We start from the raw sequence: 42,210 nt of genomic DNA on the forward strand, positions 1-42,210 counted from the left end.
TATTATATTCATTTTCATGAAAAAAAATCAAGGAAATATGCGCAAAAAACCAGTAAGTTTCGGTTATGCGGGTACAAACAGCGGAAGCGCGCCACAGCCTGCTCTGCGAAGTCATTTCGACGGAGACGGGTGTGGCGCGCGTGGCGCTTTCCGCCCGCATGCTATGCGAGCCAAATAGATATTCGGAAAAACCGTTTGTTTCCAGTCCTGATGACAATTCCGGTTGATCGCGGCGGCATTTCTGCTAGTCTTCGCCTTATAAACGCCGTCGGGAAACCGTTGTCCGCCGCGGCGCGAAAAAAGATGAAAACCAGAATTGGCCAGATATTGAAAATAGTTTTGAGCATTCTTCTGATGGTCTGGCTCATGGCGGCGATTGACTGGCGGAATTCGCTGCAACTCGCGCTCAAGGCCGATCTCACAATGATGTTTATGGCCGTTGTGCTCCTGACCGTTGAACGGGTATTAAGTGTGATCAAATGGCGCATGTTTTTGACTGTCAAGGGTTCAAAAATCACTTTCTGGCGTTTGTTTATCATCAATTATGTCGGGGGGTTCTGGGGACTGATCCTGCCTTCCAGCGTGAGCGCGGACATTGTCCGCGGCTTTTACCTCTCAAAAGCCACGGCCGATATTGATCTGACCATAAGCTCCATGGCGGCCGATCGTTTTATTGCCGGCGTATCGCTTGTTTTTGTCGCCTGTTTCGGCGGCTGGTATGCCGGTTATCAGCCCGGCTTGCGGCATCTCCATTCCCTTACGTTCGTCATTGCCCTGATCACGGCGGCCGCGGTTGTTCTTCTCTTCCAGAGCCGGTTTTTACGCTGGCTGGACAGACGGATAATTCAAAAGTTCATCGGCTGGAAGATCGTCCGGGCGGCAAGAAAATGGCTGACGGCCTGTCTGGAATACCGAAAACATCCGGGGCTCCTGGCGCGGGCGTTTCTGCTTTCTCTGGCGGTGCAGATAACGCGCGTGCTGGTGTTTTACGTCGTAGCGCTGGGGTTTAATCTGGAGGCTCCCCTGATGTATTACATCATTTTCATTCCGCTGATCATGGCGCTGATCATGCTGCCGGTTTCCTTCAACGGAATCGGGGTGCGCGAAGTGAGTTTTGTCGGTTTCTTTTCGCTCTCCGGCATGCCGGAGAGCGGAGCTTTCGCGGTGTCGTTCGCGGTTTCCGTCATCACCACCCTGACCACGGCCGCCGGCGGGCTGATTTACATGTTTGACCGTGGGCCGGCCGGCCGGCCGGCCGGCGGTTAATTTTCCGCGCCCGCGAGAAGGGCGAGCAGTTGCCGCACCTTGGCATCCTGATCTTTTATCTGCCGCAGCCTGTCTTTCTGCATTGCCACGACTTCCGGCGGCGCTTTGGCGATAAAATCGGCGTTGCCCAGTTTTTTTTCAACCGCCGCCAAATCGCGGGCCAGAGCGGCCAGGCGGTCGTTATGCTTCTTTATTTCCCGCGGAATATCAACCAGCCCCTCAATCGGTATGAAAACCGCGCCGAGGGGGCAAATGGCGTTCAGCGCTTTGCGGGGCGTGTTTATTTCCCCGATTTCAACCGAGTCGGCCCGGAGCAGAAACGCGATCGCGTCGCGGTCGGCGGCGAGGAACGCGGCCGCCGTTTTGTTTTCCGGCCTGATGAAATATTTCACGCGGGCCGAGGACGGAATATCGCAGTCCCCGCGCAGGTTGCGGCAGACCCTGATGAGTTCGTGCTTGCTCTCCACGTAAGCGACCAAATCGGGGACAACCCCCCATTCCGCGAGTTTCTCGTTGCCGAACGTTTCCGGCCAGGGCGCCCGCTGGATGGTTTCCCCTTCGGCGCCGTAACCCATGGCATGCCACAATTCCTCGGTGATAAAGGGCGCCAGCGGATGGAGGAGCCGGAGTGCCCGCTCGAAAACAAAATGGAGAACGATGAGCGCCGCGCGCCGCCGCTCAGGGTCGGAGGAATTCAACGGCAGTTTGGCATATTCAATGTGCCAGTCGCAGAACTGGTGCCAGATAAAATCATAAAGGCATTTGGCGTAATCATTGAAACGGAACTGTTCCAGGTTCGCGTTGCAGGCCATGGTTGTTTCATCCAGCCGGGCAAGGATGAACTGCTCATCCGGGGTCGAATGCAAATGCGGCGCTTTGCAACCGGCGCCGGGCGGCGCGGCCGCGGCGGCCATATCCGCCGCGCCGCCGGGCCAGGCCTGCATCTGGATAAACCGCGCCGCGTTCCATATTTTAGTGAGGAAATTGCGGCCGATTTCAAATTTGTCATCCGACAAATAAACGTCCTGCCCGGTCGCGGTGAGCATTATCAAGCTGAAGCGCAGGGCATCCGCGCTGAAATTGCCGATGATGTCCTGCGGGTCTATTGAATTGCCGAGGCTTTTGCTCATTTTCCGGCCGCGGTTGTCGCGGACGGTTCCGTGGATATAGACCTTTTCAAAGGGGATATCGCCCATGAATTCAAAACCCGCCATGATCATCCTGGCCACCCAGAAAAATATGATTTCAGAGGCCGTAACGAGCGTGCCGGCGGGATAATAAAACTTCAAATCCGGCCCGGTCTGCGGCCAGCCGAAAACACTGAAGGGCCAGAGCCACGAAGAAAACCAGGTGTCCAGAACGTCCTCGTCCTGGCGGATTTTTACGCTTTCGCACTTTGCGCACTTTTCCGGCGCCGTCTTTGAAACCCATTCGTGCCCGCACTCGCCGCAGTAAAAAACGGGGATGCGGTGCCCCCACCAGATCTGGCGCGAGATGCACCAGTCCCTTATGTTTTCCATCCAGTCCAGGTAGACTTTTGTCCAACGTTCCGGAACAAACCGGATCCGCCCGGACCGCACCGCTTCAATGGCCGGCCCGGCCAAAGGCTTCATTTTCACGAACCACTGCATGGAAAGGCGCGGTTCAACGGCCGTGTCACAGCGGTAGCAATGGCCGACGGCGTGGGTATGCTCGGCGATTTTTTCAAGCAGGCCGGCCTGCTCCAGAAAGGCAACCAGTTGGCGGCGGCATTCAAACCGGTCCTGGCCGGCGTATTCACCCGCGTTTTCGTTCATGCGGCCGTCTTCGTCCATGACATTGATCTGCTGCAATCCGTGCCGGCCGCCGAGGGCAAAGTCGTTCGGGTCGTGCGCGGGGGTAACCTTCACCGCGCCGGTTCCGAACTCCGGATCAACGAAATCATCGGCGATAACAGGAATTTCCCTTCCCATGACGGGCAGAATCAAATGGCGGCCGACCAGCTGTTGGTAACGTTCATCCTTTGGATTGACCGCCACGGCCGTATCCCCCAGCATTGTTTCGGGGCGGGTGGTGGCCACCACCACGGCGTTGCCCCGGTCATCCTTCAGCGGATAACGGATAAAGTAAAGCTTGCCGCGCGTTTCCACATGGACGCTTTCCTCGTCGGAAAGCGCGGTCCGGCAACGCGGACACCAATTGATGATATAATTGCCGCGGTAAATCATTTTTTTATTGTAGAGCCGGATAAAGACTTCCGTAACGGCATCGCTCAATCCCGCGTCCATGGTGAAACGCAGACGGTCCCAGTCGCAGGCGACGCCGAGTTTTTTGAGCTGCTGGATGATGGTGTTGCCGTATTGCTCGCGCCACTGCCAGACTCTCTGGATAAATTTTTCGCGCCCAAGGTCGGCCCTGGTTTTGCCCTCCTTGCGCAGGGCGCGTTCCACGACATTCTGGGTGGCGATGCCGGCATGGTCGGTCCCGGGGACCCAGAGGGCGTTGAACCCCTCCATCCGTTTCCGGCGGATAAGGATATCCTGGATGGTAACGTTCAGGGCATGGCCCATGTGGAGTATGCCGGTTACATTCGGCGGAGGAATGACGATCGTATAAGGCCTCCCCCCGCGCGCGGAATCGGCCCGGAAATATTTTTTCTCAACCCAGTTTTGGTACCATCCGGTTTCCACTGCGGCCGGATTATAATTTTTTTCAAGTTCGCGCATTGCTTTTTCCGCAGATAATTGATGATTTTGGCCGGACGGCTCTTGATTTCCACGCCATGCGGCCATGGAAACATTCGCGGGCTCCTGACGGGAGCGCCGGGATTCGGCGGCCCGTCTTCCGCCTACGGGGTTTTCCTCTTCCGCCCCTTTTCCTCGTCCTTGAAGAGCTTGAATTCAACGCTGTCCACCAAGGCCTCCCAGGAAGCCTCAATGATGTTTTCGGAGACCCCGACCGTGCCCCAGGTATCAACGCCGTCGGAGGATTCAATGATCACCCTGGTCTTGGCCGCGGTGGCCTCCTTGGGATCAATGATACGGACGTGGTAATCCGTCAGGGACACCTTGGCAATGGCCGGATAAAACTTGGTCAGGGCCAGGCGCAAGGCGGTGTCCAGGGCGTTCACCGGCCCGTCGCCCTCGGCGACCCGGTGTTCAATCTCATGGCCGACTTGCAGCTTGACAATCGCCTCGGAGCGGCACGGTTCGTTCTTGCCGCGTTTTTCCACAATGACCCGCAAGCCGAGCAGGTCAAAGAAAGGCCTGTGTTTTTTAAGCACTTTCTGGATCAGAATCTTGAAGGAGGCGTCCGCGGCCTCAAACTCATAGCCCTTGCGCTCAAGCTGCTCCAGATGATGCAAAACATCCCTGATCTCCTGCGATTTGCGGTCCATTTCAAAGCCCATTTGAACGGCCTTGAGCAGCACATTGCTTCCGCCGGAGAGTTCTGAAATAAGGATTCTCCGCTCGTTGCCGACCTGTTCCGGGCTGATATGCTCAAAACTGGCGGGATTTTTCTCAATGGCGTTGACGTGCATGCCCGCCTTGTGGGCAAAGGCGCTCATGCCCACATAGGCCTGCCGGCGGCCATGCGGAACATTCAAGAGGGCGTCAACGAACCTGGAAAGGGCGGTCAATTCCCGGAGATTGCCCCGGCCGCAGGTCAACCCCATTTTGATTGCCAGCCCCGGAATAATGGAGCACAGATTGGCGTTGCCGCAGCGTTCGCCGAAACCATTGATGGTGCCCTGCACGTGCGCGGCCCCCGCGCGCACGGCTTCAATTGAGTTGGCCACGGCCATCTCGCCGTCGTTATGGCAATGAATGCCGATTTTGACCGGGAAAGAGCTGGCCACGCGGGCGGCGATGTCAAAAATTTCATGCGGGAGGCTCCCGCCGCGCGTGTCGCACAAGACCAGGCAGTCGGCGCCGCCCTCCATCGCAGACTTGAGCGTGTTCAGGGCGAATTCCGGACTGTCCTTGTAGCCGTCAAAAAAATGTTCCGCGTCAAAAACGACCTCCTTCTTGTGTTCCTTGAGGAAACGGACCGTGTCCCTGATCATCGCCAGGTTTTCGCGTTCGCTCGTCCGCAGGACTTCGGCCACGTGCAGCCGCCATGATTTGCCGAAAATGGTGGTAACCGGCATATCGGCCGCGATCAACCGGCCGGTGCCCTGATCCTCGGCGACCGGGACATTGGCGCGCCGGGTGCTGCCGAAGGCGGCTATCCTGGCGTGTTTCAAATGGCAGCGTTTTATTTCATTGAAAAACTCCATGTCCTTCGGATTTGAGGCCGCAAACCCTCCCTCAATATAATCAACGCCGAATTCATCAAGTTTCAGGGCGAGCCTGATTTTGGCGGCGCTGGAAAGCGATACGCCCTCGCCCTGCATTCCGTCCCTCAAAGTTGTGTCATAGATCTGGATTTTTTTCATATTATTAAGGCGGCCCTTGACTCGCGGCAAGGGCCGGAGTTGAAATTTCCTATTTTTTCCTCCGCCCAAGTTCAAATGCCTGATGCAGGGCTTTCGTCGCCAGGTTTGCGAATTTTTTGCGGATGACGACCGATATTTTGATTTCCGAGGTGGAAATCATGAGGATATTGATGCTTTCTTCGGCCAGCGTCTTGAACATCCGGAAGGCCACGCCGGAATGGCCGCGCATACCAACCCCAACCACGCTGATTTTGGCGATATCATTGTCAAAATTAACGGTCTTGAACCCGACGGTTTTTGAAATGGATCTCATCAGATTTTTCGTCTTGACGAGGTCTTCCCCGGGAATGGTGAAGGAAATGTCCGCCAGTCCGCCGGCGCTGGTGTTTTGAATGATCATGTCAATATTAATGCTGGCGCCGGCCAGTTCCCTGAAAATTCCGGCGGCGATACCGGGCTTGTCGGGAACGCCCTCCAGGGTTATCTTAACCTCGTTTTTCTCGGCCGAAACTCCGCGCACGATTATGTCTTCCATGCTCTTCACCTCTTCCTTCACGATTGTTCCCGGTTTGTTTGTAAAACTGGAAAGCACTTCCAACTGCACGCCGTATTTCTTGGCGAATTCAACCGAACGGGACATAAGCACCTGCGCCCCCGAGCCGGCCAGTTCCAGCATTTCATCATAGGAAATTTCATCCAGCTTGCGGGCCTCCGGAACAATGCGCGGATCGGCGGAATAGACCCCGTCCACGTCCTTGAAAACCTGGCAGCAATCGGCCTTGAGCGCGGCGGCCAGCGCAACCGCCGTCGCGTCCGAGCCGCCCCGGCCGAGGGTGGCGATATCGCGGGCGGGCGTCAGCCCCTGGAACCCGGCGACAATGACAATATGCCCCTCGCGCAGGTGCCGGAATATGCGCCGGGGATTGATGCGCATGATTTTTGCCCGGCGGTGCATTGAATCGGTGCGGATGCCGGCCTGGGGACCGGTGAGCGAAACGGCATCGGCCCCTTTCGCGTGCAAGGCCATGGCGAGCAGGGCGCCCGCGACCTGTTCGCCGGTTGACATAAGCATATCCATTTCGCGCGCATCCGGCTCCGGCGTAATCCGATGGGCCAGCGCAATCAGTTCATCGGTGGTGTCGCCCATGGCGCTCACGATGACCACCACCTGGTTGCCCTTCTTTTTTTCCGCCATAATCCGCCCGGCCACACGGCGGAGACATTCCGGATCGGCGACCGATGTGCCGCCGAATTTCTGGATAATCAATGCCATTGTCTTGTCCTTAAAAATCCTCAATCCTGATGCAGACCGCGCCGGCGCCCACGCCCGGCATGGCGTCCAGCTCTTTAATCGCCGCGCGGAAAGCGTTTTCGGGGGCGTGATGGGTAATGATGATCACGGGCACATGCCGCCCCCGGCAGTTTTCCTTCTGCAGAACCGAAGCAATGCTGATGGCATGCCGGCCGAGCAGGGTTCCCACCTGTCCGAACATGCCGGGTTTGTCAAGGAGGGTCAAACGCAGATAACAGCGCGTCTCCTCCTCCCCGGCCGGCTTTAAAGCGTCGCCCGGGCCGGCCGGCCTGAAACCGGAAAGGTAACGGCAGAAACCGCCCCCGGCGCCGCCGGCGCCGATCATTAAATCACGGGCGGCCTCGGCCACATCGCTCAAAATCGCGCTGGCGGTTGAATCCCGGCCAGCCCCGATTCCGTAACCGAGCACATCGCCGACGCCGTCGCCCCTGATTAAAACCGCGTTAAACACTCCGTTCACCGAGGCGAGGATATTTTTATGCGGCACAAGCGCGGGATGGACGCGGACCGAGACGCCGTCTTGGCCGCCGTTGATCACCGCCAGAAGTTTTACCCGGTAACCGAGTTCCATGGCGTAATGCATGTCCAGGGCCGCCAGCGCGCGGATGCCTTCAACCGGCACCGCGCTCATCGGCACCTTGAACCCGCAGACCAGCGACGCCAGGATAACCGCCTTATGGGCCGTGTCCAGACCGTCAATATCCAGGGCCGGGTCCGTTTCCGCAAACCCTTCCTTCTGGGCCTCCTTCAAGGCCGCCGCAAAAGAGGAATGCGACTGCTCCATTCTGGTCAGGATATAATTGCATGTCCCGTTCAAAATACCGTAAATATTTTCAATGTTATTGGACACCAGTCCATCGCGCAGAGAGCGGATGACGGGGATGCCGCCGCCGACGCTGGCCTCAAAAAAAATGCCGGTTTTATTCCTTTCGGCTTCCTGAAAAAGGGCGGAAGCGTCTTCGGCCAGGAGCGCCTTGTTGGCGGTCACCACCGGTTTTTTAAGTTTTAAAGCCTGGAGAATATATTTCCGGGCATGCTCAATCCCGCCGATTGTTTCAACGACTATCTTCACCTCCGGATCGGCAATGACCTTTTCCGCGTCGCGCGTCAGGAGACCCGCGGGCAATTCCAGGCCGCGATCGCGCTCCGGATCAATATCGGCCAGGCCGCGCAAAACCAGCTTCAGGCCGGTGCGTTTTTCAATAAGCGCCCCGTTGGCCTGCAGCCATTTGGCCACGCCCGTGCCGACCGTCCCCAGCCCCAGTATTCCTATTCCTATTTCCATCGCCATGGTATTCCGCCGCGCATAAATGCCTTAAATGGAAGGTTAAACTATCAGAATTACGTTTTCTTACAAGTGAAATTCGCGATGGAATTCAAGGCGGAGGAGGCGAAAAAACACGCCAAGCGTCCCCGGCAATCGCATCCCCTTCAGGACCAGACGCCCGGGACGGGGCGTTTGCATTTTCCGCAGCGTCCGCCGGCAATGTTGTTTTCAAGAATGCTGTATTGGTAGCGGCGGATCAGGATGGTTTTGCAGAAGGGACAGATTGTGTTCTGGCTCTCCTCGCCCGGCACATTGCCGATATAAACGAAGTTAACGCCTTCCTCCATGGCGATCCGCCGCGCCCGGCGCAAGGTCTCCACCGGGGTGGGCGCGATGTTGCGCATTTTATACATCGGCGTGAAACGGGAAAAATGAAGCGGAACATCCGGCCCGAGCTCCTTGACAATCCAGGCGCTCATGCGCTTGATTTCATCGGAATTGTCATTCAGGGAGGGAATAATCAAAACAACGATTTCATGCCAGACGCCGGATTCCGCAAGCCGCCGCAAAGTGTCCAGCACCGGCTGCAGCTGCCCCTCGCACACGTCGGCGTAAAACGACTGGGTAAACGACTTTAAATCAATCTTGACGGCCTTCAGAACCGGCAGGACCGATTTCAACGCTTCGCCGGAAATAAATCCGTTGCTGACCATGACGCTTTCCACCCCCTCTTTTTTTCCCGCCGCGGCGCAGTCGGCCATGTATTCAGCAAAGACCGCCGGTTCGCCGTAAGTGTAAGCCATGGTGCGGGCATGTGCCTTCACGGCGGCTTCGGCGATTTCTCCGGGAGCTTTGAAGGAGACGCTCACATCTTCGGGCGAGGCCTGGGATATGTCCCAGTTTTGGCAGAACTTGCAATTTATATTGCAGCCGACCGTGGAAATTGAATAGGATTTGCTGCCGGGATAAACGTGAAAGAAAGGTTTTTTTTCAATCGGGTCAAGATGGACGGCGCACGGCCGGCCGTAGACCAGGGTGTAAAATTTCCCGCCGCGGTTCTCGCGCACCCGGCAGTAACCGCGCCCCTTGTCCGGCACGATACATCCGCGGGGACAAAGTCCGCAGCGGATTTTTTTCCCGGCCAGCGGCTCGTAAAATTTCGCCTCGTGCAAATCGGCGTCCGCGAGCTGTCCGCCCCAAGCCAGGCGGCCGGCGCAGCAGGCGGCCGCGCCGGCCCCGAGCGAGGCGATAAACCGCCGCCGGGTAATGCCTTTGTCTGACTCGTTAAACATAATTTCCCCTTGAGTGGTATTATACATTTAACCTCCGGGAACACAATTCAATAGCTGGCAATATGCCGCAAAGAAAGGGACGAATTCATTCCCCTTCCGAGATAAGTTCGCCCCAGCAAGGTTCCTGAACCAATAATTCGGGGTCATCAAGGTCGGCGCGGTTGATACGCTCATATTCGGCGGAAACTTCAGCCCAGGGGCGCAGGCGCAGGGTGACCCGGTCGCCGGCCATCAGGCCGGCGGCCGGCGTGAGCGTGTTATTGGTCATGCTGAACATATAAACGAGCGCCTGGATGAATTGGCTTGAGCCGGCCGCCGCGCCAACAATGCGGGCCGCGATAATATGGTCGGAGTAAGGAACCGTGCCCGGACGCGGGGCGCGCGCGACCGCCTTGATTTCGCCGGTTACAACCAGCCGGCCGCCGGCGGCAAGCGAGAGGAAGGACGACTCTTTTGCCGCGCGCTCAAGCGGAACTATCTTCCAGTCCCCCGCCGTAAGCTCCCGCGCGGCAAACTGCCAGATAACCGCGCGTTTGCCGGCGAGATGGTCATTGCCGCGCGCCAGCTCCCGCGCAAGCAGTTCGCGGGTCGCGCAAGCGCCGTTGTCGTTGACAGCCAGGAAATCAACGGGTCTTTGCATCTCGCGGCTCAATTGCTCCGCCAGGCCGGCGCCGCCGCCCCACCCCATCGCCTCCAGCGAGTAAATATTGGCAAAACTGTCGCCGAGCAAAAGAATATCGGCCGCCCGGGACGGCCGCCACGGCCGGCCCGAGGAATCAAAAACGCGGCGGATGGAAACTTCCTGAGCGCCGAAATTATCGCTCTCTTCCGGCAGGCGCAGCATGCCGACGATGTCGCCGCGGCAGGCGATGTTCGTTCGCTCGGCGGTGTAACCGGCGGCGGGCGCCGGCGGCAGCGCCGCGTGTTCTTTCACAAACGCGGCCAGCAAGCGCGCCGCATGCTCCATGGCTTCCGGCCGCCAGTGAGTGTCGCCCGCGAGAAATTGATCGCGTTTATTTGTTTCCTTGTCCCGCACAAGCTCCGGCGCAACGTCAAAAACGGGAATCCCGGCCTTTTCCATGCCGGCGGCAAATCTTTGATACGAAAGATTCTGGATTGGCCGGGCAAAGCCCTCAAAACCAACGGCGAATTTTTCGGGATGAACCACCGGCTTGACGGGGGTCGGCATGAGAATGAGTTTTATGCCCCGGGCGGAGAGTTCGGCGTTAAACCCCGTGATCGCCGGACGCGGGTCGGGATGGGGCGGAGGCTCGGTTTCGGAACCGGAGGCCGCGCGGCGGGCCATCACATTGTTTTCCAAAAAACCGCGGTTGACCGCGTATTCAATATCGGGGCGGTAAAAGAGCCACGCCCCCCGCCCGCAGTAGGTCTTATCGTTGCCGGCGCCAAGCCAGCGCGTCATGAGATATTGCGCGCAGGGTCGGACGGCCCGCCCGACGCGCGATGAATCCTCAAGCGCATTTTCGTAGGCGCGCATTTCCCGCAGCAATTCGGCGTTGACCTTGAAAAAATATTTCAGGGAAAAATCGGCCGGGCGCAATATTTTTTTCAGCGCCGAAAACGCCGGAGATAAAATATCGTAACATTGCGGCAGGGCCTTGAGACGGCGGCCGTCAAGATAGGCGCTGACTTCCGCGATCTGTTGATAGACCGGCACGGAAAAGACCGCGGCCAGGAAGACCGCGGCCAGAAATATTTTCTGGCCCGCGCTGATGGTCGTGCGCCCCGCCTCGGCCAGGGCCTGCTCTTCACGGCTGGAATATTTTGGCTTCATGAATCAGAAAATAAAATAAATGAACGGATTATAGGCCTGGGTGGTCAGCACGGCCGCCGACAGGCAAAACAGCAAAACGATCAGCAGTATTTTCTTCCAGCTGATCACCCGCGTCCAATCCCAGGTCTGCGGGGCCAGCCAGGTAACAAAGGCGGCCAGTGCGAAAGCGCCGAGATAATAAGGCTGATAAATGACGCCCCTGACCAGTAGCGCGTTCTCCGCGGCCGGGCCGCATGAAAACATCCGGCCGAGGTATGCGACGGCGCTGGAAATATCCGGCGCGCGGAAAAAAACCCAGCTGATCAGGACGATGAAAAAAGTCAGGCCGACCCGCGCCGGCCGGGGCAGGCGGTTATAAAAACTCGCTTTTCCGCGCAGTCTTTCAACTCCCAGCAGGAGGCCGTGGATGGCGCCCCAGGCGACAAAATTCCAGGCCGCGCCGTGCCAGAGCCCGCCGAGCAGCATGGTCGCGGCCAGGTTGACATAAGTGCGTTTTTTGCCCTTCCGGTTGCCGCCGAGCGGAATATAGAGATAATCCCGCAGCCACGAGGAAAGCGAAATGTGCCAGCGCCGCCAGAATTCGGTGATGGAGCAGGAACTGTAGGGCGAATCAAAATTCTTGGGAAACACGAATCCCAGCATCAGCCCCAGGCCGATGGCGATATCCGAATAACCGCTGAAATCAAAGTAAATCTGAAAGGCATAGGAAACAACGCCGTACCATGCATCCAGAACGGACAGCGAGCCGGCGTTGAAGGCGACGTCCGCGATCTTGCCGCAGGGATTGGCCAGCAGAATTTTTTTGGCGAGGCCGAGGCTGACGAACGCGGTCCCGCGCGCGAATTTTTCCAGAGTGTGCGTCCGGTTTTCAAGCTGGTCGGCCACTTCCGTAAAACGGATAATGGGCCCGGCCACCAGCTGGGGAAACATGGAAACAAAACAGGCAAAATCGGTGAAATTGCGCAGGGCCTTTGCCTGCCCGCGGTAGACATCAATGGTGTAACTCATGGACTGAAAGGTGTAAAAACTGATGCCGAGCGGCAGGGTAATCCGCAGGACAACGCCGAGGCCGGGAAATCCCAGCCACTGGACGAGGGCGTCAACGTTATCCATGGCAAAGTTGAAATATTTGAAAAAACCCAGCAGGCCCAGATTGGAACAGAGCGAACAGATTAAAGCCGTTTTCTGGAGGCGCGAACGCCGGCCGCCCGGCGCAAGCATTACGACAGGCCGGGACCAGCGCCACCCGCTCCAGGCGATCATCAACCCCGCAATATAGTCAACCAGCGTGGAGACAAACATGAGCGCCATGAAAAGAGGATTGGACCAGCCGTAGAAAACATAGCTGACCACGGTCAGCAGGCCCTGCCTGCCCCGGCGCGGGACGAGATAATAAAGCAGAAGCGCGGCCGGCAGAAAATAAAAAAGAAACAAGTATGAACTGAAAACCATAAATCATCCATGGGGCAAACCGGCTGAAAACTGCCAGCCAAAAACACCCGCGGCCATCAGCCTTCAGGCTATCTGCCTTCTATCTCATAATATAACGGCAGGTCAAACCGGTCGCCGTCCATGATCTGCCGTTCGCCCTCCAGCTCGGGGTGGTCTGAAAAAGGCTCCAGGCTCATCCGGAAAATACGCCCGGGAGAACTCCGCCCCGCGCCGGACAGCGTCTGCCCGTCAAGAATGGACCAGGTCGCGGCCATGATTTCACGCTCCGGGCAATTGCCCTCCATTATCTCCCGAATGCGGTAATGGCCGATGAGCAGCGCCCGCCGGTAAGGCGCGATTGATGCGGGCGCGGGAACAACCGGCGCGGAAATCAATTCCGCCTTTACGGATAAAAACGGTATCTGTCCGCGCGCGCCGCTGGCCGCGGTAATGGTTTTGTATTTTTCCCGGACCTCTTCCAGGCCGATCCAGCGCGCGTACAAGGCGACGTTTTCAATCAACCCCCGCCAGCCTTTTTCCGCCTCTCCCCCGTTCACCGGGTATTCCGCGCGCAACTCATTGCCGAACACTATCTCCCCATCTTCCCACGGGCCGGCCCAGACCGGTTCATGGTAACCGGCCTGCTCGCCGTTCAAATAGCAGGTAACATTGGAAGCCAGACAACTGACAACCACATGGCAGGGGCCGTCGCCGGCCGGAGCGCCGAGAGAAACCACGTTAGGGGGCTGATCTCTGCCGGCCCTGATCTGGAAAACAAGCCGGCGGCCCTTCTGGGCAATCAGGAAATTCCAACCCCCCGACCGGGCGGCATGCCCGACAATCGGCAAAAGTTCTTTTCCCTCATTCCCGCCGGGCGTTAGCATGATCTCAACCGCCAGTTGTTGGCGCTCCATGACCCTTTTTTTCAGTTCGTCCGTGTTTTCATCGGCGATGAAAGCGCCGCCGGAGGGGGCCATCTCAAAATGCCGGCCGTAACGGGCGCGGCCTTTGGCTTCAACTCGGCAGACGCGCGAAGTTTGTGAAATCGGCTCCGTGAATGCGTTCGCCTTTGACCGGTTCTGCCATAAAAACACCAGTTCTTCAAGCGAACCCGGCCAGGCGGCGCCGGCCGGCGCTTTTTGTGTTTTCTTCAAACCGTCCGCCTCCGGCGCGGCGGACGCTTCCGCGGCCGCCGTTTTCCCGCGCGATGAGACCCAGAGGTCCGGGAAAAAATCGCCGTATTCGTTATGGGTAACCCGGATCCAGCGCTCAATTTTCCTGAAGTCCGGAGCAAATTTGCCAAGATATATTTCTATTCCTTTTCCGCCGGCGCGGATGCGGTTATCGCCCCCGCCCATTTTGTAAGGGCCGGTCATCGTAAAAAAACGCGGAGAATTGCTCCAGCGCGGATGATAAACCTCAAATCCGCCGATGCCGGGCGCATGACTGATATTCACCGCCCAACGCGCGCCGGTCTTTGTCCGGAAAAAACACAAATTGCGGTGCGCGCCGTCAAAAACCCATAATAATCTCTCGTTATCGGGCGAAAGCGAGGGCCAGCACCCCTCGGCGTATTTTGTCCATTCGCGGTCGGGCAGTTCGGCCAGGCCGCAGGACGGCCAGGGAAACAGGCCGCTGGCAAAGCCGCCGTCGGCGGAAAGCTGGAAATTATCAATATTATGCGGCGTTTTTGTCCAGACCGACTCGCTCACTTCCGGCTTATCCAGCCGGAAGCGGCGGATGTTATTGACAAGCGAGTTATCAACGTCAATGACCGTGCCGGCATAAACCCAGTCGGTTTTGCTCCGCGCATTGCGCCACACGGCCATGGCGAATCCGTCGGCAAGCGGCTTCAAACCGGATCCGTCAAAATTAACCGTGTATATTTTCTGCTCCTGCCATCTGGAAAAAACAACTCTTTCCCCGTCCGGCGCAAACATGGGCTTGGCGTAATTGGCGCGCTCGGCCAGAATACTCCGCGCGCCCCGCCCGTCGTCCGTGTCAAACCCCATAAGGTAAAGATTGGTTCCCTGTGCGCCGACATCGGCTCCGTCGCCGGCATCCTGGCACCAGACCAGGCGCGCGCGGCCGCCGCATTCGGAGCTGATTTCGCGTTCCAACGAAGGCGCGCAACCCACAACGGCCGACAAGGAAAACAAAAAAATAAACATGCGAATTATCATGGCTTGCGATCTTTTCAGCAGGAAGTATCAAGAAAATTTAAAATGAGGAACGCCGAATTATTAAGATTTCGTTTCTGCCTTCTGCCTTCTGCCTTCCTCATTTCCATCGTGCTGGCGGCGGTCGCGGACCTGCCGGGCTGGAATTCCGACTGCAACCGCATAGGCGGCGACGTTTTTGGTGACAACCGCGCCCGCGCCAATAATGGCGTTGTTGCCGGTCGTAATTCCATCCAGAACGATTGTTCCGGCCCCGAACCAGCAGTTGGCGCCGACGGTTATGCCCCGCGAACGGGAACCCTGCTCGGTCAGGGCGGCTTCCGCGTCTTCAACGGCATGGTCGCCGCCGACAAAGTAACAGTAGGCGGCCACGAGGGTGTCCCGTCCGATTTCCACCCGGCTGCCGGAAAATATTTCCGAATTAAAACCGATATTGACCCGGGGCTGCAGAATGATATCGCCGTTTTTGCAACTCAAAATGGAATTGCGCCCGATGAAGACGCCGGAGCCGATGGCGATGCCCTCGTTGTCCCTTCCCTTGGCATCCAGCAGGCAATTGTCGTCAATAATGACGTTGTCGCCGATCTTGATTTTATGCGGATGCCGCAGAATCACGTTGGCGCCGAAATTGACGTTTTTGCCGCAGGCGCCCAGCAGGAAGGGGTAAAAGAGAGAGCGCAGGAAAAGACCGAGCGCGCCGGGAATGATTGAGCAGAAAAGCATGATCAACTCGTATTGAATCAGCGGCCACCAGCCGGGGCGGCCGACGATCAAATCCTGGTAGCCGGAGAGTTTTGATTTTCCGGCCTTATCCATTTCCTGTTGAATGCGGACGCTTTCCGTTTTCATATTCCTGACAGCATAACACCGGCGGGGCGGCCGCGTCCAGTTTTTTATGCAGCCCGCGTAAAAACCAATTGACCCCCGCCGGGATGCTGTTAGAATAAGTTTTTTAGAACTCCGGACAGATATTGAAAGAACTAAATGAAAAACATCAGGAACATCAAAAAAATAGCGTTTATCGGCAATTATCTCCCGCGCCGCTGCGGCATTGCGACTTTTACAACGGACATCTGCGAAACCTTTGCGGCCTTGAACCCCTCCGTGCAGACCTTCGCCATACCCGTCACGGACACGGAGGAAGGTTACGATTATCCGGAGCGCGTCCGCTTTGAAATCAGAGAACAGGACATAGATTCATATAAGGCGGCCGCGGATTTTCTCAACGCCAACAACGTGAACGCGGTCTGTTTGCAGCACGAGTACGGTATTTTCGGCGGGGACGCCGGCAGCTATATTCTGGCTTTATTGCGCCAGTTGAAAATGCCGATTGTAACGACGCTGCACACGGCCCTGCAGAAACCCTCCGCGCGCCAGAAGCGCGTCATGGACGAACTGCTGGCGCTTTCGCATTATGCGGTGGTCATGACGCACAAGGCGGCTGACATTCTGCAAGCCGTCCACAAAATATCCGAAGCAAAATTAAGGCTGATCCCGCACGGCATTCCCGACGTCCCCTTTATTGATCCCAATTTTTACAAGGACCAGTACGGCGTAGAGGGCAAAACCGTGCTGCTGACGTTCGGGCTGCTTTCGCCCCGAAAGGGCATAGAAGTCGTGCTGCGCGCTCTGCCGGAAGTGATCCAAGAGCATCCGAACGTCGTCTACGTGGTGGTCGGAGCCACGCACCCCAATTTACTGCGGCGGGAGGGAGAAACCTACCGGCTTTCCCTGCAACGCCTCGCGGATGAACTCGGCATCGCCCAGAACGTGATCTTTCACAACCAGTTCGTGTCGCCCGAGGAACTCACCGAGTTTCTGGTGCTGGCCGACATTTACATAACCCCGTATTTGGAAGAGGCCCAGATAACATCGGGGACCCTGGCCTACTCGTTCGGCGTCGGCAACGCGGTCATTTCCACGCCTTTCTGGCACGCCGCCGAACTGCTCGGCGAAGGGCGCGGCGTTCTGGTTCCGTTCGGAGACTCCCGGGCGATTACGGACGCCGTTAAAAGGCTGATTCGCAACGAAACCGAGCGGCACACCATGCGCAAGAACGCCTATTTCCTGGGGCGGGAAATGATCTGGAACAGCGTGCTTTCCAGATACGCGGACGCCTTTGAGGAAGCCTGCGTTAAACGCCCGGGCGGGATTCAAAAAAAGATCACCATGCGCCCGCTGGAACAACAATTGCCCGCCCTGCCCAACATCAAGCTGGACCACCTGATAAGACTGACCGATTCGGTCGGCATTTTACAGCATTCCACCTACAATATCCCTAATTTTTCCGAGGGATATTGCACGGACGACAACGCCCGGGCGCTTATCCTTGCCATTTTGCTTGAGAACCTCGGCACGATAAATCCCGTGCGGCTCAACGATCTCGCCAGCCGTTACCTCGGATTTATCCGATATGCCTGGGATGCCCCCAACCACCGCTTCAGGAATTTTCTTTCCTTTCAGCGCGATTGGAAGGAAGGCGGCAACCTTGAAGACTGCCACGGCCGGGCAATCCGCGCGCTGGGAACCTGCATCGGCCGGTCAAAAAACGAGGGATTTGCCCAGATGGCCATGGAGCTTTTTGAACAAACCCTCTCTCCGGCGCTCCCCTTCACTTCCCCGCGCGCCTGGTCTTTTGTCCTGATTGGAATATATGAATATCTGCAGCGCTTCAGCGGCGACCGACTGGTCCGCAACTGCCTGCAGACGCTCGCCAGCCGCCTGCACGATCTTTACAAGGCAAACCGGGATGCGGAATGGCAGTGGTTTGAATCGTCACTGACCTACTGCAACGCCAAACTGCCGCATGCGCTCATTGTAAGCGGGCGCAGTCTGAACAACGAGGAAATGCTGCAGGCGGGACTGGAAGCGTTAAAATGGCTCATCAAGATACAATCCTCCCCAAGGCGTCATTTTCAACCGGTCGGCACGAACGGCTCATACCGCCGCGGCGGAACCAAAACGCTTTTTGACCAGCAGCCGGTGGAGGCTTATTCCACTGTTTCGGCCTGCCTGGAAGCGTACCGCCTCACAAAAGAGAGAATATGGCATACGGAAGCCTCGCGGGCTTTTCAGTGGTTCCTGGGCAGAAACGACCTGAGCGTCCCCCTCTACGATCCGGTCAGCGGAGGATGCTACGACGGCCTCCATATTGACAGGGTCAACCGCAACCAAGGCGGCGAATCCACTCTTGTCTGTCTTCTTTCCCTGGCTGAGATGAAACAGATGGAAAACGTCCTGGAAAGCCTTAAGGAGCCACTGTCGGAATGAGCGAAGAATCATTGGCCGATACCGCCCGCCTGCCGATCATAAAGGACGCCGGAATAGCGCTGAGTCCCGACAACCGGCGGGTTTTGCTCCGCCCGCACCTGCCGGCCAATCCGGCGCGCATCAAGCGCATCATAATGCGGGTCATGGCGCTGGGCGAGGCCGGGGCGGAGGAGGAGCTTGCAAAAATCATGTATTGCTTCTCCGCCCGCCACCGCGATTTTAAAGCTCTGCTGGAACGCCGGTTTGAAGCCGTCCGCGCGCATATGCCCCCGGATCGCGAGTTTTCCCTGACGCGGAAAAATCTTGCGGCCGCATATTTTCTGGCCGAGCACTCGTTTGAATCAACCGCGCTTTTCAATCCCTCCATCATTCCCCATCCGGACCAGTCCGGCGTCCCGCCGGGCGCGCTGCGTTTCATTCTCTCCCTGCGGGCAACCGGCGAAGGGCATGTTTCCTCGCTGACATTCCGTTCGGGAATGATTGGCGCGGACGAAAGCGTTGCCGTTGATGAAGCCTCAACCTTCGCCTGCTCCGCCAGTTTGAAACCGGACGCGCTCTACAATAAAACATGTTTTGCGCGGAAATTACAGGAAATGGGACAGAATAACGGCGCCGGCTCCATTATGGAGCCTCTTCCGGATGAATTTACAATGGCGGAAATGGAGGCAAGGGTGAACGCCCGGCTCACCGGCCGCAACGCGACGGCCCATGAGAGGGCGGCCTGCGAAAAAATCATGTGGCTGGCGCAATGCAATTATGAAGCGTCGTTCAATCCGCAGAGCGCCCTTTCCGAGCGGGTCCTGTTCCCGTTCTCGCCCAGCGAACAGAACGGCATGGAAGACGCCCGCTTCGTGCTGTTCACGGACAACGACAATAGCCGGAAATACTACGCCACTTATACCGCCTATGACGGACGCAATATTCTTCCCCAGATCATAGAAACGGAGGATTTTGTCAACTTCAAGATGATCACACTCAACGGCCGGGGCGCAGTCAACAAGGGAATGGCGTTGTTCCCCCGGAAGCTGAACGGACGCTACGCGATGGTATCCCGCAACGACAACGAAAATCTGTTCATGATGTATTCAGACAATCTTCATTTCTGGCATGAAGCCGTTCCCTTCATGCGCCCTTTTTATCCATGGGAACTCGTGCAGATCGGCAACTGCGGGTCGCCGATTGAAACCGACCGCGGCTGGCTGCTGCTGACCCACGGCGTCGGCCCCCTGCGCCAGTATTCAATCGGCGCGGTCCTCCTGGACCGCGAGAACCCGGAACGCATACTCGGCCGCTTGAGCGAACCGCTCCTCCGCTGGGACGACAACAACCGCTCCGGATATGTGCCTAACGTCGTCTATTCATGCGGCGCCCTGATCCACGCCAACCGCCTCGTTATCCCCTACGCGCTTGCGGACAACCGTGTCCGCATCGCGCAGACCTCGGCCGCCGAGCTTATTTCCCGAATGCGCTCCCCTTGAGGCGGCCGTGCCGCCGGCCAAAACTCACCCCCGAGCTTCTCCGTCGGCGGATAAAATCTCCGCGAAAGGCCAGGCAAACATAATTCCGCAGGGCAGGTTCATATCCGCCGTGAAAATATCAATGACCAGATTTCTTCGCTCGCCATAACCGGTACAATTTGCCGGCTGTGGCTGGCAACGAACAGCGCCGGCCGGCCGGTGCGACGGCCAACGGCGTATTTGCCATGATGCCCATCATTGATCTCAACGGTTTGGAAATATCAAATGCGCCCCGGCAAACAAACCCGTAAGAGCCGGCATATTTTTCCTCCCCCGGCAACGGCAACGGATCGGAGCCCGGCAAAATTTTCCCGTTGGCCCGGCGCATTATTCCCGGCTCAGGCCAGCCGTGCGGCCGGAGAGCGCTGTCGCCGATGACAAGGGACTTGCTGTAACGTTCAAATAATTCCAGCGCGATTTTTCCCCGCTTAAAAAGCCATTTGCCGGGCGAAAAAGCCAGCACCGGCAGGCCGCCCGCGGCAAGCACTGTTTCAACCGCTTCCTCGGCCGCAAGGCCGTCCGGCACAACCGCCTCCATTCCCAGGCCGAGGATTTCAATTTTTTCACGGGTAACGACCTGCCGGCCGGCAACAAGGCACAATACCTCTTTGTTTTCCTTGCTGAAAGAGACGCAATGCGCCTCCGGCCCGGCCGCAACTTCAAGGTTGCTTTTCCGAAAGCTTATTTCGCCCCCCAGGATTTTACGGAAATAGTCGCATTGTCCGCTTTCGGCCAGAAAGGCGATTCTGAAAACATCCGTTCCGGGAGCAAAATTGCCCGCCGCGGCCGCCAGCCGGCCAAGATTATAAAACAAACAGGCGACGGCTTCCGCCGGGTCATAACAGGGGTAGAAATGAAAATGACCGTCCCCCACCACCGTGATTTTTTCGCTGGCCATATCCCGAATATCAGCGTCTTGAATTACATTGCAGGTTAATGAAGTCCGAAACGAGGACGAACCGCCCGGATTCCCCGCGAATCAATCACGCACCACGCATGCGCCGCCAACCCGAACGGCCGGTTTAACCAGTAAAGCGCCGGCACGCAGATCAGGTAAAGCATGCCGTACCCCGCCGATCCCTGCGCCATCTGGCCCAGACCGGGCGCGATTAACGAAAACATCCATTCTTTCATTATCAGATTAATATCATATTCCCTGCTTTTGTCAATTAAAGTCGCCAATCAAAAAAACCGTTCCGCAAAATATTTAATCGGACCCGGTTACTGGCCGCCGGCGGATGGCTTCCCTCTCCCGCGCCAGATTTCCATGACTTTTTCAAGTCTTTCGCAGTGGGACGCCTTGAAAAGAACCGCGTCGCCCGGTTTCAGATGCTCCGCGAGAACATCAGCCGCGGCCAAATGATTTTCGCACTGGAAAACATTCTCCTTTTTCATGCCGGCTTTCCGGGCGGCGGCAGCGACGATATCCCCAAGCGGCCCGACGCTCACGAGGCCGTCCCATGACAAGCGCGCGACGGTTTTACCGAGATTTTCATGCTCCTGTTCCGATCTTGCCCCCAGTTCATGCATGCCGCCGAGCACAAGCCATTTACGGCCGCCGCGCCGCAACGCGGCAAAAGTTTCCAAGGCCGCTTTCATGCTGACCGGGTTGGCGTTATAGGCGTCATTAATCGCAAGAACTCCCGCAATAATTGACGATTCCCAGCGCATGGGCTGGGGGCGGAATGCCCCTAGCCCCGCCCTTATTTCCGGCCAGGAAACGGCGCTGGCCCGGGCGACCGCAATGGCGAACAGGGCGTTGCGGGCGACATGGCGGCCGGGCAAGGGGGCTTGAAAGCGGAAGTTTTCACCGCTTGTCCTTTCCAATACACATGCCTCGCCGCTCTCGTCATTGCTTTCCAGCAGAACATAATCCGCATCCCCGCGTTCGCCCAGGGAAATAATCCGGCTTTTGCCGGCGGCGCGCAAGAGATCATGCCAGGGATGGTCGCACCCCAGAAAAGCCAAACTATTCCCGGGCAGATTTTCAAGCAGGATTGCCTTTTCTTCGGCTATTTTCCGTTCGGAACCGAAAAACTCAAGATGGACCGGTCCTATTCCGGTAATCACCCCCCAATCGGGCTTTAACAACCGGCACAACGGTAAAAGCTCGCCCGGATGATTTACGCCAAGCTCAAACACGCCGATTTCGGAGGGCCTTTCAACGTTCAAAATGCTCAACGGCAGGCCGTATTCATTGTTCCAGTTGCCGATGCTCCGGGCGGTTTTGAACCGGCGCGACAATACAGCGGCAATCATTTCTTTCACGGTCGTTTTGCCCAGACTGCCGGTAACGGCAATCACTTTCATCGCAAGCGTCCGCCGGTAACCGTCCGCAATCCGGCGCAGGGCCAGGGAAGCGTCGTCAACCGCCAAAAGAGGGCCCGGCGCATTGCCGCCCGGCTCAACGCGCGCGACGACCGCCGCGGAAGCGCCCCGCTGAAATGCCGCCGACACAAAGTCATGCCCGTCAAAATGCGGACCGCGGACGGCGATAAAAAGATTGCCGGGCCGCAGTGTCCGCGAATCAATGGAAACGCCGGTAATTTCCTCCGGAACGCCGTGGCGCCACGCGCCGCCGCTCCACGCCGCCAACTGCATGGGGTCAAAATGAGCCATTTTTTTGCTTCAAGACGGCCGGCCCGCCAGCCGGAAGCAGCCGGCCGAGGGAGTGTGTTGTTGATCTTCAATTCCCGGGAAACGTCATGTGCCGCCCTGAAACGACTTGAGATATTCACGGACAACCTGGCGATCGTCAAACGGGATGATGGTATTAGCGAATTCCTGGTAATTTTCATGCCCCTTGCCGGCGATGAGAACGACATCGCCTTTTTCGGCAAGCGACAACGCCCGCGCAATAGCCTCCGCCCGGTCCGGGAGCACTTCCACTTTTTCGCGGGTTTTGAATCCATTCAGGATTTGACCGATAATTAATCCCGGCTCCTCGCGGCGGGGATTATCCGAGGTAACAATCGCAAAATCGGCAAGCTGTTCCGCCACCGCCCCCATGCGCGGCCGCTTGTTGACGTCGCGGTTTCCGCCACAGCCGAAGACGACAATGAGGCGGCCGGACGATATTTCACGGAGAGCGGTCAACACGTTCTGCAAAGCGTCTTCGGTGTGGGCGTAATCAACAAACACCTGGAATCCGGCGCCGGTCTGGATTTCTTCCAGCCGGCCCGGCACAAAGACCGTCTGGTGCAGGGCTTCGGCCGTCAAGTCCGGCTTGATGCCCAGCGCCCCGCAGGCGCTGAAGGCGGCGAGCGCATTGCTGACGTTGTAACGCCCCGGCAAACAGAGCGAGACGCGCGCGCCGCCCCAGGGAGTGGCGACCTCAAAAACGCTTCCCTGCACCGTCATTTTCAGATTAAACGCGCGCACCGCGGCCCGGTCATGCAGGCCGTAAGCAATGAAGCTCTCCTTGATTTCCGGCAAACGCGCCAACTGTTGCCCGTATGGATCATCAATATTGATCAGGGAAGCCATTTTTTTCGCCCCCCGTCCGTAATCCCGGAACAAGACGGCCTTGGCCTGGAAATACTTTTCCATGCTCTCGTGGTAATCAAGATGGTCGTGGGTCAGGTTGGTGAAAACGGCCGCGTCAAAATCAACGCCCAGGGTTCTTTTCTGGTCCAAGGCGTGCGAGGAAACTTCCATAACGGCGCTGCGGCACTCGGCGGCGGCCATCTGGTCAAGCATCTGCTGGATATCAACCGCTTCGGGCGTAGTCCGGGTGGCCGGAATCGCCCTCGCGCCGATTCTATATTCAACGGTGCCGATCAGACCCGCTTTCAGTCCGGCCGCGTCCAGGACATTCATGATCATGAAGGCCGTGGTTGTTTTGCCGTTGGTGCCGGTTATCCCGATGATTTTTAATTTCGCGGACGGATTGCGGTAAAAAACGCGGGCCGCTCGCCCCATGGAGCGGCGGGCGTCGGCAACCTGCAGCATGACGGCCTGCCCCCGGCCGATGAAACGCGCCCCTTCGGAAACGACGGCCGCCGCGCCGCGGTCAACGGCGTCCTGGATGAAAATCCTGCCGTCCGCGCTCCGGCCCTTGAGCGCAAAAAAGAGATAGCCCGGCCTGACCTGGCGCGAGTCATAGGCCAGGCCTTTGATTTCAGGATCGGAACGCGGATGAACCGCGATCGGTTCCAAGGCCTCCAGCAAATTATTGAGTTTCATGTCTAAGAATATCCAAAAATATATTTTACCGAAATGACAATTGTCCCGGCATTCAGAATTCAATGGCCATACCGCCGGCGCGATCAACCTGAATGATTTTATAACCTTGGCGCGGACGCCGCTTGCTGATTAGCGCCTTCCGCCAGCGCTTCCGGCGACGGGGGCACATCAAGATAATGAACTATCTGCCCGGCGATTTCGCTGAAAACCGGGCCCGCCACGGCGCCGCCGGTATGGACCGTCCCCCGCGGTTCATCCAAAACCACGATGATGGCCAATTGCGGCTCTTCCGCCGGGATAAAACCGGCAAAGGACGCCATGTTCAACGCATCGGAATACCCGCCGGGCACGGCCTTTTGGGCCGTGCCTGTTTTCCCGGCAACCGAATAACCATCAACAAAAGCCCGGCGGCCCGTGCCGCCCTCTTCGGTAACCCTGGCCAGGAGGCGCCTCATTTCCCGGGCCGTTTCGGCTTTAATCGGCCGGCCTGCGATTTTAGGGCGCTGTTCAAAAAGGACCTGCCCCTCCGGCGATTTAATTTGACGCACGACGTACGGCCGCATTAAAACCCCCTCATTGGCTATGGCCGCGATCACCTGCAGCATCTGCAGGGACGTCACGGCAATTTCATGCCCGATGGCGACGCGGGTAATACTGATCGGCGTCCATTCGGACAACGGGTGGAGAATGCCGGATTCCTCCCCGGGCAGATCAATGCCGGTCGGCCGGCCGAGCCCGAAAGCGCGCAGGTATTGAAAAAGTTTTTCTTCGCCGAGGAGCAGGGCCACTTTGGCCGCGCCGATATTGCTTGATTTCTTGATGATATCGGCCACGGAAAGCTCCCCGTAGGGATGAAAATCGCGCAACGGCTTTTTCCGGTAATACCAGGCGCCGTTTTCACAATCAAAAATCTGGGATGAGCGCACCACGTTCTCGTTCAAGGCCGAGGCGATAATCGCAACCTTGAAAGTGGAGCCGGGCTCATAATTGACGCCGACGCACCGGTTGCGCATCCATTCCGGAGAAACGTTTCTGAAATTATTGGGATCATAATCGGGATAATTCGCCATCGCCAGGATTGCCCCGGTTTTGACCTCTTCCACAATGGCCCAGCCGGCGGAGGCCCGGTTCTCGTTCACCGCTTTCCGCAACGCTTCCTCAACCACGTACTGCACGTAATGGTCAAGGGTCAGGGTAAGGTCGGCGCCGGCGCGCGGTTTCAGCTCAAAAAGCCGGCGGTCGTACAATTCATGGCGGCGGCCGTCAAGCTCGCTGATCAGCAAACCATGCACGCCATGCAGGTATTTATGCCACTGCTGTTCAATGCCGGCCGAGCCGACGCGCTCCGAATCAAAATTGACAAAACCGAGCACATGGCACATGCTGCTGCCGCGCGGATAGGAACGCACCATCATGTCCCGCAGGAACACCCCCGGCAATTTCATCTTTTCAAGTTGAAGCGCCTGTTCCGCTTCCACCGGCCGGCCGTAACCGCCCAGATAAACGAAATGCCGGCCCGGCTGATTCAAACGCTCCCGGATATGCGCGGGATCGGCGTTCAGCGTCCGGGCGACATTCTCGGCCACGGACCGCACGCTGTCCCGGCTCAGAACCAGTTCGGGATCCGCGCAGATTTCTTTCTTGACGATATCCAGGGCCATGGTATTTCCCCGGCGGTCAAAAATTTTGCCGCGCGCAACCAGCAGATCGGTTTCCAGCCGGCGGGCGTCAATGATCCGCATACTGCGGTCTTCCCCCTCGCCAAAACGAAAATGCAGGTAAACAAGGCGGGCAATGAGGCCGTTCAGCGCTCCGAGAACTATAAGCACCACAAAAAAAATGCGGTATTGATACTTAAGTTCAGTCATGAACGAGCGGCCTGGTTAAACGCGAAAGTTGCGCCAGCTGCGATTTTTCATCAGTCATCGTGGAAATTATGGCATCCGGCTCATTGAGGCGCACAATACTGCCTTCCTCCGGCCAGACCATGGCGCAGTTGTTCCGGGCAAGCATTTTTTCAATGTTCTGCGGCGTTTTGAGCCTTTCCCATTTCCACAATTCAAGGTCATATCTTTTCTGCAGTTCGGCCTGCTGCTGTTCAAGGATTTTGATCTTGGTGCCGAGGGACTTACTGCGGATATCCAGACCGACATAGGCCAGAAGCAAAAGCATCGCGATTACCAGCGCCGAAACCACCGGCATCGGAACAACGCCTTGCATCCGCTTCCTTCTGTTTTTACTCGCCATGTTTCACTCCGTCCTTTCAATACAACGCATTTTGGCCGACCGGGCCCGCGGGTTCCGCATGATTTCGGCCCCGGACGCCGGCCGGGGCTTCCCCGTAACCGGCCGGACAACCGGCTTCATGCCTTGCCAGCTTTCCCCCCCTTCCGGAAGAGAAACCCAGCGGCCGATATGTTTTTTAAAAAAATGTTTAACCAGCCGATCCTCAAGGCTGTGGTAGGAAATCACCGTCAGCCGCCCGGCCGGCGCCAGAAGCGCGAGGGCGCCCTCCAATCCCTTCTCCAGCGCGCCGAGCTCATCGTTCACCGTTATGCGCAAGGCTTGAAAAGTTCTGGTCGCCGGATGAATCCTGCCTCCGGACCAGCGCGCCGCGAATTCAATCGTCTGGACAAGGCGCCGCGTTGTCCAGGGCTTTTTCTGCCTGCGCTCAATCGCGATTGCCCTTGCAATTCTCCGGGCGGCCGGCTCCTCGCCGTACTCCCGTATAATGCGGGCCAGTTCCTTTTCGTCCGTCTCCTCAACGATTTGCGCGGCGGTTAGCTTCCGGGAACGATCCATGCGCATGTCCAGCGGGCCGTCCTTCATGAAACTGAATCCGCGCTCGCCCCGTTCCACCTGCATGGCCGACATCCCCAGGTCCAGCAATATGCCGTCAACCCGGCGGATGCCCGCGCCCTCAACCAAAGACTGGATATCGGCGAAATTTCCATGCAGCAGCCGGCAATGGCCCAGCCACGGCCGCAGGTTACAAGCCGCCAGCTCCAGGGCATCAGCATCGCGATCCAGGCCGATCAGCATCCCCGCGCCGCCTAAACGCTCAAGCACCGCCCTGGCATGGCCGCCGGCGCCAACCGTGCCATCCACGTAAATGCCGTTTTTGCGCACGGCCAGCATTTCAACCGCTTCCTTAACCATTACGGGAACATGCATCCCAGGCATTCATCTCCGGCAGGATTTACGGAAATCATCCGCCCGTTATGGATAGGCCGCCATGACGGGCAGGGCCGCCTGTAATCTGATTTTCTTGACTTCCAATTCGTAACAGACGTTGCAAAAGCCATGGGAACAGAAATGGCCGGCGTCCGCTTCATGAAACTGGTATTCCCAGCCGACATCCGTCTTCACGCGCCCGCAGATACAGCACTTCATAAGGACTTTTTTGTTTTCCATGGTTCGTCGTCCTCCTCAGGGGGTTTAATGCAAAACGCCGGGCCGGCGACCGGACGGCAAAAAGCGACTCACATCAGCAAGGAACGGACATTGAATCCGCTGAAAATCGTCTTCATGATTTTCCTGGCCGGCCCTTCGGATGCCTTCCCGCCAAGCCGCAGACGTTCGTAATCGCCCACGGGAAGAATCTGCATGGTCCCGTTCAGGGAAAATGCGTGCGCGCCAAAGCGCAAAGAACGGGCGACATTCCTCCTGTCCGGAAGAATAAAACGGCGCATCATGGCCGTTTCAGACCGCATCGCGCCGGTAACACCCAGGTAATTAACCGCTCTCATTTTGATTTCCTCCAATGCATGTTTCATAGTTCCTGTTTTTGAACTCCGCCGGGAAAGCGGATTATGTTTAAAATTCCACGTACCGCACGGCGTCTTCCATCGTCGTCTGGTCAACGGCGGCAGCCGTTTTCTCCCATTCCTCGGGGTTCCACAATTCAAACCTGTCCCAGGCGCCGACCAGTTTCACGCGGGAGACAATGCCGGCATGGGCCAGGAGTTCGTCCTTGATCCTGATGCGGCCCTGTGAATCCCAGGAAATCAGGTCCGAGCTTGAGGCCAGCAGCCGCGCGAACATGCGCGCTTTCTTATCGCCAATGCCGATTTTCCGGAATTTTTCAAGCCGGCGCGCCATTTCGCTGGCCGGATAAACATAAAGGCATTTTTCATTATTAAGCCCCGGCAATACGTAAAGACTTGCCGGCTTGCCGACCTGATCGCGCCAAACCGCGGGAATGGTCATGCGCTTTTTGGGGTCAAGGGAATGCGTGAAATTACTGGCAAATCCTCCACCCACCATGACCGGAACCGGCTGTTCTATGTCATTATTTGCCACTTTATTATCCTTTTATGACACAATTTGACACTTTCCCCCACAAAATGTCAACATTTTTTTGCAAAAAAAATTAACCGCACCTTTTCCACTGAAATCCATGTCCCCGAAAGATGCCGCCCCCGGGTCGCCACCGGGGGCGTTTTCTTGACAATCAGGCCGTAAAATAATAATTTTGGCCTGTTCCGCGGTGGATGGCGGCGCTGCCGCCCTGAGCTCCTGCACAGAAGTCTAAATGGATACGATGCGGAGCAATCGTTGAAAATGAAAAAGGCTTTTACACTTATTTCGCTTTTTTTTGCAACCTGCTGGCGCCATGGAATACACAAGGCGTTTCTCCTGGCCCTCGCCCACTTTTCGCAATGCCGGTTTATACCGCGCCGGCTCGCGGGCCTGGCGGAAAGATTTCCGCCGGTTTCGCGCTCCAACTCGTCCGCTTATCTGCCCCTGTTGAAACGCACCCCCCTCGTTTCAATTGTCATGCCCGTTTTCAATTCCCGCTGGCTGCCGGAAGCCGTGGAAAGCGTTCTGGCCCAGACTTACCGGAACTACGAATTGATCCTGGTGGACGATTGCTCCACTCTGCCCGCGACACTTGAAACGCTCGCCCGGCTGGAAACAACGCCGCGGATCAGGATTATCCGCAACCGCCGGAACCAGGGAATCAGCGGCGCGACCAACGCCGGCATCCGGGCCGGCCGGGGCGAATATGTGGCCTTCATGGATCATGACGATTTACTGCACCCGGACGCGCTGGCTTATTTTGCGCGGACTTTGAACGACGGCCACGATGAAGACGTTTTTTTTACCAACGAAAAGATCGTCAACCACAGGGGCATCGTCATCGCCGGAATGGTCAAATGCGCCCCTTCCATGGACCTGCTGCTCTCCTGCAACGCCGTCCTGCATTTCTGCGTCATCAAAAGGGAAAAACTGGATAGGATCGGATTGTTGAAAAAGGAATACGACGGCGCCCAGGACCATGACCTCATGATCCGCGCCCTGGAAAACGGGCTTTCCTTCCGCCGCATTCCCTGTTTTCTGTACGGCTGGCGGTGCCACCGCGCGGCCGAATCGGGCAACGTGCGCGCTTACTCCCGCGCCGGCGGCGGCGAATTGCCCCGGGCCTACCGCAATGGAAAAAAAACCGTTCAGGATTATCTTGACCGGAACGGGATCCGGGCAACGGTAACCGACGACGCCTTTCCATGGTACCGCGTCAAGTATGCGCTTCCGCCTGAAAAACCGGAAGTGGCCATCATCATCCCCTTCCGGGACCAGCCGGATTGCCTCCGCCGGCTGCTCGCGAGCATGCGAAAAACATCATATAAGAACTTCACCCTCCACCTGGTGGACAACCAGTCCGCGCTCCCGGAAACGCGCGTTTTGCTCCGCGAGGCGATCGCCAACAGCGGCTTCAGAATTAAAATCATTGAGTTCAACGAGCCGTTCAATTATTCCCGCCTGCACAACCGGGTTGTTGCCGGAATCAATAACGAGCTCCTGCTCTTCATGAACAACGATCTGGAAGTAATCAAGGGCGACTGGCTGGAAGCCATGCTGGAACATATCCACCGCGATAAAATCGGGGCGGTCGGGTGCCGCCTGATCGGAAAAAACGGCGAACTCCAGCACGCCGGCATGACCTTCCGGCCCGACATTTATTTCTGCGCCAGAAATCTCAACCTGGAGGAAGGCTATTACACGAAAGTTCAGCGGGAAGTCGCGGGGGTTACCTGCGCCTGCATGCTGACCCGCAAGACGGTGTTTGAAAAAACCGGCGGTTTTGACGAGGTGCAGTTCCCGATTGGGTTTTCCGACGCCGACCTGTGCCAGAAAATAACCCGGATCGGGTATAAAATAATTTATACCCCCTTCGCCGAGCTCTACCACCACGAATCGTTATCCCGCAAGACCCACGAGGAATGGTATGAAAAACACACGCTCTTTAAGCGTTACCTCGGCGCGACCACACTGGCGGATAAACACTACAAGCACGCCTGAGCGGAGACGCCGCCATCCAAAACGGGCGCCGGCTGTTCGTTGTGAATGCCGCAAACATTACAGCCCGGATGTTTTAACGGAACGGTTTAAGCGCAAGTCCGCCGCCCGGGACAAATCCCCCGGCGCAAGCCAGCCAGTTAATCCACCCGCCCAGGCCGTTGCCGTTCAAGGCCGAAACCTGGAAAACCGGCGCGCGCGGATTGAGCTTGCGGATAAAGCCGAGGCATTTTTTCAGCCGGAAGGGAACATGGGGCAGAAGATCCGTTTTGGTAATCACGACCGCCCCCGCCTCCCTGAAAATCAACGGGTATTTCAAGGGCTTATCGTCCCCTTCCGTGACGCTGATCGCAACCGCCTTGGCGTGTTCGCCGATATCAAATTCGGCCGGGCAGACCAGGTTGCCGACATTTTCAACAATGATCATGTCCAGACGGCGCAGGGGCAAGTCGCGGACGGCGTAATGAACCATCTTGGCCTCCAGATGGCACCCGCCGCCGGTCAAAAGCTGACTGACACGGCAATTGAGCCGCGCCAGACGGCGGGCGTCATTCTTTGTTTCCAAATCCCCTTCCAGGACGGCGAAATCAAGCCGGCGCGAAAGTTTTCGCACCGTCTTTTCAAGCAGGGCGGTTTTGCCAGCGCCGGGCGAGCCGATCAGGTTAAGCATTTTTATGTTTTCTTTGGCCAGCAAAACGCGGGTTTTGGCCGCCCAGCGGTCGTTGTCGCCCATTAAATCGCGGTAGACTTTGATTTTCATTCCACCTCTATGCTTTCAAGATAAAGCTCCCGGCCGGCGGCAATTTCCAGATCAACTCCGCCGCACTTCCGGCAGGCAAACATAAGGCCGCCGGCGGCCCCCCGCCAGCCGCAGCGGGCGCACTTTAGTTTGACCGGAACGGTTTTAATCAGCAGGGATGAGCCTTCGGCGGGCGTATTCTTGGTCAGGATTTTATAGGCCGACTTCAAGCTCGCCGGAACAAGGCGGTGGTATGCCCCGGCCCTTACGCGCGCTTTTGTGAGGCGCGCGCGGCCATTCGTGTTTTTTTTCAACTCCCCCAGAACGGCCGCGACCAGCGACTGGCATATTGAAAATTCATGCATGCGCGCACCCGGCGGAAAAATCAGATCGGGTCTATCAAATCAAGGACATTCCGGGCGGATTTTTCGTCGTTCGCCGGCGGGCGTTCGTCCGCGTCGGATTTTTCCGGCTCCGCCGGGGCGGATTTTCTCTGGATTGGCCGCGGCGGGCGGTCATGATCAAAATTACCCTCCATCGCCTTCCTGATCGTGGTCAGGCGCATGCATTGCGCGTTCATTTTCCCCGCTTCCCGTTCAATCTGCCGGTCATTGGTCATGATAACGACCGGACCGGAGGCGCGGCGCCGGCGGACCACATCCTTGATTTTCTGCGGAAACGTCTTTTCGCTTTCCGCGTAATAAACGCTGATGCCCTTAAACGTTTCGCCCTCGCCGGCTTCCCGCAGCGGCCGCCCGACAAATACGGCCGCCATCTCAGCGCCTTCGCGCTGGGCGAAGGCGGCCAAAGTTTTAAGCACATAAAAATTATCGCGGGGGCTTGGCGACCCGTTGGCCTCCCGGCCGCGCTTTTCAAGAAATCCCCTGGCGTCAATAACAACCTCCTGGCGGCGATCGGCAGAACAGGCGCGGCAGGAACAAAGGTTAAATAAGCGATTTAGCAAACTCATGTTGTCTCCTTTCATTGCCCCGAAGAATAAATCATCAACGGAAAAAATTCAAGCGCCACTTGCGGCAGGCTGAATATTTTTACGGCCGGGCGCAAAGAATGCTTGACTTACTGGCGTAATTTTCGCAATCTTCGCCCTTATCGGCCCGGCGGAGCAAAGACGAAATTCAAAATCTGTTTTGACCGTCAAAACATCCCCCGCCGGGCAAAAAAACAAGGAGACCCGGGAATGCCCAATATAAAGAGCGCAGAAAAACGGATGCGCACCTCGGAAAAAGCGCGCCGCAGGAACAAAGCGATCCGTTCCGCCATCAGCACGGCGCGCCGCCGTTTTCTAGAACAGCTCGCCGCAAAGGAGAGGGAGAAAACAAACGCGGCTTACCGCCAATACTGCTCCATCCTGGATAAGGCCGCCAAAAAAGGCGTGATTAAGAAAGAGAAGGCGGTGCGGCGCAAACGCCGGGCCGCGGCGCAAATAGCGCGCATCGCGTAAAACGCATTCCCTTTCCCAAAAGCGTCTGCCGTGCGCGTTTCGCGGAAAACCGTTCCATTTAAACATGATACACTTTTGCGTAGAAGTTTAAATAAGACCGGCGGATCGCCGGCCGGGAAAGTTTTGGATGGCGGCACTGCCGCCTTAGGCCTTTACCAGGCTTCAACCGCCTTTTCCACTATCCGCTTGGCCAAATCCTCGGACGCCTTCGGCATGGCCGATTGTTTCGCGCTGACCAGGTTGCCGATAAACGGGAAAGTGGCCTCGCCAATGACGCTGGCCTCGCATAATATTTCCTCGTCATCCACGCGTTTTAATACGAAGGTAGCGGCCAGCGTCAGGCGGTATTCATTCGGCCTGGCAACATCGGCGCGGTCATACCGCAAGGGGTTGAGCGAAACCGAGGTGAGAATGCATTCCAGGACAACATCGGCATTTTCAAGATTGACCACTTTCAAGGTGCCGTCTTTCTGCAGCTCGGCAATCAGCGCCGCCGTGGCGTCATTTTCAATCAACGGCTCCCGGGACCGGTTGGCAAAAAGAGGCACATAGACGGTTTTTATATCCGGAGGCAGGGTGCTGCCAAGACGGTAACCGGCGCAACCATCCAGAAACAACGCGGACAACAAAACCAACAGCGCTCCCAGCGGCTTGATGTTTTTCATTTGATGCGCTCCAAACGTTCGTCTATCTGTCTGATCTGGACACGGGCCGTATCGGCCCAGCGGGAAGAGGGAAATTCATAGATCAGACGTTGAAAACTTATTTTAGCGGCGGCCAGCTGTTTTTTTTCATCCCCCCTGCCGTCGGCGTAAGAAAGGGCCTTCAAATAAACGCGGGCCTGCTGATAGAGCAAAGCCGCCGATTCCGTCTCCAGTTCCTGCAGGTAATGGCGCGCCTGGGGGGCCATGGCGCTATGGGGATACCAGTCCAGGAAACTTTTGAAGGTCAGGCTGGCATTTTCGCGCAAATCGCCCGCGTTGCGGTGTTTGCGCGAATAAAGATAACAGCATTTTGCCTGGCTGAAAAAAGCCTGCTCGGCAAGCGGCCCCATCGGGTAACGCTGATGATACAGGCCATAGGCGTCAATCGCCAGATCGTATTGCCCGGTTTTCTCGTAAATCCGCGCGATGCGGAACTGCAAATCCGACGAGCGCTTCCATTGCAGCCCATTCTGGATCATTTTCTCAAAGAGGGGAATCGCTTCTTCCGGCGACTGATACTTGAAAAGCAGGAAATAACGGTCGCGCTCGGCTATCTGTTCGGCTATTTTGTACTGACATTCCAAAACATCATGATAAGGAAAAAAACCGGGATAAGTTTCAATCAGAAACTGGTATTCGTCAAAGGCTTTCTGCAGTTTTCCGCGCCGGACAAGCAGTTGGGCATAATTGCGCTGGGCCTGCGGGGCCTGCGGCGATTCCGGCCAGTTATACACCAGGTCGCGGTAGGCGGTCGTGGCCGACCGGATTTTCCCCGCCTTTTCCAGGCCCGCGGCATATTCAAGCTGGAGCTCCGGCGAATCCCGGTGGGGACCCCCGCTCCACCAGCTTTTTTCATGCTTTATCCGCTGCGGCTTCTGGTCCGTTTCCGCGGCCTGGCCGAACCCGTCCCGGCCGGACGCAAAAAAAACAACGGCAAGCAAGACAATATAAATCGCTGATCGCATTAAGGGGATACTACCCGTAACTCATCCGCAGGTCAATATTTTCCGTGTTTTTTCCCGCATTCCACTAAGGCGTGCAATTTTTCTCCGGACGCGCGCGGCACGGGGGCTGGGCTTCACAAATTAACAACCAGCCCGTCATAAGCCAGGGCAATTCCTGCGGGCAGTTCCGCGCTTGTCTGCCGGTGGTCAAGATCGTGGCCGATGTGCGTAAGATAAGCCTGAACCGGGCGCAGTTTTTGCAGAACGGCGACGCTCTCGGAAAGGCTGAAATGGGTCGGATGCGGCCGGCGCCGCAGGGTGTCAAGAATGAGGATGTCCAGTTCCCGCAGGCCGGCAAACGCTTGTTCGTCAAGCTCCTGGCAATCCGGCACATAGCCGAAAGCGCGGCCTTCCGCCTCAAGCCGGTAGCCGTAAGTGGGAATATCGGCGTGCCGCACCGGGACCGGGATCACGCGCAAACCGCCGATTTTGAAAGGTTTTTCCACCGCATTGAGGCTGACGCGCGGGTAGGAAAGACCGGGTTTTTCCGGAAAATGGATGTAGGGAAATATGCGGGAAATATCGGCCAGTGTCGCCGCCGAACCGTAAACCGGGATGATTTCTTTCTGCACTTGGTTAAAGCGGCGGATATCGTCAAAGCCGAGAATATGATCCACATGGGCGTGCGTATAAAACACGGCATCCAGGCGCTTCAGTCCGAAGGCCAGCGCCTGCTCGCGGAAATCAGGCGGAGTGTCAATAACAACCTGCCGGCCGGCCGCCTCAATATAGAGACTGGCGCGCCGGCGCTTGTTGAAAGGATCCGCGGAGAGACACACCGCGCAGTCGCAGCCGATGGCGGGCACGCCGATGGAAGTGCCCGTGCCGAGAAAAGCAATTTTCATTATATCGCGTTATCGCCACTCCCCTCCGGGATGCGCATGCTGTAGAACGAGCGATAGACAAAAACCAGCGCCACAGCGGCGAAGAAAACACCCAGCGCGGTTTTCAACGCGGAAGAATGCATGGTCACGGCGATTTCCACGGCCAGCAGGCCGAAGAGCGTGGTGAACTTGATGACCGGGTTCATGGCCACCGAGGAGGTGTCCTTGAACGGGTCGCCGACGGTGTCGCCGACCACGGTGGCGGCATGCAAATCGGTGCCTTTCTGGCGGAGATCAACTTCCACGATCTTCTTGGCGTTATCCCACGAGGCGCCGGCGTTGGCCATGAAAATAGCCTGGAACAATCCGAAAAACGCGATGGCAATAAGATAGCCGATGAAGAAATAAGGGTTGAAGAAAGGCAGGGCCAGCGCGAAGCAGAACACAACGATAAAGATGTTCCACATGCCCTTCTGCGCGTAGACGGTGCAGATGCGCACGACTTCCTTGCTGTCCTTCATGGAAGCGGTGGCGCTGTCCAGCTTGATATGTTCCTTGATGTAGACCACCGCGCGATAGGCGCCGGTTACCACCGCCTGCGTCGAGGCGCCGGTGAACCAGTAAATAACCGCGCCGCCCATGATGAGCCCCAGGATAATTTCGGGCTGGACAATGCTGAGCTTGGCAACGACGCCGCCGAAAAGGTTTTCCAGCAGGATGATGATGCCGAAAACCATCGTGGTGGCCCCGACCACGGCGGTGCCGATCAGAACCGGCTTGGCCGTGGCCTTGAAGGTGTTGCCCGCGCCGTCGGCCTTTTCAAGCTGATACTTGGCGTTTTCAAAATCGGGCTTGAAGCTGAAATTCTTTTCAATGTCGGCCGCAATGTCCGGCTGGCTTTCAATCCGGCTCAATTCGTAAACCGACTGGGCGTTGTCCGTAACCGGCCCGTAACTGTCCACGGCGATGGTTACCGGCCCCATGCCCAGAAACCCGAAGGCCACCAGGCCGAACGCGAAGATCGGCGCGGCAAAAATGAGTTGCTGGGGCATGATGGCAAGCAGGGCCTGATTCTGCGAAAAATGATAGGAGACGAACATGAGGAGCATGATGACCAGCCCCATCCAGAAGGCCGAAAAGTTTCCGGCCACGAAACCGGAAAGAATATTGAGCGAAGCCCCGCCGTGCCGGGAACAATTGGTCACTTCCCTGACATGGCGCGAATTGGTGCTGGTGAACACCTTGGTGAATTCCGGAATCAGCGCGCCGGCAATGGTGCCGCAGCTGATGATGACCGAAAGCACCCACCACAAATCGCCCTGGAATCCGGGTTGGCGCGCAATCAGGAAATAACTGGCGACAAAAGTAACCGCAATGGAAACCAGAGAGGTTATCCAGACCAGGTGAGTCAGCGGCGCTTCAAAGTCAAAGTCTTTTTTGCCGGCGTACAGCGCCTTGCTCACGAGTTCGTTCGCGAAATACGAAACGAGGGAGGTCGCAATCATCAGCGCGCGCATGGCAAAGATCCAGATGATGAGCGTGGCGCAGATCAGCGGGCTGGCCGTCAGCGCCAGCGCCAGGAAAGCGATCAGGGCCACGCCGGTAACACCGTAGGTTTCAAAGCCGTCCGCGGTCGGTCCCACCGAGTCGCCGGCGTTGTCGCCGGTGCAGTCGGCTATCACGCCCGGATTTTTAGGATCGTCCTCGGGAAGCTTGAAGACGATTTTCATCAGGTCCGAGCCGATGTCGGCGATTTTCGTAAAAATTCCGCCGCAGATGCGCAGTACCGATGCGCCCAGCGACTCGCCGATTGCAAACCCGATGAAACAGGGCCCGACCAGCTCGCGCGGCAGAAAAACCAGGATGCAAATCATGAAGAAGAGCTCCACCGCCACCAGGAGCAGCCCCACGCTCATGCCGGAACGGAGCGGGATGCCGAGGGTGAGAAAGGGATTTCCATGCAAGGCCGCAAAAGCGGCGCGCGAATTAGCAATGGTGTTGATCCGGATGCCGAACCAGGCCACGCCGTACGAGCCGAGAATGCCGAGGATGGAACAGAGCAGAATGACCAGGATTTTGCCAAGGCCTTCGTGCTGCAGCCCCATAAAGTAATAAATCATGCAGACCGCGATCAAAGTCCAGAGAATGGCCAGGAACTTGCCCTGCTGGAAAAGGTAGGTTTTGCAGGTTTCCCAGATGGAACGCGAAACCTGCCGCATTGTCTCATGCACCGGAAGGGCTTTTGTCTGCAGGTATTGCACCAGGCCGAACACCGCGCCGATGAAGCAAATGATTATCCCCAGATACATAAGGGCCACGCCGCTCACGCCCCCCAAACCCTCAAACCTCACCTGGGAAAGATCGGGAATCTTGATGTCGGCCTCTCCGGCGCAGGCGCCGGCGCTGAAAGCGGCCAACGCGATTCCGGCCAGGAGAATTTTGACGCCCGCAGAAAACTTCCGGTACAACATGATGCTTCCTTTCTCTGTGTTTATTTATTCTTTCTTCGGCAAAAACAAAACAGGCGCAGATTATTATGGAAAACCTGAAACAGTCAACATAAATCAGCAAATGTCCTTGCATTTTACGCGAAGGACATTAATCTTTACCGGTTGTTTGCGAAGCGTAGCCGCGACTAAATCCGCGCCTGTAGCTCAACTGGATAGAGTGTCGGCCTCCGAAGCCGAAGGTTGCCAGTTCGACCCTGGCCAGGCGCACCAGCTGAAAACCATAATTTTATCCTGCTCAAACATCGTTTTAATCAATAAAATCAATGCTTTTATGCGTTTTTACCGTTTGGTCATTTTGCGCATTTTTGCTTTTCTTTGATAAATCCCATCCTATCATGTTGTATTCAGGTTTGCCGGGCCGTTTCCATACTATGCTGCCACCTTTGCCTACGATTCCGAATTCAGCTGGCGCGTTTGGGACAAATCCTCTTTGATGTCGATCCAGGACGGCCAAAACGTTTGTGCTGATCTCAGGCGATTTCAATCTTCCCCTATCCAAAGCGGGCTCTGCCCGCAACCCAATGTTATTAATGCTTCCTTCCCCATGTGGTGCGAATTTGGTTAGAAAAAGGCGGCGGCGATTCCGGCTCATCCGGCCCGTTGCCGCCCTCGCGCATACACGAGTATAGCGCTTCGCGCGGCGCCGGTCCATCTGAACCGGACTGGCCTTTCTTTTTCGAATCCGCCGCTGGCGGAAGCCAAATTCACCCCACGCTTGCATCGGGCTTCGCTCAAAGCTACGCCCGAGTTCTCGTTAAAGATGTGCAACCCTTCCGCCAAATCCTTGATGCTCTCTCAAAACCACGCCTTCAAAACTCGCGCCGTATCCGCTCCCTGGAAATAACCGGTAAAGACCGCGATTTCCTTCAGGCCTTGTCCGATCCGAAGTTTGCCGTCTCCGGCCTGACCAATAAAGACCTCCGGCAGATATACTCGTGTATGCGTGAGGGCGGGAAATCCGCAGATGCGCCGGAATCGCCGGAGATTTTCCGAACGAAATGCACCGCGCATATGCTTCATACCCACATCATCCTTACCCAGCATTATTTTCTTGCTTTTCATCACGGCTTTTGACATTTCAGGTGCTAAATAAGAAGGCATTACTCTGAAAGTTACATTTGTAACTTTAGAAGTTACGAAGGGGGTCTTTACTCCTGTCCCTTTCAGTTTATGGCCCAGTCGGTGAGCAAGAATCACAGGGAACAGAGTTGAATCCGCTCCGGTGTCCATCAGCCCCAACGTGGAGAGATTCTGCCCTGTTATTGGATTACGAATCAGCAGAGGCAAGCGGGTATAGGGACGGTGTTCAAACGAACCGTCTTGCAGCCGCAACTGGAGGAAAGGATATTGAAGCGACGGCATGGCTCAATAGATGTATTTTTTGAAGGGTCGTGAGGGAACACGATAAAAGGTTCACGCACCCCGGCCTTCTCTGTCTTTTCAAGCACAACGGCTAAATTGTTGCCATGCGCCACAACGGACGTGTCTTCCACGGATCGCAGAGACACATACCGCGCATAAGGACAATCAAGTTTAATGATTTTCGCTCCGGTTGATTTCTTCATGGTTTCCTCTTTCTGTTAAGACTCTATCACGCCAGCGGCTAATGTTGCAAGCAGTTTTTCTTTTATCGTGTGCCAGTTTTTTCCGTTCAGCTTGTCCACCCAGCGCCGGCGTGCGCCGTGGACGAAGTCAACACCGGGGATGTGGAAGAAAGAGAGCGGACGTAAAAGATGCCCCGCGTGCGGCACGGAATTGGAAAAGCAATCTTCTCCCATGACATGGCCGGTCAGCATGAGCTTGTGGGCGCTTCCCCATTCGTGGATGGTTTTGAAAAATGAATCAGCATAAAGCCGCGACAGAATGTCATGGAAGTCATAGCGTATTTTTGCCGTCTTCCGGCCGATATCAAACAACAGGGCGTGAAGGTATTTACCCAGGTCGTAGCCTTTCATGGCGGCAAATTTCTTTAAATCCGGCTTGTCTCCCCGCATTCCAAAGGTTAAAGTGTGCTTATAACGATCGGGCAATCAACAAGGAGGACAGGAGGCAGCCATGCCGGAATTCGGATCATCCCTTTCGGGACTCGCCAATAACCGCAAAATCACGAAACAGGAGCTCATTCGCGCGATCCGCTTCATGATCGCCGCGGAATATGAAGCGATTCAGTTATACATGCAACTGGCCGAATCAACCGACAACAAGCTGGCCGTTGACGTCCTCCGGGACATTGCCGACGAGGAAAGAGTTCACGCGGGAGAGTTTCTACGGCTGCTCCGCGAATTGGCCCCGGATGAAGAAAAATTCTATGCCGAAGGGGCGGATGAGGTTGAGGAGGAAATCAGGAAACTCAAAAGCTCAAAGTAAGTCTTTTTTGAAATGAAAGGCAATCATGCTCGCTAAAGTGCATTCCGGCGCCGTTTATGGCATTGATGCTTATCCGGTTGAAATTGAGGTGAACGAGGGGCGCGGCGACCCGCAAACGGTGATCGTCGGCCTGCCGGACACCGCCGTCAAGGAAAGCAAGGACCGGGTCCAGACCGCCATTCTCAATTCCGCATTTGAAATGCCGAAAGGGCGCATCACCATCAACCTCGCCCCGGCCGATATAAAAAAAGAGGGGCCGGTCTTTGACCTGCCGATCGCCATCGGCATCCTTGCCACGCAGGGATTCATCCCGCTGGAAGCGCTTGCTCAATACGGCATGATCGGCGAACTGGCCCTGAGCGGCAAAGTGCGCCGGGCAAAAGGCGTGCTGCCGATTGCCATGGCCATGAAAAAAGAAGGACTCAAAATGATCCTCGTGCCGCGGGATAACGCCGATGAAGCCGCCGTGGTTGAGGGAATAAAAGTTTTCCCCGTCAAAAACCTGCGTGAAGCCGCCGACCTGATCGGCGGATTGAGCCAACCGGCGCCTTTCCGGATTGATGTCGCTGAAATATTTGACTCAACGTCCGTTTACGACGAGGATTTTGCCGACGTCAAGGGCCAGGAACAGGCCAAGCGCGCCGTGGAAGTGGCCGTGGCCGGCGGACATAATTTACTGATGATCGGTCCGCCGGGAACCGGAAAAACCATGCTCGCCAAGCGGATCCCCTCCATTCTGCCCTTGATGACCCTGGAAGAAGCCTTGGAGACAACCAAAATTCACAGCATCGCCGGCGCGCTCGCCCCCCGCCAGGCGCTGATTACTCACCGTCCTTTCCGCGCCCCGCATCATACGGTTTCCGACGCCGGACTTTTAGGCGGCGGGGCGCATCCCATGCCGGGCGAGGTCAGCCTGGCCCACCGCGGCGTGCTCTTCCTTGACGAATTGCCGGAATTTCACCGCAACGCCCTGGAAGTTCTGCGCCAACCGCTTGAAGACGGTTCGGTTACGATTTCCCGCGCTATGGCCAGCATGACGTTTCCCTGCCAGTTCATGCTGGTCGGCGCCATGAACCCCTGCAAATGCGGCTGGTATGGCGATCCCAAGCATGAATGCCGCTGCAATCCCAACCAGATTCAGAATTATCGCAACAAGATTTCCGGGCCTTTGCTTGACAGAATAGACATTCATATTGAGGTTCCATCGGTAAAATATCAGGAATTGACTTCACTCGGCGCCGGAGAACCCTCGGCAAAAATCCGCGCACGGGTAATTGCCGCCCGGGAAATACAGAAGGAAAGATTCAAGGGGTTAAGAAAAGTCCATTGCAACGCCGCCATGCGCACCAAGGACACGGGAAAATTCTGCGCACTCAAGGATGAGGCCCAATCGCTCCTCAAAATGGCCATTCCCGAGCTCAATTTCACCGCCCGGGCCTACGACCGAATTTTGAAAGTCTCCCGCACCATCGCCGACCTGTCCGGAAAGGAACAGATTGGAAGCGAACATATCTCCGAGGCAATCCAATATAGAACATTGGACAGGCAATTTTGGATTTGATCAGTCCGGATAGGCGGATAAATCAGAGTGAAGCTCACCGCGGGATTCTTCACTGTTCCCCCTTGATCCAGACTTGGTTGGATTGATACCAGCACCACCCTGGCAACGGCATCCGCACCGGCAATCGAGCCGGGTTCGATTGGACGCGCTGATACAATTCGGTTTTGTTTGGCAGGCCACCGACGGCATCGAGCGTCTCGACACAGAACGAACCTAGTGCTACGGAGAGTGTCATTGTCCGTTCCAGCGTGCAACCGTTGAGCAGCCCATATAGGAAACCCGCAAATGTCGTATCGCCGGCGCCGGTTGTCCCCGCAATGGGTACCCGATAACACGGCACCAGTAGTTCGCGATTAACCCAATTGTCAAGCTGTATCGGGGCACATGCCCCCAAGGCACGGATCCGTTCTCGGTCAGGTGATGTGCGAATATAGAGACCTTGATCACCCAGCTTGATACCCACCACGGCCGTTCCGCTGGCCAGCAGCCATTCGGCCACTTGGGCAAGCCGGTCGCCATGCAGACAAGTGTATTTGCCCCTCGTCATTCGTACCGCCTCTTCCCAACTCGGAAGAAACACATCCACGGCGGGCAGCACGTTCTGCAGCCAGCGTGACCAATCTACCTGTCCTTGTCGTGTATTGACGTCCGGCAGCGACATGTCCAGCGAGGTAGTCAGGTTATGTTGCTTGGCACGTTCAAAGATCCGCCGAGCATCCCTTCCATTATGCAACGCCAGACGTAACAGCAGCGGGGGGTAGCCGATATGTAACAAGTGGGCATGTTTAAGCATCGCGTCCGAAACAT

General features: G+C 56.8%; 37 protein-coding genes and 1 tRNA gene. 8 read left to right on the forward strand and 30 right to left on the reverse strand.

Annotated features, from left to right (window positions below):
• The first annotated feature begins 303 nt into the window (after window positions 1-303).
• On the forward strand, window positions 304-1,266 hold the full coding sequence (locus PHP98_00500; protein MDD5482120.1) for a lysylphosphatidylglycerol synthase transmembrane domain-containing protein: 963 nt from the start codon (window positions 304-306) through the stop codon (window positions 1,264-1,266).
• Here PHP98_00500 and PHP98_00505 read toward each other — a convergent pair.
• The 9 genes from PHP98_00505 to PHP98_00545 all read right to left on the reverse strand — a co-directional run bounded on the left by PHP98_00505 (window position 1,263) and on the right by PHP98_00545 (window position 15,809).
• On the reverse strand, window positions 1,263-3,971 hold the full coding sequence (locus PHP98_00505) for a valine--tRNA ligase (GenBank protein ID MDD5482121.1): 2,709 nt from the start codon (window positions 3,969-3,971) through the stop codon (window positions 1,263-1,265). The two genes, PHP98_00500 and PHP98_00505, sit on opposite strands and share 4 nt — an antisense overlap.
• Window positions 3,972-4,093: 122 nt before the next feature.
• Window positions 4,094-5,683 carry a citramalate synthase gene (gene cimA / locus PHP98_00510; GenBank protein MDD5482122.1) on the reverse strand — a complete coding sequence of 530 codons (1,590 nt, stop codon included), beginning with the start codon at window positions 5,681-5,683 and terminating at the stop codon, window positions 4,094-4,096.
• A 49-nt stretch (window positions 5,684-5,732) separates the two neighbouring features.
• Window positions 5,733-6,956, reverse strand: coding sequence for an aspartate kinase (locus tag PHP98_00515; GenBank protein MDD5482123.1), 1,224 nt, complete (start codon window positions 6,954-6,956; stop codon window positions 5,733-5,735).
• 10 nt (window positions 6,957-6,966) lie between these two features.
• Window positions 6,967-8,286, reverse strand: coding sequence for a homoserine dehydrogenase (locus PHP98_00520; GenBank protein MDD5482124.1), 1,320 nt, complete (start codon window positions 8,284-8,286; stop codon window positions 6,967-6,969).
• A gap of 140 nt (window positions 8,287-8,426) precedes the next feature.
• Window positions 8,427-9,554 (reverse strand): AmmeMemoRadiSam system radical SAM enzyme, encoded by a 1,128-nt coding sequence (amrS, locus tag PHP98_00525; protein MDD5482125.1) that lies wholly within the window; start codon window positions 9,552-9,554, stop codon window positions 8,427-8,429.
• Between the two features lie 85 nt (window positions 9,555-9,639).
• Window positions 9,640-11,349: a hypothetical protein gene (locus tag PHP98_00530; protein ID MDD5482126.1), complete on the reverse strand. Its 1,710-nt coding sequence runs from the start codon at window positions 11,347-11,349 to the stop codon at window positions 9,640-9,642.
• 3 nt (window positions 11,350-11,352) lie between these two features.
• Window positions 11,353-12,801, reverse strand: a complete 1,449-nt coding sequence (locus tag PHP98_00535; GenBank protein MDD5482127.1) for an MBOAT family protein — start codon at window positions 12,799-12,801, stop codon at window positions 11,353-11,355.
• A 68-nt stretch (window positions 12,802-12,869) separates the two neighbouring features.
• Window positions 12,870-14,963, reverse strand: a complete 2,094-nt coding sequence (locus tag PHP98_00540) for a hypothetical protein (protein MDD5482128.1) — start codon at window positions 14,961-14,963, stop codon at window positions 12,870-12,872.
• A gap of 60 nt (window positions 14,964-15,023) precedes the next feature.
• Window positions 15,024-15,809, reverse strand: coding sequence for an acyltransferase (locus PHP98_00545; protein ID MDD5482129.1), 786 nt, complete (start codon window positions 15,807-15,809; stop codon window positions 15,024-15,026).
• A gap of 135 nt (window positions 15,810-15,944) precedes the next feature.
• On the opposite strand from PHP98_00545, the gene PHP98_00550 reads away from it, so the two are divergent.
• Entirely contained in the window at window positions 15,945-18,230 is a 2,286-nt protein-coding gene (locus PHP98_00550) for a glycosyltransferase family 4 protein (protein ID MDD5482130.1), read from the forward strand.
• Window positions 18,227-19,708, forward strand: coding sequence for a glycoside hydrolase family 130 protein (locus tag PHP98_00555; protein ID MDD5482131.1), 1,482 nt, complete (start codon window positions 18,227-18,229; stop codon window positions 19,706-19,708). Before PHP98_00550 ends, PHP98_00555 begins: the two co-directional genes overlap by 4 nt.
• 118 nt (window positions 19,709-19,826) lie before the next feature.
• On the opposite strand, the gene PHP98_00560 is transcribed toward PHP98_00555, so the two are convergent.
• The 10 genes from PHP98_00560 to PHP98_00605 form a co-directional block, all read right to left on the reverse strand.
• A complete protein-coding gene (locus tag PHP98_00560; GenBank protein MDD5482132.1) occupies window positions 19,827-20,645 on the reverse strand; it encodes a hypothetical protein in 819 nt (272 codons plus the stop codon).
• A gap of 35 nt (window positions 20,646-20,680) precedes the next feature.
• A complete protein-coding gene (locus PHP98_00565; protein ID MDD5482133.1) occupies window positions 20,681-20,929 on the reverse strand; it encodes a hypothetical protein in 249 nt (82 codons plus the stop codon).
• Window positions 20,930-20,968: 39 nt separating this feature from the next.
• Window positions 20,969-22,366 (reverse strand): UDP-N-acetylmuramoyl-tripeptide--D-alanyl-D-alanine ligase, encoded by a 1,398-nt coding sequence (locus tag PHP98_00570; GenBank protein ID MDD5482134.1) that lies wholly within the window; start codon window positions 22,364-22,366, stop codon window positions 20,969-20,971.
• Window positions 22,367-22,450: 84 nt separating this feature from the next.
• The gene (locus PHP98_00575; protein MDD5482135.1) at window positions 22,451-23,932 is read right to left on the reverse strand and encodes a UDP-N-acetylmuramoyl-L-alanyl-D-glutamate--2,6-diaminopimelate ligase; all 1,482 of its coding nucleotides are present in this window, start codon (window positions 23,930-23,932) and stop codon (window positions 22,451-22,453) included.
• A gap of 98 nt (window positions 23,933-24,030) precedes the next feature.
• On the reverse strand, window positions 24,031-25,800 hold the full coding sequence (locus tag PHP98_00580) for a penicillin-binding protein 2 (protein ID MDD5482136.1): 1,770 nt from the start codon (window positions 25,798-25,800) through the stop codon (window positions 24,031-24,033).
• Window positions 25,793-26,179, reverse strand: a complete 387-nt coding sequence (locus tag PHP98_00585) for a hypothetical protein (GenBank protein MDD5482137.1) — start codon at window positions 26,177-26,179, stop codon at window positions 25,793-25,795. Before PHP98_00585 ends, PHP98_00580 begins: the two co-directional genes overlap by 8 nt.
• Before the next feature lie 3 nt (window positions 26,180-26,182).
• Window positions 26,183-27,106: a 16S rRNA (cytosine(1402)-N(4))-methyltransferase RsmH gene (gene rsmH, locus PHP98_00590; GenBank protein ID MDD5482138.1), complete on the reverse strand. Its 924-nt coding sequence runs from the start codon at window positions 27,104-27,106 to the stop codon at window positions 26,183-26,185.
• A 45-nt stretch (window positions 27,107-27,151) separates the two neighbouring features.
• On the reverse strand, window positions 27,152-27,346 hold the full coding sequence (locus tag PHP98_00595; protein MDD5482139.1) for a hypothetical protein: 195 nt from the start codon (window positions 27,344-27,346) through the stop codon (window positions 27,152-27,154).
• A gap of 68 nt (window positions 27,347-27,414) precedes the next feature.
• Entirely contained in the window at window positions 27,415-27,708 is a 294-nt protein-coding gene (locus PHP98_00600; protein ID MDD5482140.1) for a hypothetical protein, read from the reverse strand.
• 40 nt (window positions 27,709-27,748) lie between these two features.
• Window positions 27,749-28,234: a division/cell wall cluster transcriptional repressor MraZ gene (locus PHP98_00605; protein ID MDD5482141.1), complete on the reverse strand. Its 486-nt coding sequence runs from the start codon at window positions 28,232-28,234 to the stop codon at window positions 27,749-27,751.
• 261 nt (window positions 28,235-28,495) lie between these two features.
• On the opposite strand from PHP98_00605, the gene PHP98_00610 reads away from it, so the two are divergent.
• Window positions 28,496-30,235: a glycosyltransferase family 2 protein gene (locus PHP98_00610; protein ID MDD5482142.1), complete on the forward strand. Its 1,740-nt coding sequence runs from the start codon at window positions 28,496-28,498 to the stop codon at window positions 30,233-30,235.
• A gap of 73 nt (window positions 30,236-30,308) precedes the next feature.
• On the opposite strand, the gene hypB is transcribed toward PHP98_00610, so the two are convergent.
• From hypB to PHP98_00625, 3 genes are read right to left on the reverse strand one after another with little or no spacing between them, the layout of a single operon-like run.
• A complete protein-coding gene (gene hypB, locus PHP98_00615; GenBank protein MDD5482143.1) occupies window positions 30,309-30,992 on the reverse strand; it encodes a hydrogenase nickel incorporation protein HypB in 684 nt (227 codons plus the stop codon).
• A complete protein-coding gene (locus PHP98_00620) occupies window positions 30,989-31,336 on the reverse strand; it encodes a hydrogenase maturation nickel metallochaperone HypA (GenBank protein MDD5482144.1) in 348 nt (115 codons plus the stop codon). Before PHP98_00620 ends, hypB begins: the two co-directional genes overlap by 4 nt.
• A 20-nt stretch (window positions 31,337-31,356) precedes the next feature.
• Window positions 31,357-31,941: an NYN domain-containing protein gene (locus PHP98_00625; GenBank protein MDD5482145.1), complete on the reverse strand. Its 585-nt coding sequence runs from the start codon at window positions 31,939-31,941 to the stop codon at window positions 31,357-31,359.
• 228 nt (window positions 31,942-32,169) lie between these two features.
• On the opposite strand from PHP98_00625, the gene rpsT reads away from it, so the two are divergent.
• Window positions 32,170-32,433 carry a 30S ribosomal protein S20 gene (gene rpsT / locus PHP98_00630; protein ID MDD5482146.1) on the forward strand — a complete coding sequence of 88 codons (264 nt, stop codon included), beginning with the start codon at window positions 32,170-32,172 and terminating at the stop codon, window positions 32,431-32,433.
• A gap of 152 nt (window positions 32,434-32,585) precedes the next feature.
• Here the strand turns inward: rpsT and PHP98_00635 are convergent, their stop codons facing one another.
• From PHP98_00635 to PHP98_00650, 4 genes are all read right to left on the reverse strand, one after another.
• The gene (locus PHP98_00635) at window positions 32,586-33,098 is read right to left on the reverse strand and encodes an LptE family protein (GenBank protein ID MDD5482147.1); all 513 of its coding nucleotides are present in this window, start codon (window positions 33,096-33,098) and stop codon (window positions 32,586-32,588) included.
• Window positions 33,095-34,102 (reverse strand): tetratricopeptide repeat protein, encoded by a 1,008-nt coding sequence (locus PHP98_00640; GenBank protein ID MDD5482148.1) that lies wholly within the window; start codon window positions 34,100-34,102, stop codon window positions 33,095-33,097. The genes PHP98_00635 and PHP98_00640 overlap by 4 nt, the downstream gene beginning before the upstream one ends.
• A gap of 113 nt (window positions 34,103-34,215) precedes the next feature.
• Window positions 34,216-34,986: an MBL fold metallo-hydrolase gene (locus PHP98_00645; protein ID MDD5482149.1), complete on the reverse strand. Its 771-nt coding sequence runs from the start codon at window positions 34,984-34,986 to the stop codon at window positions 34,216-34,218.
• Window positions 34,986-37,436 (reverse strand): sodium-translocating pyrophosphatase, encoded by a 2,451-nt coding sequence (locus PHP98_00650; GenBank protein MDD5482150.1) that lies wholly within the window; start codon window positions 37,434-37,436, stop codon window positions 34,986-34,988. Before PHP98_00650 ends, PHP98_00645 begins: the two co-directional genes overlap by 1 nt.
• Before the next feature lie 172 nt (window positions 37,437-37,608).
• Here PHP98_00650 and PHP98_00655 point away from each other — a divergent pair.
• Window positions 37,609-37,685, forward strand: a tRNA-Arg gene (locus PHP98_00655).
• Between the two features lie 37 nt (window positions 37,686-37,722).
• On the opposite strand, the gene PHP98_00660 is transcribed toward PHP98_00655, so the two are convergent.
• The 3 genes from PHP98_00660 to PHP98_00670 form a co-directional block, all read right to left on the reverse strand.
• Window positions 37,723-38,067: a hypothetical protein gene (locus PHP98_00660; protein MDD5482151.1), complete on the reverse strand. Its 345-nt coding sequence runs from the start codon at window positions 38,065-38,067 to the stop codon at window positions 37,723-37,725.
• A 203-nt stretch (window positions 38,068-38,270) separates the two neighbouring features.
• Entirely contained in the window at window positions 38,271-38,837 is a 567-nt protein-coding gene (locus PHP98_00665; protein MDD5482152.1) for a hypothetical protein, read from the reverse strand.
• Window positions 38,838-39,055: 218 nt separating this feature from the next.
• Window positions 39,056-39,430, reverse strand: a complete 375-nt coding sequence (locus PHP98_00670; protein ID MDD5482153.1) for a hypothetical protein — start codon at window positions 39,428-39,430, stop codon at window positions 39,056-39,058.
• Between the two features lie 100 nt (window positions 39,431-39,530).
• On the opposite strand from PHP98_00670, the gene PHP98_00675 reads away from it, so the two are divergent.
• Window positions 39,531-39,842 carry a ferritin family protein gene (locus tag PHP98_00675; protein ID MDD5482154.1) on the forward strand — a complete coding sequence of 104 codons (312 nt, stop codon included), beginning with the start codon at window positions 39,531-39,533 and terminating at the stop codon, window positions 39,840-39,842.
• Between the two features lie 25 nt (window positions 39,843-39,867).
• A complete protein-coding gene (locus tag PHP98_00680) occupies window positions 39,868-41,403 on the forward strand; it encodes a YifB family Mg chelatase-like AAA ATPase (protein MDD5482155.1) in 1,536 nt (511 codons plus the stop codon).
• A gap of 49 nt (window positions 41,404-41,452) precedes the next feature.
• Here the strand turns inward: PHP98_00680 and PHP98_00685 are convergent.
• On the reverse strand, window positions 41,453-42,210 hold a 758-nt coding region (locus PHP98_00685), incomplete at its 5' end, for a carbohydrate kinase family protein (protein MDD5482156.1).

The organism is Kiritimatiellia bacterium (assembly GCA_028715905.1).
Lineage (GTDB): Bacteria > Verrucomicrobiota > Kiritimatiellia > JAAZAB01 > JAAZAB01 > JAQUQV01.

What these genes read in the sequence shown, in the direction of transcription:
- PHP98_00610 (MDD5482142.1), top strand. Translation starts at nt 28,496, where the DNA reads ATGAAAAAGGCTTTTACACTTATTTCGCTTTTTTTTGCAACCTGCTGG.
- PHP98_00535 (MDD5482127.1), bottom strand. Translation starts at nt 12,801, where the DNA reads ATGGTTTTCAGTTCATACTTGTTTCTTTTTTATTTTCTGCCGGCCGCG.
- rpsT (MDD5482146.1), top strand. Translation starts at nt 32,170, where the DNA reads ATGCCCAATATAAAGAGCGCAGAAAAACGGATGCGCACCTCGGAAAAA.
- PHP98_00555 (MDD5482131.1), top strand. Translation starts at nt 18,227, where the DNA reads ATGAGCGAAGAATCATTGGCCGATACCGCCCGCCTGCCGATCATAAAG.
- PHP98_00645 (MDD5482149.1), bottom strand. Translation starts at nt 34,986, where the DNA reads ATGAAAATTGCTTTTCTCGGCACGGGCACTTCCATCGGCGTGCCCGCC.
- PHP98_00670 (MDD5482153.1), bottom strand. Translation starts at nt 39,430, where the DNA reads ATGAAAGGCTACGACCTGGGTAAATACCTTCACGCCCTGTTGTTTGAT.
- cimA (MDD5482122.1), bottom strand. Translation starts at nt 5,683, where the DNA reads ATGAAAAAAATCCAGATCTATGACACAACTTTGAGGGACGGAATGCAG.
- PHP98_00665 (MDD5482152.1), bottom strand. Translation starts at nt 38,837, where the DNA reads ATGCCGTCGCTTCAATATCCTTTCCTCCAGTTGCGGCTGCAAGACGGT.
- PHP98_00560 (MDD5482132.1), bottom strand. Translation starts at nt 20,645, where the DNA reads ATGGCCAGCGAAAAAATCACGGTGGTGGGGGACGGTCATTTTCATTTC.
- PHP98_00640 (MDD5482148.1), bottom strand. Translation starts at nt 34,102, where the DNA reads ATGCGATCAGCGATTTATATTGTCTTGCTTGCCGTTGTTTTTTTTGCG.
- hypB (MDD5482143.1), bottom strand. Translation starts at nt 30,992, where the DNA reads ATGAAAATCAAAGTCTACCGCGATTTAATGGGCGACAACGACCGCTGG.
- rsmH (MDD5482138.1), bottom strand. Translation starts at nt 27,106, where the DNA reads ATGCATGTTCCCGTAATGGTTAAGGAAGCGGTTGAAATGCTGGCCGTG.
- PHP98_00515 (MDD5482123.1), bottom strand. Translation starts at nt 6,956, where the DNA reads ATGGCATTGATTATCCAGAAATTCGGCGGCACATCGGTCGCCGATCCG.
- PHP98_00635 (MDD5482147.1), bottom strand. Translation starts at nt 33,098, where the DNA reads ATGAAAAACATCAAGCCGCTGGGAGCGCTGTTGGTTTTGTTGTCCGCG.
- PHP98_00595 (MDD5482139.1), bottom strand. Translation starts at nt 27,346, where the DNA reads ATGGAAAACAAAAAAGTCCTTATGAAGTGCTGTATCTGCGGGCGCGTG.
- PHP98_00580 (MDD5482136.1), bottom strand. Translation starts at nt 25,800, where the DNA reads ATGACTGAACTTAAGTATCAATACCGCATTTTTTTTGTGGTGCTTATA.
- PHP98_00545 (MDD5482129.1), bottom strand. Translation starts at nt 15,809, where the DNA reads ATGAAAACGGAAAGCGTCCGCATTCAACAGGAAATGGATAAGGCCGGA.
- PHP98_00505 (MDD5482121.1), bottom strand. Translation starts at nt 3,971, where the DNA reads ATGCGCGAACTTGAAAAAAATTATAATCCGGCCGCAGTGGAAACCGGA.
- PHP98_00625 (MDD5482145.1), bottom strand. Translation starts at nt 31,941, where the DNA reads ATGAGTTTGCTAAATCGCTTATTTAACCTTTGTTCCTGCCGCGCCTGT.
- PHP98_00585 (MDD5482137.1), bottom strand. Translation starts at nt 26,179, where the DNA reads ATGGCGAGTAAAAACAGAAGGAAGCGGATGCAAGGCGTTGTTCCGATG.
- PHP98_00600 (MDD5482140.1), bottom strand. Translation starts at nt 27,708, where the DNA reads ATGAAACATGCATTGGAGGAAATCAAAATGAGAGCGGTTAATTACCTG.
- PHP98_00650 (MDD5482150.1), bottom strand. Translation starts at nt 37,436, where the DNA reads ATGTTGTACCGGAAGTTTTCTGCGGGCGTCAAAATTCTCCTGGCCGGA.
- PHP98_00570 (MDD5482134.1), bottom strand. Translation starts at nt 22,366, where the DNA reads ATGGCTCATTTTGACCCCATGCAGTTGGCGGCGTGGAGCGGCGGCGCG.
- PHP98_00660 (MDD5482151.1), bottom strand. Translation starts at nt 38,067, where the DNA reads ATGAGCCGGAATCGCCGCCGCCTTTTTCTAACCAAATTCGCACCACAT.
- PHP98_00520 (MDD5482124.1), bottom strand. Translation starts at nt 8,286, where the DNA reads ATGGCGATGGAAATAGGAATAGGAATACTGGGGCTGGGGACGGTCGGC.
- PHP98_00540 (MDD5482128.1), bottom strand. Translation starts at nt 14,963, where the DNA reads ATGATAATTCGCATGTTTATTTTTTTGTTTTCCTTGTCGGCCGTTGTG.
- PHP98_00675 (MDD5482154.1), top strand. Translation starts at nt 39,531, where the DNA reads ATGCCGGAATTCGGATCATCCCTTTCGGGACTCGCCAATAACCGCAAA.
- amrS (MDD5482125.1), bottom strand. Translation starts at nt 9,554, where the DNA reads ATGTTTAACGAGTCAGACAAAGGCATTACCCGGCGGCGGTTTATCGCC.
- PHP98_00620 (MDD5482144.1), bottom strand. Translation starts at nt 31,336, where the DNA reads ATGCATGAATTTTCAATATGCCAGTCGCTGGTCGCGGCCGTTCTGGGG.
- PHP98_00680 (MDD5482155.1), top strand. Translation starts at nt 39,868, where the DNA reads ATGCTCGCTAAAGTGCATTCCGGCGCCGTTTATGGCATTGATGCTTAT.
- PHP98_00530 (MDD5482126.1), bottom strand. Translation starts at nt 11,349, where the DNA reads ATGAAGCCAAAATATTCCAGCCGTGAAGAGCAGGCCCTGGCCGAGGCG.
- PHP98_00575 (MDD5482135.1), bottom strand. Translation starts at nt 23,932, where the DNA reads ATGAAACTCAATAATTTGCTGGAGGCCTTGGAACCGATCGCGGTTCAT.
- PHP98_00550 (MDD5482130.1), top strand. Translation starts at nt 15,945, where the DNA reads ATGAAAAACATCAGGAACATCAAAAAAATAGCGTTTATCGGCAATTAT.
- PHP98_00500 (MDD5482120.1), top strand. Translation starts at nt 304, where the DNA reads ATGAAAACCAGAATTGGCCAGATATTGAAAATAGTTTTGAGCATTCTT.